The organism is Priestia sp. FSL W8-0001, assembly GCF_038050335.1.
Taxonomy (GTDB): domain Bacteria; phylum Bacillota; class Bacilli; order Bacillales; family Bacillaceae_H; genus Priestia; species Priestia flexa.
Genome location: NZ_JBBPAL010000001.1, coordinates 2374253 through 2428520, shown reverse-complemented (window position 1 = coordinate 2428520; position 54268 = coordinate 2374253). Strand labels below are relative to the sequence as shown.

Genomic DNA, 54268 nt, shown 5'->3' with positions numbered 1-54268 from the left:
CAACAAGCTATGGAGCAGATTTAATAGTATGTGAAAATCAATTTGAAGCAAGCTATTATTACCATGAAATGAGAGGGCAATGCTTACAAAAGTTAAAAGAAATTAGCAAGTTAGTTGATGAATTTGAATTTGACTTTTCACCAGACAGTTTAAAGATAATTGAACTTCTATATTATGATGTAGAAGATCAGCAGTCTTTTTCATTTTTTAATCTGACTAAAGAAGAATTTGAACGTTGTCTAGGCGTTTATTTAGGAGAAGTCGTAGTTAGAAATATTGAAAAAGCTCGCTGGGTTGTTCGTGAATATTCCCTCGACTCTAGCAAATTTTTAATGGGAATTGAAAAAGGGAAGTTTGCGTTAATGCTTCCTTATGGATATCGTGAGCATAAAGAACGCTATCCGCACTTTCGATTCACTCTTTATCGAGACTTTTTACAATTTAAGAACCGTAACTAAGCTTGAAAAATAGCTTGTAGTTGAACATAAAATAATTAATTATATATTAAAGACAGAGAGATGAAGGAAAGCTGAGAATATTTTCTCGGTTTTTTTCATGAGTATGGATGAAAAATGGTATAATTAGGTGAATATCTCGTTTTGGGAGGTGATCGAGAATGGTAAACAGCTGTTTACCTGCTTCTGTTCGTACTCATGCAAAGCCTACAAATGGAAAGGCGATACTTTGCATGGGGATAAACGCTTGATTAAGTCGCCCATTGCTTAGTTCACTTCATTTAATAGGCTTTGCCACCTTATTTATAGTAAAGAATAAGGAGCGAGCAGAAATGAAATATGTGAACGCAACGACTGTTTTACCTACTGAGCTAGTTAAAGAACTTCAGAAATATGTCCAAGGAGAAACTATTTACGTGCCAAGTACAACCCGAAAAGAATGGGGAGCGTGCTCAGGTACGCGAGAGTGGACGAAAAAACGAAATTGTGACATTAAAAAAGCTTTTCAAGAAGGCCGAACAATATATGAACTAGCACAGCAATACTTTTTATCTGTTGAAACAATTAAAAAAATTGTTTATAAAAAGTAATTATTAAGGCACTCATCAAAAGATGGGTGCCTTAATGTATATCTTTTTTTAGAACTGTTTTTGCCATGTTAGCAAAATGTCCTGAGCATATAATAAGAAGTAGAATAAAAGAAAGGCTTGATTTAATATGGAAGCATTTATTAATCATCATCAATACAATCTTATACGAGAGCAAGTGAAGTTAATCTCTGACAGTTATGCGAAATCTAATAGCCACGATGTAACAAGTGCTATTAAAGCCTTGGCTGCTGAACGAGTATTTAATCAATTTGAAGAGCTAACACCGTTGCAAAAAGATATTTTGTCACCTATTTCAATGCTGTCAGACAGCAAGGAAGCCGAGGTGTTTTTGAATAGCTTAGAATCGGTTATCATTCCTTTTCCACAAATAAGCGAAGCCGGAATTAAAAAGTTATTTAAAAAGGTGAAAAAATTAAAGGTACCGGCTAACATTAAAGAAGAAACGCTTCACTGCTCGTATATTGGGTGGAATGATTACGGTGCCAGTAAAAAGTATCTTATCGTAGAGTATCACGGAAAGTTAATTGGCGTTGCAGGTGAATTTAAGCGTATTCAAGATAAAGGAGTATGTACAATTTGTCATCGTATTTCGGACGTAGGGCTATTTATGAACCAGAAAAAAGCAAGTTCAGACGGTACGTTTATAAAGCGTGGAAACTATATTTGCCAAGATAGTGAATGGTGTAATGATCATCTAACAGATCGAAGCAAGCTAACTGAATTTATTGAGTGGTTATATTAAAAGCGAGGACTTGCTCCTCGCTTTTTACTGACCAATCTTTATCGGAATGTGAATCTTTATTACAATATCGTTATCTACGTTAAAGTGTGTAGAGGTATCAACAATTTCTAATGTAGGGCCAGGAATTGCTTGATGTCCAGATTTGGAAAGCCAATTTTTTTGAATCATCTCGTAAGTTTTATGAAGACTTTCAAACGTACCTTTGTGCTCATATTGTATATATGTATAAGCGGGAAACGTGTGAACATTCATTCCTTTGGGGATGGTGGTTGGATCGTTTACTTCTACACCAGTGATATAAAAGTAGTCATTTTCAAATGGAGGGAGACAAATCCCTGTCATGATATGATCATGCTTTCGATGAGGAATGGTACTATAATTCTGTTCCATTTGCTCCCAAAGAGCCTTTACTATGTCCTCGTCTCTTTTATTGAGCTTAGACCTTTTTTGAGCAACACCAACTACTGAAAATCCTTCTTTATAAACGATTTGACCTTGCATAATCCACCTCGTATGTAATGGGATAAAGTGAAGCTTATCGTGATTTTAACATACAATGAGACAATGGAAAATAGCTAAAAAAAGATGCAATCCTTTATTTTTACATAAAATGTAAGAATTACGTATAGGACATAATGACCTCTCTTATATATTCAATAATATCTCTTCTTCATTGACGAATTGAATGTAAAGGGGTGACCGCCATGATAGGTTTATTTAAAAGCCGAATTCAAATGTCTGCTACCCAAACTACGAACTCTTTATCGATTCCGTTTAACACTGAGACAACAGTTTTAACACTAGCTGTGCCTACAACCATTCCTCAGCAGCCCAAAAAAATCGATGGAATTGTAGGAGTAGAAGCGAATATTCCACTGGGACTAACAAGCTATGAGTATGGTGTGACGATGCGCTTGTATCGAAATGGTCAACAGCTAATGAGCCAAAACCTACGCCAAGGTGCAGCTGCGGTATTAACGCTGGGATTCATTCAAAATAGTACTATCCCTTTTTCATGGGTAGATCAAAATGCTGTTCAAGGAACGAATACGTATACCGTGACGCTTCAATTCTTTACACGTTCAACAAGCGGAGTGACCATTCAAACAAATACAAGAAGCCTAAACGTTATCTCCTAGCTCAGCAAAGTTCGAAGTGATAGTTAAACCAATAATCCTCTTGAATGTTGCGAGTATTAGAAGCAAGGATATGCTCTTTTCCTTCCTCATCTAGTGCTAACCAGTTATAGTTAATGTCCATTTTAATAGAGTAAAAATGGCCTTCTTTAAACAAAATAACCGGAGGGTGTACTTCTACATAATCATTTAGTTTTTTAACCACGTCTTGTTTACAACGAATAAGTTCCATAAAATTGTTTCTCCTTTGTGCATATGTATAGCATATTCTTTGCGGTATAGCTTGCACCCTCTTTACAATTAAGAGGAGCAAGGTTATTTTAGCATATTTTAAAAAAGAATTAGAGTGAAAAGGACCGAGACAAATGAATGAACAAATTATCTTTGCTAAAAGACCAGTTGGAATGCCAGAGACAGACACATTTCGATTTGAAAAAATTGCAATGCCAGAAGCAAAAGAAGGAGAGGTAGTTGTTCAAATCCCTTTATTTGTCGAATGAAAGGATTCATTGTGGCTGATTATGCAGAACGCTTTCAAGAGGAGATTAAATAATTAGGTGAATGGGTGCAGCAAGGAAAGATTAAATACCGTGAAAATGTTGTACAAGGATTTGAAAATGTTCCTGAAGCATTTTTAGGCTTATTCAGTGGCGCAAACCTAGGAAAGCAGCTTGTAAAAGTAGCCGAGTAAAAGCTTATATTAAAAAACCCAGCTTTGTATAAAAGCTGGGTTTTCTTTAAAGGACAGATGCGGTTTGCTGTTCCTCTGTATTTTCTTGCTTGTGGTTACGCTCAATAGCCGAGCGTTTATGGTAACGACCAAGTAATCCTGTCATAATAAAAATTGCTAACAGAGAATAAAGCACTTGAATGACCCCAAATACGGCAGTTGCTGACCCAACAATGAAAAGATCTGTAATAAGCATCGTTTTTCCAGGATTCACTCCAAACCTTTTGTCTAAAAAAACGCAAAGCATATTAATGCCACCGAGTGAAGAGCCGTTTCGAAATAAGATAATAAGCCCAATCCCAATGATGATGCCTGCTGTAATTGCAGAAAGCAGTGGATGAGGCAGTTGCAAGGTAAGCATTCCTACAAGAACATCTGACATAATAGACATTAAGCTAACGCTTATGAAGCTTCGAATTGTAAACTGCAAGCCAATTTGAGTAATAGCCATGAAATAAAACGGTAGGTTAATAATAAAGAAAAGCATGCCAAATGAAATGTTGCTTAATTGTTCAAGTACAATCCCTAATCCTGCTGTCCCGCCGATAACCAGGCTTGAAGCAGTTAAAAATTGAATGCCAGTTGCTACGAAAAGGCATCCAATTGTAATCCATATCCATTGTTTCACCCTGTTCATTTTTAATACCCCTTTGTATATGAATTAATTTTTTTGTATATAAATTCTCTTTTTCTGATATCACAAATCCTATTGTACTACAAAAAAAATTCTTTGTATCTATAATTGTAAGAGAATCTAACACAATTAAAAAAAGTAATATAATTTAAATTAGTTTAATTTTTCTGTTTATTTCTGTAGTTTTAAAATGAATATAAAATGTATATTTAGAAAGTGGAAAAGGCGAGCAGAAATTTGTGAAGAGCGTTTCTTAGTTGGTAAAATAAAAGCGTAGTAGATTAGCCAAAAAAAGAAAAGAGGCAGCATGAAGATGAATCATTCCGTTGATGTAAAACAATTAAAGGCAATGAAGCAAACATTAACAAGATTTATGATGGCTTATAAGTTTGCTTTAAATGGATATCAAAGCTTACATCTTATTATTGAGATCCCGGTCTTTATGTCTGATAGGCAAGAAAATGTGTTTATCGAGCTTCAAATCCGAGCCATTGCTATGGACTTCTGGGCCAGCCTTGAACATAAAATTTACTATAAATATAATAAAAAGGTTCCAAAGCAGTTGATAGATGAATTAAAGGAAGCGGCGGTTACAGCAGCCGAATTAGATCGCAAAATGGAAAAGCTTCATGAAGAAATCAATTACTTAAAGCTTGTAGACGATGAACAAGAAGAAGCAAATGAATTTGAGATTAATCACATGAAGTTTCCTTTACCCGATGAATTATTAAAGCTTGTAACAAACGATAAAAAGAGGCTGGGACATAAGTAATTCAGTCAATGATAAACCTGAACGATTGAGAGGCCTTCATTTTTTGATCGTTCAGGTTTTTTGATGATTGTGAAAACAATGTTGGAAACAGGGTGGAATGGAGCGTAGGACACTCGACTCCTGCGGGAAAGAGAGGGAAAACGGAGATCCCGCAGCGCAGCGAGGAAGCTCGGATTCCTCTCCGCGGAAAGCGAGTGGCCGTAGCGCAATGGAACGAACGTGTTCAGGTAACGTAAAGAGGTGAGCAAAGGGAGTGTTCATCTTTTTGGAAATTTGTTTTGTTATGTCCCACCCTCTTTTAGAAAATGATGATAAATTCATGAATAAGTAATAATAGAAAGAAGAGAGTCACAATGAGGTGTTGGTTATCAGGAACAAGGTTTGTTCTAATGGAGGGGAGTATTTTACTTGTTCTGCTATAAAGCTGTTCATATTCATGTTTTGTTACTCGGTGAGCACCTAAAAAATACGGAAACCACCAAGTGAAGATGTGAGAAATGAATAAGATAATAGTGATAACAAAAGCTACCTTAGTAGTAAAAGGTAAATTAATGTACATACAGCAACCAATAGTTAAAAGGGGAATATATTGATACAACAGCTCACTTTTGCGATGGACAGATGTTTTCTTTTCAAGATCGTTAAATGGATATAAAGGACATAAGTTTTTAATTAGTAGATAGACAAAAAATAAGACAACCACTAATAAGCTCCATGCATGTAAAGAAATCATTGAACTCACTCCTATGATGTTAGCCTACTAATATATATACGATTTTCAAGAGTAAACATTCTGAATAAGGCATGGTTTAATTTACGTGAAAAAGCCACATTAGCGCATGACAGCGCTAGTGTGGCTTTTTATAATGCTGTTTCTTTTGAATTTAGCTTCTTCCATTCATGTTGGAGAATTCCATAAATCACAAGGTCATGGTAATGGTCATATAAATATTCTCCGTCACGACAAATGCCTTCTTCAGTAAAGCCTAATCGTGTGGGAACGGCACGGCTTTTGTGGTTATCAACCCCACAGCGAATTTCTACTCGGTGAAGTTTCAGCGTATCAAATGCGTAAGTAAGGCAACCGTGTACAGCTCTGGTCATAATACCTTTTCCTTGAAACTGCTCCCCAATCCAATAGCCAAGGCTAGTGCTTTTATTCCCCCAGTTAATTGCATGAAATCCAACCATGCCAGCAATTTCATCATAGTAGCGAATAATTGCTTGAAAACCTTGATTGTTATAATATTGAGTTCGCCATTCGGGGATTAAATCATCGTAATCGGAGATGCTTCTCATACTGTCAACCCACGGCAACCACTCCCGCAGATAAGGTCGTGATTCATTTACAAGAGATAAAAGTGGAAATGCATCACTTGGCTCAATTAGCTGTAAACTAATCTCTTTATCAATTTTATACTCAAACATAAAACAACCTCCGAAATTAATAAGAATAAGCATTAAATATACCTTTATCATAGCATATTTATAAACTGTTTTTTCGAATTTTTCTATAGTTCAGAATGGTTTTAGAATCATAAAAAGCCAAATAAATGGTAAGAATTATCTTACATGAAAACAAGACAGTGCTATAATGAGAAAGGATGAACTACTACTAAGGCTACATGTTGTAATTTAGAAGGTGACAAGATGGACGTACAGTTATTACTGACAGTATTTGCGTTGGGATTTTTAGGCTCATTTTTAGCGGGTATGCTTGGTATTGGAGGCTCGGTTATTTTATATCCAGTTTTACTTTTTGTACCACCTCTTATTGGAGTAGGGGCATTTACAGCGCATGAAGTAGCGGGAATCGGAGCGGTACAGTCTTTATTTGCATCAATTTCTGGAACGCTTGCCTATAAAAAAGGCGGCTTTTTACATAAATCACTTATCATTTATATGGGAACGAGCGTGTTGCTTGGAAGTCTCGTTGGTTCAACTCTGTCTAATTCGTTTTCAGAAGATACCATTAATTTAATCTATGGAGTAATGGCTACAATTGCTGCAATTCTTATGTTTACACCTAAGAAGCCTACACAAGATGAGAACAAAATGGAGGTCTGGTTTTCAAAAAAACTAGCTGTTCCGCTTTCTTTAGCCGTAGGTATATGTGGAGGGATTGTGGGAGCAGGTGGTGCTTTTTTGCTTGTTCCAATTATGATTACCATATTAAAAATACCGGTAAGAGTGACAATTGCTAGCTCACTAGCAGTGACCTTTTTATCTTCAATTGGAACAACCTTCGGAAAAGTGGCTACTGGACAAGTGTTAGTGCTACCTGCGCTGATGATTATCGGTGCAAGCTTACTAGCAGCGCCAATTGGAGCATTTGTTGGTCAAAAGACAAAAGTGAGTTCCCTTCAAGTTGTTTTAGCTATTGTTATTACCACGACTTCGTTAAAAATCTGGTTTGATTTACTAAAAAAGTCAATCTCTTTCCATTAAATAAAAAAGATAGCGTGATTTAAACGCTATCTTTTTTATGTTGTTTTTGAAGAAACAAGATGTGCCACTAGGATGTAGCGTTCTGGCGCAGAACCTATAAAGTTAAAAGGGTAACAAGTACTGACTGTTAGAGTAGCTCTTGGTTTAGGAACAATTACGGTTCGATCATCGGCATCGACAATTCGCACTTTATTAACTCGATACGTAAATGATCCCGCTTCTGTATGAACTAATAACAAGTCTCCTTCTCCAACTTCCCCTAGTTTTCGAAAGACTGTATCACGATGACCGGATAGCACAGAATTGTCGCTTTCTCCAGGCAACACGCTGTCTGCAAAATGACCAACGCCTTTTTCAAGCTCATCTTCGTTAGTACCATGATAAATTGGAAGCGTAGCCTTCAGCTTTGGAATTTCTAGTTCACCCATTAAGTCTCCTATTTTAGGCTGTGAAGGATAAGATGCATCTTTCTTTTTGATTTCCTTTAAAGAACTGCTGTTTTCTTTCTCTATAGGCTGCCCTGCTTTTGCTTCAGCAGGTGCTGTTACCTGTGGTTCAACAGCACCTGTTTTATAAGCAAAATATCCTTTAGCAAACTTATAAGCATTAGTAGTGGTAAACCATAGGCCGAAACAAAGAACCCCTACAATAATCGAAAGAAAAATCAATCGCTTTTTGCGACTGATTTTTCCTTTTGAACTTCTTGGTTCCATATCATGCTCGTCTCACTTTACGATATGCAGCAAATGCTAACAAAACAAGGGCTGATCCAATTAAAGTGTTTAATAAATAGTCTGAAGCCGTATTTGGTAAGCGAGCTCCTTTAACAGTCTTCTTTACTTCAGCTTTTTTTACTTCTATTTTTTGAACTTTTTCTTTAACAGGTGCTTGTTTTACAATGTTATTTACATTTTGAGCAGATTTTTCAATGCTCGTTCCTGTGTTTGCAACCGTATCCGAATTAACCATTTCACCTGTGATAATCATATCAGCTAAAAATTTGCCGTCAGCTGTATATAGGTTAATTTTTAAGCTAGCATTTTTTAATTCTTTCATATTCATTAAATCAAATAAAGATAATGTCTTTTCGGTTCCGTCTTGAATCAACGTATATGTTGCTTTCATTTTAAAGATAGAAAGCATTTCGTTATAAATTGACATTAGTTCCGCAATTTGATCAGAAGTTAGTTCAGTTGTTGTATCAAAGTCTTCAAAAGCTGCTAGACGCTCGGCAAGTGCCATTAAGCGATTTAACGTTTCTTCATCCGCAAGCTCATCTTCAATTGACATTAAGTGATCGTTAATGCGCTCTAACTCTTCACGCGTTAGTCCAAACTCATCTTCCAACATTTTTAAAGCAGATTCAAAATCATCAGTACTAATCTCGTCCGCATACTCTTCATCATCGGCATAGTCAAACTCATCTTCTAAATAGAAAAAAACTGTTTGGTCTAAATCATCAACAAATACGTAATCATTTAAATCTTCACCATTTTCTTCTAATAATGATTGAAGAGATTTTTGATTTAAGTCATAGCTTTCATAGATAGAGCTTAAATTGCTTAAGTCGCTTTTGATGACGTCACCCAAAAATTCTTTTAATTCTTCCACAGTATCAAAGTTTGATAATTCCTCATCGTAAAGTGAAAGTGAAAACTCAATATCATCTTTTGAAACATCAAACCCACGAGTAGTACTGACAGTTGTTAAATATTTCGTCAAGTCTGCTTCAAATGTTTTGGACTGAGCAGCAAATGACACAGCAGGAAAGCAACTAATCATCAGTAGTAAAGCAAGTAAAATTGAAACCCCTTTTTTCATCTCTCATTCTCCTTTTTATGTAGTCTAGAAGATTATAAGTTATGAGTAATATTTTTACAATACTAGATATTAAAGTTTTTATATGGTAAATTATAACTTTTAGATTGAGTGTTAATATATCAAAAAAGACAGCTCACTTCTTATTTAACAGAAAAGAAATGAGCTGTCTTTATTCATAAATGTTACCGCTCTCTATGTTAAGGTAACTAAAAAAGGGAAGACAAAGAGCGTATGTAGTGATATTCGTTACCGTTACGGTTTAAGGCTTTAATAGCGAAAGGGTTGAAAAATGAGAACGAGGCTTTGTAAGCTCAATTTTTATCCCTTTTAGTTTTAAACGCTCAACAAACTGTTTGCGCTTTTGACGTTTTTCTTTTGGGGAACGATCCATTGTTTACCTCAACCTCCATTTAGTTAGGTACATCTTAATATACTCATCATACCAAAAAATTGCATATATACAATAAACATTGCAAGATATTCACAAAGATTTAAAAAATGAAGCATTACTTTCTTTTTAACTAGTATTCTATACCCTATTTTTAAACCCTTTAACATGGCAAAAGAAGCTAATGCGCATTGATATTTCTTTATGTGTATCATATGATGATACACATAAAGCTTATATAGAGGTGATAAGTAGATGAAAATTCGTAAAGCATATATTCGCATAGACGAAAAAGTCATTGAAAATGTATTTGTTCATGAAAATAAAAAGGAAGAACAAACGCTAATTGCAATTCCAGATTTGGAATGGTCAACCATTATCCCTTACGAAGAAGAAATTCAAGAGTGTAAAGATCGACTACGGACATCGTTAGCTTCTAAAGTCAGTGAAGAGGTAGCGGAGCAACTAACGAGAAAAATTAATTTTTGGGTACGAGAGATGTAAAAAAGAGAGAGTAACCAAAAGAATAATAATATCTTTTACTTCATTATTTTCCTGGATTTTCCATGATTAGCTCTTGATAAATGGAATGGATTATGTAAAATGAATGTAGGAAACAAAATATACGGCGATGGAGTTCGCCAAAACTGCTGCAGAGCTAATGACTCCTACCCATATACAGGGTAGGAGTCTATTTTTTTGTTCATAATTAAGAAAGAGGTGAAGAAGATGACGTATTTACTAGTAGGTATAGGAGGTATTCTTGGAAGCTTGCTTCGCTACTATCTCGGTGTGTTTACACATTCATGGTGGGCATACAGCTTTCCATTAGGAACGTTAATAACGAACTTGATGGGCTGCTTTATTTTAGGTTGGTTTACATATCGAATGATTAAAATGAATGTGTTTCCTTCTGCTGTTTTAGCTGGCATCGGTACAGGGTTCGTAGGTTCTTTCACGACGTTTTCTACCTTTAGTGTCGAAACCGTTACTTTAATCAAAAACGATACCAGTCTGTTAGCTTTTCTTTATGTAGCACTTAGTTTATTTGGTGGTTTACTGATGTCTTGGTCTGGTTACCGAGTAGGGGATCGTTCAGCCAATAAGCTGAAAAAGAAAGGAGAACAGCTATTATGACAGCTTTACTCATTGCACTGGGTGGGTTTTTAGGTGCCATAGCCAGGTATGTGCTAAGTACGTGGATGAATCAAAAATCAACTACAGGGTTTCCAATTGGCACTTTATGCGTCAATTTAGTAGGCTCATTTCTACTAGGTATCCTGGTTGGGAATGGAATGACATCTGGGGTGTATTCTTTTTTAGGAGTGGGTTTTATGGGGGCATTTACGACATTTTCGACGTTTAAGCTGGAAAATATCCACCTTCATGAAAAGAAAATGCATACGGTTCTATTTCCTTATTTGGCGTTTAGTTATATTGGAGGTATTGTGTTAGCTTTTATAGGAATGTTAGCCGGTGCTCTCTAAAAAATCTTGATTGTAACAAAGGGCTATTTAAAGAAAAGCCAATTTATTTTTTCTGCACGCTTTTTTCCATTTGAAACTATATTATGAAGAAACTTTTTTGTTGACGTACGTTCTAGATGACAGCTATGATGATACTAATATGGGTATGAAGTTACGTCAGGGAGGATACAATGATACTACTTTATATTGGTGTAATCTTATTTTGTTGTGCCATTATGTTTAGTTTATATAATCGCCATGTGCCCGTTCATGGAATTAAGAAGCTTTCTACGCTTGACTGTGAGACTACGGAAATTGCAGTCGTAGATGTTCGACATTTTCATGAAATGAAACATAAACCTTGTCAAAAAGCTATACACATTCCGCTGCCGTACTTGGAAAGACAACATGTTGAAATTCCGTCAAAACAAGTAGTAGTTATTGCACCGGATACAATTGCAAGAAACTTAAGCATTCGTAAGCTGCAAAAGTATGGCTATCAAGTAAAGGGATATTGCTGTGCATGTGAAGGATAAGTCATTAGTAACGCACAAAATATAGGAGGGATACTGCGTGAATTATACTGATCAGACAAAAAATCGGTTAAAGCGAGTAGAAGGTCAAGTGCGAGGCGTACTGCGTATGATGGAAGAAGATAAAGACTGTAAAGACGTTGTAACGCAATTATCAGCTGTTCGAAGCGCAGTCGACCGAACCATTGCTCAGATTGTTGCGCTAAACTTAGAACAATGTATTGTTGAAAGACAACAAGCTGGAGAAGAGACTGCAAAAGTCGTAGAAGAAGCAATTGCCTTATTAGTAAAGAGTCGATGAGTAGAAAAGTTATCTGACGAAAGTCTGATAGCTTTTTTTTTGATTTTCATGCATAATTCGTACATATTATTTTTTAACGTCACTCACTAAATGGAAAGGAGCGTGAATACCAATTCGAAAGTTTAAGCGACTCTTAGTTCTAATCATTCTTATAGGTGCTATTGTGGGAGGTATTGAATTTCTTCGATATCCAATTCACAGCAACGCTAAGGATGTTGAAGAGCATATAAGAAAATGGAAAGGGATGGGGGACATTAACGGTTCCAAAAAGCTTGACATTCGAGAAATCCAAAAAATTAGCAGTTCGGACACATATGTTGCGTTATTCACTATTCCTGGTAGTGGAGAAGGAATGGCGATTTTAAAAGAAGGATGGAGCAAAAGGTTACGGATTGAAGTAATGACAAAGATGAACAATCTTGTTGAGTATGATGATATACATACTAATAAAGGGACGTATGCGCTGTTTTTAGGAAAGAACCCAAGTAAACAAATACATCGAGTGAAGGCCTCACTTGTAAATGACAATTATACGTTTGATATTAAAGTTCCCAAAGGAGAATATTTTATTTCATATCAACCTGTGCCAAAATATGTTGAAAAGCCATTTCCAGCGGATCTTATTTTATTGAATAATTCAGGAGATGACATCACTGTTAAGGAATATATGGATCAAGAGCTGCGTGAATAACACGCAGCTTCTTTTAGTATGTAGACAACATACATGTCACATGTCAATTTTTGAACTTTTTGTGAAGTATATAACAAAAGCATTTAATGTGTAATATACTGTAAATGGGCGGTAATCGAACCTACCAAACTTGAATATTGATTGACACAATTCTGTATAGATTTTGTCACAAAATATTCAATAATAGATGAAACCCCTTTTGTATCAAGGGTGATTGCGGTTACATTACATGAATTACCTTTAAAAAGGTAAGTTTCGGTAAGAAAATGCAACATTCATCCTTTTATTTACATTTATTCCTTGTCGAATATATGCTAAAATATCGCAAGGATTGAAGTGTTCTTTGACCTCATGTTTTTACACTATCTTAGAATATTTTCAAAATAAGAAAATCGACAAAAAGTGACGAAAAAATTGTCACTTTGTATTACAATAGTAATGGTTGATGTATAACATGAGTTTAAAGAGATTTTGTATTAAAGCTTTCTATAGTTAACTAGATAGAAAGTTTTAAAGATGATCTAATTTAGAGGCTTCGCATCATGAGTTGTTAGAAAGGAGAGTTTTTAGTGAAACCAAAAAAAGGATTTTGGAAGCTAGCAGGTTTATTCTCTGCACTTTCAGTATTTTTCTTGAGCGGCTGTTCAGAATTAGCCGTTTTGAACCCTCAAGGTCCTGTCGCTAAAGAACAAGCTGACCTTATTGTTTGGTCGCTTTGGATGATGGCGATTGTGGTCGTAGTAGTATTTGCAATCTTTGCTTACGTACTTATTAAATTTCGTGAAAGACCTGACAACATGGACTATGAGCCACCAGAACAAGAGGGTAACTTAAAGATGGAGATTATCTGGACTGCGTTCCCGATTATTATCTTAATTCTTTTAGCAATCCCAACTGTAAAATCAATTTATGCTCTTGAAGAACCACCGAAAAATGAGCAAACAAAAATTGAAGAACCGTTAACAATTCATGTTACTTCAGCAAACTGGAAATGGATTTTCAGTTATCCGGAAGAAAACATTGAAACAGTTAACTATGTAAACATTCCAGAAGATCGTCCAGTTCGCTTTGAATTGACGTCTCAAGGTTCAATGAACTCGTTCTGGGTACCGGAGCTTGGTGGACAAAAGTATTCAATGAACAACATGGCGATGGATTTATATCTTCAAGCTGATAACCCAGGTTCTTATATCGGACGAAGTGCTAACTTCTCAGGTGAGCACTTTACAGATATGGAATTTGAAGTGTTAGCCCAAACTCACGAAGACTATGAAGAGTGGGTTGACGAAGTGAAGGCAACAGCTAAGCCATTAACTGAAGAGAAGTATGATGAAATTATTGAACCAGGTGTAGTAGGTCGCATGACGTTCAACGGTACGCACTTAGAGTGGGTTAACCACGCAAAAGACGCATACATCCCTGGTAAAGTAGACGAGCGCGGCATGAACATGGGACATGGCAATCACAACCATGGCAGCGACGATAGCAAAAAAGAAAGCGACGAAAGCCATGACGAGCATGAAGGTCATGATGAACATGAAGGTCATTAATACGGGCCTAAATAAACGTACGATTGGGGGAAGACATAATGAAGCTAGATGAATTCTTTGTCACTGGCGATCCCGTCATTTATGCAGCTGACGCAGCGATTGTCTTGACAACCATCGGTATCATTTTTGTCTTAACATATTTCAAAAAATGGAAATGGTTATGGACAGAATGGTTAACAACAGTAGACCATAAAAAACTTGGTGTAATGTATATTCTTGCAGCCGTCTTAATGCTTTTCCGCGGCGGTGTAGATGGACTTATGATGCGTATGCAGTTAGCGTTCCCGGATATGAATATCCTGAACCCGCATCACTATAACGGCGTATTTACAGCTCATGGTGTTATCATGATTCTATTCATGGCAATGCCATTCTTGATTGGTTTAATGAACGTTGTCGTTCCGCTTCAAATTGGAGCGCGTGACGTAGCATATCCGTTCTTGAACGCAGTAAGTTTCTGGACATTCTTTATGGGAGCTATGTTATTTAACATCTCTTTCGTTATTGGAGGAGCTCCTGATGCTGGTTGGACATCATATTTCCCTCTGGCCGGAAAAGAATTTAGTGAAAGTATAGCGAACAACTACTATGCAATTGCTATTCAGATTGCCGGTGTTGGTACCCTAATGACAGGTATTAACTTCTTAGTTACGATTTTAAAAATGCGTGCACCAGGCATGACGTTAATGAAAATGCCAATGTTTACTTGGTCCATTTTAGTTACGTCAGTTATTATCATCTTTGCGTTCCCTGTATTAACAGTAGCGCTTGCGTTAATGACGCTTGACCGCGTATTCGACACAGCATTCTTTACGGTTGCCAACGGTGGTCTCCCGATGATGTGGGCAAACCTATTCTGGATTTGGGGACATCCTGAAGTATATATCGTAATTTTACCGGCGTTCGGTATTTTCTCTGAAATCATTAGTACACACTCTCGCAAAAACCTATTTGGTTATAAAGCGATGATTATCTCAATGGTTGGTATCGCGTTCTTAAGTTACATTGTATGGGTTCACCACTTCTTTACAATGGGTAACGCGCCTGCAGTTAACTCGTTCTTCTCGATTACAACGATGTTAATCGCTGTTCCAACCGGAGTTAAAATATTTAACTGGCTCTTTACCATGTATAAAGGCCGTATTAAATTTACAACATCAATGCTATGGTCACTTGCGTTTATCCCAAACTTCGTTATTGGTGGGGTAACTGGGGTAATGCTTGCAATGGCTTCAGCTGACTATCAGTACCATAACAGTTACTTCCTAGTAGCTCACTTCCACTATGTATTAATCTCAGGAACAGTATTTGCATGTTTCGCTGGATTATACTACTGGTATCCAAAGATTTTCGGTCACACGCTGAACGAAAAGCTAGGAAAAATCTCTTTCTGGATCTTCGTTGTTGGATTTAACGTATGTTTCTTCCCACAATATTTCCTAGGTCTAGATGGTATGACTCGTCGTATGCAAACTTATTCAGAAACATTAGGTTGGGGAACATTAAACTTAATTTCAACAATCGGTGCTTTCTTAATGGGTGCAGGTTTCATCGTATTGGTTGTAAATTTACTTTGGAGCGCTTGGAAAAACAAACGCGACACTGCAAACGACCCATGGGATGGACGTACGCTTGAATGGTGGACTAAATCACCAGTTCAACACTATAACTTTGCGGTAGTTCCACATGTGAAAGAAATGGATGAGTTCTGGCACATGAAAAAACGTGGAGAAACAAAAATTAAAGAAGAAGACATTAAACCAATTCATTTACCAAGCAACTCAGGTATCCCATTCATCTCAGGTGTATTCTGGTTCATCGGTGGATTTGGACTTGTCTTTGAATGGATGCCAATGGCGATCTTCGGATTAATCGGAATTTTAGCTTGTCTAGTTGCACGATCATTTGACTATGATGAAGGCTTCTATGTTCCGGTAGATGAGATTAAACAAACAGAAGGTATTACAGGGGGTGACAAATAATGGGTGGACATTTAGATAAGTCATTACCACTCGAGTATCAAGATCACCAGGGCCGAATGAATATTCTCGGCTTCTGGATTTTCTTGGGTGCGGAAATTGCACTGTTCTCTACGCTGTTTGTCACGTATTTAACGTATCATACTCGTACAGCTGGAGGCCCTGGACCACAAGATTTATATATTGTTGAAACGTTTATGATTCAAACAGTTTTACTATTAGTAAGTAGTTTCACAATGGGAATCGTTGTATGGCACATGCGTAATAATAACTTAAAAGGGTTAATTACTTGGCTAGTTATTACGCTTTTACTAGGTGCAGGATTCTTGTACTATGAAATTGAAGAGTTCATTCTTTATGCAGCTCACGAAGGTGCAACAATGCAAACTAGTGCATTCTTGTCTTCATTCTTTGCGCTGTTGGGAACACATGGACTTCACGTAACGATGGGTATTGGTTGGGCAATTTTACTTATTATCCAGTTAGTAAAGCGCGGCTTAACGCCTGTTACAGCAAGAAAAGTATTTATTATCGGTTTATACTGGCATTTCCTTGACGTAGTATGGATTTTCATCTTTACGTATGTATACTTGAACGGATTGGTGGGATAAGACATGGAAAACAAACAAGGCCAAAAAGCAGGATTTCCGCTTAGTCATGTAATGGGGCTTATCCTTTCTTTAGCACTAACGTTTGCAGCGCTTGGATTAGTTATGTTAGCTGACTTATCAAGAGGCGTAACGATGACACTAATCTCAATTCTTGCGTTCTTACAAGCAGCTATGCAGCTTGTGATGTTCATGCACATGACTGAAAGTGAAAACGGCAAGGTACAAGTTGCAAATATGCTTTATAGCTTCTTTATTGCACTATGTATCGTTGTTGGTACGCTTTGGATCTTAGCAGATCACTTTAACCATTAATACAAAAAGCCACTTACTTCTGCGTAAGTGGCTTTTTTACTATTCATTAGTAGCCTTATATCGAAGTGTTTGATAGTGACCTGTGGCCACTCGGTCGACCACTTCACCCTCCTCATTTGTATATACCTCGTATTCCTCATAAACTTCAACATCAAAACCATTGATTCTTTCAGTTGTTATAAGAACATTTTTAAGGCTCATTTCAACGTCTTCATCGTTACTTGAAGCTTCTACTTCACCGCTGTCTAAAGAAAGAGGTGAGACGGCTTCAAAGTATTCTTGAGACTCGTTGTCCATGTAGCTAATCACAACCATGATTCCAATAAAAAAGATTCCTAAAAACAATATACGAGCTGATGTCATCTTAAAAGACCCCCGTAAATTGACATACTAAAACAACTAAGTCAAGAATCCATACGTAAACAGCAAATGTTTTTAGAGAATGATGCTTTAAATAGTGAATCATCCATTTTACGGCCATATAGCCAAAAAGCGCAGCCGAACATGTTGCTACAAATAAAGAGAAAAACGAGATGTATTCCACACCACCACCGACAACATCTTTAAGCTGTAAAAGAACGGCTCCACATATGGCTGGCGTTGACAGTAAAAAAGAAAAGTAAGCAGCTGTTTCTCGGTCTAGCTTACGCATTAAAGCAGCTGCCATTGTTAGACCAGAACGTGAAACGGCAGGAAAGATGGCGGCTGCTTGAAAGGTACCGATAAACAGTGCGTCCTTGTAGGAAATATCGTGCATCTTTTTTGCTCCTTTTTTTACTGAGTCAGCAAACCATAAGAAAAGACCTGTTACAAGAAATTCCCATCCAATTGTAGAACCTGTAATTGAGATTTCCTCAAAATAATCTTTAAATAATAAGCCAACCACAACAGCTGGAATCGTACCAATGATTAGCAAGAAGGTAAGCTTGCTAAACGGGTGACGAATCATGTGCCACAGCTCGTCTTTATAAAAGACAAAAATAGCAAGCAAGGTTCCAATATGTAGCATCGTATCTAGGTACAAACCTGCGCTATCTAATCCAAATAAGTGTCGACCTAAATACAAGTGCCCTGTGCTACTAATGGGTAAAAACTCTGTTAACCCTTGAATGATTCCTAAAATTAATGCTTCAATCCATGACATATTTTCACCTCTTAAAGCGTGTCCTTGTATTATTGTATCGACCAAAAGGCATGAACATGACAAAAATTAATGAGAATGGTTAGATAAAGCAAAAAAATTAGAGTCCACTATTAGTGTTTCTAACAGCATGCAACAACTAATGGCTGTATTGAAATAGAGATTAAAGCATAGTTAGTAATTGATTAAACTAAAAGGTGAATCTTTGCTTAGAAGGTTGAAATCAACATGGATAAACTTAAGTGATTACACAAACGATAAGTTTGAAACCAACATAACGTTTGTGCAAGAAAAATGGATATTTAGCTTGCGGTATACAAATTTGTATTCATCAAACGGAGGTGGGAACTCATGATAAAAAAAGTGTGCATAGCACTTATTTTATGCTTCATTGGAATTCATTCACATGTAGCAATGGGAGAACAACCTAAAGTGGAAGTGTTTCAACTTGATACAGGTAAGGTCATTCGGGTAGCTGATAAAACTGAAGTTGTTCAAAAAGAGGTTGAAAAAAGCATCGCTTCCATTACTGGGATTTATAAAAAAGTAAATCCTTTACCTAAAACCGGTTATTTGGTGAAGGTACCATTAGACCCCGCTGTACAAGTGCAGCAAAAAGGGTTAGATGTGTTAGCTAGTGAAGCTGTTGTTGTATTAAGCCCAAATGAACAACCTGTACTCATGCTATACGATAATGAAAACAAAATTTATTTTTTTGAATTTACCTATGACATCTCTACGTTACGAAAAGAATTAGAATTGTAAAAGAAAGCTCCGCATAGAGATGTCGGAGCTTTCTTCATTAGTAACATACACATCATATATATAGATATCTTCAGGTTTTTTCTTTAGTTTAAAGCCTCCTTTTACACCTGAGACGGAAGTGATGAGATCCGCATGAACTAGCTTTATTAACAGTTTTTTGGAAAAAATAAGAGAAGCGCCTAGCTGCTTACTCATTGCATCTGCTGGCAATACAGCTTTGGAAGGTAAAAAGTGAAGAAGTACCATGGCGTATACAGATTGTTCAACGCCTGTTTTCATATGCAAAGTATATCAAACCTTTCTAAAGTGGATAATAATTATCCACTTTAATCGTTTTATTTGAGAATACCAAATAAATTTTTCGGATTATTTGACAGTTAATTCAAACAACTGTAATATATTTAGAAAAATCAAATATTTTACGATGGGGTGGGAATGCGATGATTGAATTAAGACCGTTCACAAAAAAAGATATAAAAGAACTCATTGAATGGATTCCCTCAGAAGCCTTTATGATTCAGTGGAGTGGCTCCACGTTTGCATATCCACTTACGCCTCGCCAGCTCAAAGAATATATCCGCTATGCCAATTATGAAGGAGCTCATACGTATGCTTTCTCCGTTTTTCATCAACAAACCGGCCAGCTAGTTGGTCATATTTCTCTTGCTCATATTGATTATCACCATAAGACGGGCAGAATTGGTCGAGTATTGCTCAAAGAAGAGGAAAGAGGAAAAGGATACTGTGGTGATATGTTTGACCATGTTTTATCATTCGGTTTTGATGTGTTAGGACTTCATCGTATTTCCCTGGGCGTATTTGACTTCAATAAAGCTGCTATTAAGTCATACGAGCGTATTGGGTTTTTACGTGAAGGGATGATGCGAGATGTAAAGCACGTGAACGGACAGTATTGGAGCTTAATTGAAATGAGCATGATTGATTATGAGTGGAAACAAAGAGAAGAAAGTTCTGCGGAAGCAATAAAACATATTCAGTAAAATGAAACCGGATTGAAAAACTCAATCCGGTTTTTTGCGTCAAACCCTTTTGTCATTTTATTTTCGCGCTTCTAATTATACTTAGCAGGTATAAATCTTTGAAAAAAAAGGCATATAGGAAGTAAATAAGCTAATAAAAGCAGCGGAGGGACAGAAGGGAGAGACATAAGTTATGAAGTTCAAGTACACGTTACTTTCCGTACTCATATTTCTTGGTTGCGTCTTAACTGGGGTCTTATATGTTTTTAGTGAAAAAAAAGTTGAGGCAAAGGAATTTAACATGCTCGTAATGGGTGTAGATGAACGAGAAGAAGATACGGGACGTTCAGACGTACTAATGGTTGTTCATTTTAATTCAGAAAATGGACATTTGAAAATGATGCCTATCCCTCGAGATACGCGTGTGAAAATTAAAGGACAAGCAGAAATGGAAAAGATTAATCATGCCTATAAGTACGGTGGAATTAAACTAACAGTCGACACTGTCGAACAATTCTTAAATATGCCAATTGATTACTATGTCAAAGTAAACATGGAAGGATTTAAAGCGGTCGTGGATGAGATAGGTGGTGTAACGGTTGATAATCCGTTTCCATTCACATTTGCATCTTATTTATTTCCGCAGGGTGAAACAAACTTAAACGGTGAAAAAGCTTTAGCTTATGTAAGGATGAGACATGAGGATCCTAAAGGAGACATTGGTCGTAATGAAAGACAAAAACAAGTAGTAGAAGCGCTCTTAGACAAAGGAATGAGTATGTCAACGGTAGCTAATCTTCCCAATCTCTTAAATATTACAAAGCAATACGTTGATACAAACGTAACGATTAAAGACGCGTTAGCTGTATATAACGTAATGGAAAAAGGCAAACCAACGTTTGAAACAGTACATGTAGAAGGAGAAACGCAAATAGTAGACGGAACATGGTACTATATTGTAAAAGACCAGGAGAAGGAGCATATAAAAGCCATGCTATATGGAGATAATCCATCGGAAGAACACTGAAAAAGCGCGCAGCCTGCGCGCTTTTTGTTTAATTCATTTCTTGTTCGCCAATTTCTTCTTGACGTTGCAAACAAGAAATCTGCTTTTTTTCTGGGTGAATATTAAAGGTATATCCCCACGTTTGAATCTTTTCAAGGATAATTTCCTCTTTTTTAAAGCCAAAAATGAGTACGATATCTTGATTTTCATCTAATAGTAAATATTTTTCATCTTTTCTCCACATTGTTAGGTTAGCTGCATAAAAGAAATTCCAACCATTATTCATACGATGACCTGTTGCTTGATTTTTATAGTTTAAAATCATAATAATTTCCTCCAATAGACAAACTTTCTAGTAAAATAGTTCATTTCTCATTATAAACAGTTCTTTCTTATAAATCTATAAGACGAATGAAGCATAAAATGATAAAATGTTTACGTTAGATTTTCTAGCAATATACCGTCTTTTTATTAGAAAGGAAATTTGTAATGAGCATATGGTATTTTATCATCGGAGCACTAATTGCCGTTATCGGAATGATGTTTATTTATCAGTCAACCATTTATACAATTGAAGGTAAGCTACAGGAAGACAAAACAGATAATGAGATTTATCAAGATCTTGTTCGTATTCAGACTATGTTTTTTATTAAACACGCGGTAGTAGAAATTGTTCCGTTAATTTTAATCGTATTAGCATTTATGAACCCAGAACCTGCTTCAAGCATGAGTCCATTAATTATTGTGGCTGTCGTTTGGATTGGAGCGATGCTTCGCATTTATCAAACTCACCAACAGGTGGCAAACAGGATAGAAAAACAGCAGTTCCGAGGGTTTCTAACAAAATTTATGATGATAGAGATTGGGTTGATCAGTACCTTTCCAATTATAGCAATTGTCGGTGCACTTACGCTTAGTGTAGGGTAATACATAAAAGCGTCTATATTAGTAACCTCTCTTGATGAATTACAAACAGTATGATTCAATCTTCACGTTTAAGTATAATAACAATGGGTAAATAAGAAGTATATTACTATATTTAGATTACAAATAAGGTAGGGAAACATATGATTACAAAGGGCGAAGTTATTCCATTGTTAACTGATGCAAGTCCATCATTTCAATATGATGAAGAGGTGAATACAACAACAATAGAAGGTTTGCAGCAAGAGCTCAAGCGCTTTGCTTCTCACTTAATTTCATTAGAATTTAATAATCAATTAGCCCATGAATCTGAGATATTTGAAACCATTGAACGATTATATACAGAAGGTGAAGCTGAAGTAAAAGAAAGCATAACGATAGGCTTGTTTGAGACTATGTATGAAATGCTTTCTGAACAACACATAACATCTGAAGAAATAGGAAGGCTTTTAAAACCACATTCCTTTAAATGGTGGAAAACCATTGAACAGTTTAACAAGCTTTCCTAATAATAAATAAATCACGCCAGTTTCTTGGCGTGATTTATTTATTGCTCATGTTTTAATTGCTTGTCTAAATAGAACGTTCCAAAAGGAATAAAAGATAAAATAAACGCATAGATGCCCCATAAAATTGTTTTTCTATGCTCAAATTTTACGTGCACAGCAGCAAGTATGTATAATACGAACAGAGCACCATGGGCAGCTCCAACGACGGATACAACCTCAGGAATACCAGCTAAATATTTTAAAGGCATAGCAATGAATAGTAAAAGTAGATATGAAATGCCTTCTACAATACTTAACAAACGTAAGCGGCCAATCGATGATCTTAACATCTTGGTTCATCCTCCAAATGTATGATTTTTTTAACTGTCGTGAAAAATGTACCATGTAGATGCAACCGTTACAAGCATCAATGGTCGCTGTCACAAAAGATTCAAAAGATAATTAAAAAAGAGCACACTATGAGTTGACAAGGTATAACGTTATCTTTTATGAGTATATATAGTAAATGATGAAACTGTACATTCATTTATTTACGTTCAGTCTCGATACGTTAATCCTGTTTTACACGTGTAATAAGAGGCAGGAAAGGGTTTGGAAATATGACAAAAGGAATAGAACAAAAGGAAAATATCCTTGATGCAGCGTTTGTTGTATTTGGAGCAAATGGTTATCATGATGCTAAAATGATTGATATTGCTAAAAAAGCGGGTGTGTCGAAAGGGACACTTTACCTTTACTTTCCTTCAAAAGAAAGCTTATATATTGCGGTTAATGATCGCTCTTTTCTTTACTTCATTGCTAACGCAAAGCGAGAAACCGATCGCTGTGAAACATTTAGGCAAAAGCTTTATTCAATTGCAAGACATCACCTGTACTTTTTTTATAACACAAGAAAGTACCCAGATTCGTTTTGGCAAGCTCCCCATCAAATGCCTGGAATGATGGAGCGTTTGCATCGTTTTTTTGATGATTATCATTCCCTAGTATCAGACTTGATGAAAGAAGAGGGACTTGAAGATACAGCTTTACATTCAAAAGCGTTTTGTAGCATGCTAAATGGGTATAGAATAGATATTGTATCTAACAAAAATGTGTCAGAAAAAGAAATTGAACGTTATGCAACGTTTACAGTTGACCTTTTCCTAGAAGGTTGCTACTGATTTCTTTTTTTTAAAACTGACCCGCTGGTACTCACTACATTACACATGTAAAATACGACTAATAAAATATACGGGGGCTATTTATGAATTTCTTGACAAAGTTTAGCTTAAAGAATGCAGTAGCAGTATTCATTTTATCGTTTCTGCTTATCGTAGCTGGATTATTCTCATTTTCAAGGTTGAAAATTGACTTATTACCTAATATTGAATTTCCACAGCTATCGATTGAAGCTGTATATCCTGGGGCTTCTCCTAGTGATGTAAACGAACAAGTAACATCGAAGTTAGAAGAGCAGTTAAAAGGTCTTGAAGGCGTTAAAAGCGTTCAAAGTGTTTCTTACGAGAACGTGGGGATTATTAATTTAGAATTTCCGTTCAATACGGATTTAGATGAAGTTGAACAACAAATTGACACTATAACAAAAGATTTAGATTTACCAGAATCATCGACGGTTGATGTGAACCGCTTTTCATTTGGTACTTTCCCGATTATGAACATTTCTTTATTTGCTGAAGGTGATGCAGAAGTTGAAAAGCTTTTAGACAGCGAAATTATCCCAGAATTAAATAAAATTGAAGGGATTAACTCTGTATCTGTTGGTGGCGTAAAGGATGATCTTTTACAAATTACGTTGGATAAAGAAAAAGCAGTGGCAGCTGGTCTGACGCTTGAACAAATCAAAGAGCAAATTAACCAAAAGTCCGTATCGTTTCCAGCAGGAACTGTAAACGGTGAAGAACTCCAAATTCCTGTTCGAGTTGAAGAGAAACTAGATACAATTGATGCATTAAAAGAAGTTGAGCTAAAATCTACAGTTAATCCCGAAGCTCCACCAGTTTTACTTGGTGATATTGCAACGATTGAAGAAGTGAGTGAGCAAGGAGAATACACGCGCTATAATCAACAAGAGGCGCTAACAATGGCTATTACAAAGAAACAGGATGCAAATACGGTTCAAGTTGCCAATGATGCATTAGAAGTGTTGAAAAAATATGATGATGATATTAACTATGCTATTGGATTTGATTCAGCAGAAGGAATTGAAAAGTCAGTTGAAACGTTAGTAAAAGAAGGATTGCTGGGGGCGTTGTTCGCTTCAATTGCAGTGCTAATCTTCCTGCGCAACTTCCGTGCTACCATTATTTCAATTATCTCGATTCCACTTTCACTTCTTGTCTCAGCTATTTTCTTAAATGGACTGGATATTTCATTAAATATCATGACACTAGGTGGAATGGCAGTAGCAGTTGGGCGCGTTGTGGATGATAGTATCGTAGTTATTGAAAATATCTTTAGGCGTGTTCGAAAATCAGAAGAAGGCATTTCTGATGAATTAGTTGAATCTTCAACAAAAGAGATATTAAAAGCCATTACATCATCGACTATTACAACTGTTGTTGTATTTTTACCAATCGGTTTTGTCGGTGGAATTACTGGTGAGTTCTTCTTACCATTTGCTCTAACAGTAGTATTTTCATTATTAGCATCTCTTCTTGTTGCGGTTACAATCGTCCCGATTTTAGCAAAATTTGCGTTTAAGAAGGTACCAGCAGAAGAGAAAGAGGGTAAAATTCAGCGTGGATATGCAAAAGCGATTGCATGGTCACTAAACCATAAGATTAAAATTTTAATTCTATCTTTCTTACTATTATTTGGTTCATTTGCTCTTGTTCCATCGCTTGGCTTCACATTCATTCCAAACGAAGAACAAAGGCTTTTACAGGCAAATGTTCTGCTACCTTCGTCTACTTCTTTAGAACGTACAAATGAAGTGTCGTTAAAAGTGGAGGAGCTATTTGCAAACGAAGATGAAGTAAAAGAGGTAACAACAGAAGTCGGTTCACGCGACTTTGCAACTGGCGTAAAGCGACCAAATCAGATCGGTTATTTCTTAAATCTGAAAGATGGCGTACATGTAGATGCGTATATTGATGAACTTCAAAGTAAGATGGAAGACATTGTAGGAGAAGAGTCTCCAAAAGCAACACTAAGCGTATCTGAAGCTTCAACAGGTGGACCACCAACTAATAACAACGTAACGGTGGATTTATTCTCATCTGACTTAGATGACTTACAAACGGCGGCAAAAGAAGTAGAAAATTATTTAAATACGTATGATAACTTAAAGTACGTAAAAAATAATTTCTCTGATAAACAAAAGCAGCTTGTGGTTGAAGTCAATCAAGATAAAGCATCTGAGTATGGTGTATCTGGATTCCAGCTTGTGGGAACGATTACCGATCAAACAAAACCTGTATCAGTAGGTGACCTAACGTTAGATGGAACAAATCGTGCAGTTCAGCTTTCTTATGATGAAGATATTAGTTCAACAAAAGCAATTGAAGATCTGCAAATCTTTACACAAAGAGGACCAGTAGCAGTAAAAGATATTGCTAATGTAAGCGAAATTGATACATTTACATCCATTCAAAAATTAGATGGAAAAGTGTTTGCTCGCGTTGAAGCGGATATTAAAGACGAAAATATTCAAAAAGTGACGCAAGACGTAGTAGAGGGTGTAGAGAAGCTTAATTTACCAAAAGGGGTAAGTCTTGAAGGTGGAGGCGGTAGTGATGAAACCGTAGAAATCTTCCAATCTTTAGGATTGGCTATTTTAACAGCCATTGGTCTTGTTTACTTGACGATGCTCATTACGTTTGGTAAAGCTCGTATACCATTTATTATTTTATCGTCGTTAATCTTTGTTCCAATTGGTTCACTAATTGGCTTAGTGATCGCAAAAGAGCCTCTATCTGTTAGCGTAATGATTGGTTTCCTAATGTTAATTGGAATTGTAACGACAAACGCTATTGTATTAGTAGACCGAATTACCCAAAATAGAGAACAAAAAGGTATGACAATTCGCGAATCGCTTATTGAAGCTGGTAAAACGCGCTTACGTCCAATCCTAATGACAGCCTTTGCAACAATTGCAGCGCTGATCCCGCTTGCTTTGACAACATCAAGTGGAACATTGATCTCTAAAGGTCTAGCAATAACGGTTATTGGTGGTCTAACATCTTCTACTTTATTAACCTTAATTATCATTCCAGTTGTATATGAATTATTCTTTGCTAAGCAGGTTCGTAAAGAAAGAGAACTGGGAAAAGGTGCGAAATAAGAACTATTTTCTATAAGAGGAAAATACGACCATTAATTATATGCTATAATAAAGGTACGTTTTATTTAACCCCTTATATTATATAGATGAAGCCAGGACCCTTTAAGCCGAGGGGATCTCTGGCTTCGTTTTTTTATTGCTTTTTGTTAGAGATGGTTTACACTTAAAAAGTATCCATGAAGAAATACAGTATTGATATGCGAGGTGAAGGGGAATGGGCACTGATGACCCCAATTTGTACAGAGCTATAAATAGAGGCAACATAAGGTGTTCCATGTCTCTTTTCACACGTAACGAAAAGCTACTTTTGATGCCTCACTTTTAAAATGAGGTGAATGAATATGATTAAAACATATCTTTATTATTGAAGCTCACGCTTTGAATCTTGCTCTTTTTCAGCGCTGTTATTTTTTACTTCAAACTCTTTAGGAGAGCTAGTAAATAACCCTGTAAATAGCAAGATGGGAAATACTACTGCTAAAAAGGTGCTTATAGCTCTAAAATCTTATAGTAGAGTCATTCAATATGTTTTTCAACAACAAGAGAGAATAGAAAAGGGAGGAGTCTAACAAAAAAAGAGCGGCTATAGGCCGCTCTTTTACGATTATTAAATTAGTTTTGGTAAGTGTGTCGCAGCATCGTACTCTACAAGAGGCTCACCTTGTTGAATACGATGTAAATAGTCAGGGTTTGAAATAAGTGGGCGTCCAATAGCGGCTACGTCAATCCAGCCAGCTTCTAGAGCACGTTCTGCAGATTCTGGTGTTAAATCACCAACTCCGATAATAGGGCCGCTCCAGTAGTTTCGAACAATTTCATAAAGGTTCTTACCGTCTTTTACATCTTCGTAAAAGTTAAGCATTGAAGGGTGAATTATTTTCACGCCAACTTCTTTAAATGCTTCAACATAGGTTTGAATTGCTTTTTCAGCATCATCCCATCTGTATTCAGGCGCATCGACCTTATGCGGAGAAAAACGAATTATAACACGTTCTGCACCAATTGCATTAATCACGGCAGAAATGACTTCTTTCATGAATGTTAATCGTTGTTTTAAATCTCCACCGTATTCATCTGTGCGCTTGTTTGAAAACTCAGAGTTAAACTGATCAATTAAGTAGCCGTGTGCACCGTGAATTTCAACACCGTCAAATCCAGCTTCAAGGGCATTTTTAGCAGCTTGAGCATATTGAGCAACAACTTCTTTAATATCTGCTTTTGTCATTTCTTCTGGTATTTCATAAGGTTTACGGAAGCGAGGAACTTGACCAGCTGCAGCGATGGCAGAAGGAGCTTGAGGCTGTTGGCCTTTAATTAATTCATGGTGACTTAAACGCCCTACATGCCAAATTTGCGCAATAATTGTACCGCCTTCGTCGTGAACGGCATTGGTTACTTCTTTCCAAGCTTCAATTTGCTCTTGCGTATAGATTCCTGGAACACCTGGATTTCCTTTTGCGCGATCACTAATGACAACACCTTCTGAGATAATGAGGCCGATGCCGTCTTTAGCGCGACGACGATAGTACTCAGCAATTTCTGTATTTACAACACCTGTTTCATCATCTGCAAAGCAACGTGTCATTGGAGCCATTGCAGTTTTTGTTTTCAATTGTAGACCTTCTAATTGTGTTTGTTCAAATAGCTTAGAATAGCGAGTCATTATTCGTTCATCTCCTTCAAAACCAGTCTTTGTATGCAATCCTTTTAAGTAAGGATAGACTCAGTGTAACAAGAAGGGTATTTTTGATTCAAATATTTTGACTCACGAAAAAAACGCTGCTTTACAAAGCAGCGTTTTTCAATGTTAAGCGTGGTTTCTACGCATTTTTCTCATAACGAAACTTACGATTAATACTAAAATGATTGAACCAATAATGGCAGGTACAATGGCGAATCCGCCCATCTCAGGACCCCAGTTTCCAAAAATAAGTCCACCTAACCAAGCTCCGATAAAACCAGCGATAATGTTACCGATAATCCCTCCTGGGACACCTTTTCCAGTAATGATACCAGCTAACCAACCAATAAGTCCACCTACAATAAGCATCCAAATAAATGACATAATAACAACCTCCTGATAGTGTATTTGAATCTTATATCTTTTTGATACCCGCGAATGAACCAAGTTATGCATGTTTTGACCAAAAATAAAAGATAGTGTGAAATTAATCAAAATAAAGAGTAAATTGAAGGAAACAGGGAATATAGATAAGTTTAAGGTGAATAAATAGGGAGGTTTATACTATTTGTCCATAAATACACTAGTTTCAGTTGTTGGCCTTATATTTATATGATAAGGTTGAATAAAATTAAAACTTTTAAATAGAAAGATACAACCTTTAGCGAGAAAGTTCTTTAGGGCTTTCTCGCTTTCTTATTTTAATTGGTAAAAAGTGATAAATGATGGACTGAGGTGAGAAACATTGAAATCTCAAACCTTGAGGTTAGTTAATCAGTTACTTTCAGGAAATCAAGATAGTGCGTGGGATATAGTAGAAGAAGCTTTACAAAAAGGAGCAAGTAGCTTAGATATTTATGAAAGTCTTTTGACGCCTGCTATGTACTATATTGGCACGCTTTGGGAAAAGAATATCGTTACGGTTGCAGACGAGCATGTAGCGACTACAACCTGTGATTATGTATTAACACGCTATGGATTTTATAAAGAAATGACAAGTGAAAGCAAAAAAGAGTACGGAAAAGTGATGTTGTTTTGTTTAGAAGAAGAACAGCATTTTATTGGATTAAAGATGGTCTCGCTTCTATTTGAAGAACATGGATTCGATACGCGGTTTTTAGGAGCAGACTTGCCAAAGGAAGCAGCGGAGGTTATGGCAAAGGACTGGCAGCCTGATATCGTAGCATTATCCGCTAGCATTTCGTATCATTTAGATCAGCTTCCGCAATATGTAAATATGTTAGAAGATTTAAACCCAAAACCAATTACTTTAGTTGGTGGAAGACTCATTGCGACAAATCACGTTGCAAGTACTATACTTGAAAAAGCAAAACAAATGCCAAGTTTAAACGAACTAAATGAATGGTTATTACGTTATAAAAAAGGGGTGGACATACATGTCGATGCTTAAAAGTGCTCCTGTTCCATATTTTACTGTGGACCGAAATTTTAAAATTTTAAATCGTTCCAAGCTAGCGATGACCACTTTTGCGCCGGTCGATAACTTCTTAGATGTTGTTGATACGTTCAGCAAAGAAAAAGCCAAAAAATATTTAAGAACAGAGTATATCGTAAAAGACGACAAAGAAAAAAGTGAAAAACAGCTGCACACAACGCTTGTAGAAGAAAAAGACTACACCATGCAAAAGGTAGAGCTTGTGTTGCAAACTGAGCAATCACCATATGCTTTATTTGAATGTTTCATACAGTGGGATGAAGAAGTTGGGCATTTAGTTTGTATTTATCAAGATGAGCGTATTAAAGAGCTAACAAGGATGGTTCACGCTCACCAAAAGCGACTTGCACATACAGACTTTGAACTACTGCAGAAAAAAGAGAGCTTAGAAGCTTCACTAAAGCGGATTAAGCAACTATCAGCTTCTTTCATTAAGCTTTCTGAAAAGGTAGCTCTTATTCCACTGTTTGGCGATTTAGACGAGCAGCTCGTAGCAGAAAATTCCAAAGTGCTCCAAGATGCTACATATGATGGCCACTATTCCATTATGCTCTTTGACTTTTCAGGAATTGATGAACTGAAACCGGAAGGCATCCACGCCTTTTCATCCTTTATGCGTTCGTTTGATATTATGGGAGTTACCTGTTACATCATAGGCATGAAACCATCTCATACAGAAATGTTAAAGGGGAATTCATTTGGTAATCAGATTATCTATATGAATAATTTAAGTGATCTCGTAAACATTAAACATTCTGTTGGGTAAAAAAGCTGTGCGACTGCACAGCTTTCAGACTGTAGACAAACTGGAAGAAATCCAGTTTGCCTACAGTCTTTTTTATTTTACAATGGAAGTACTACATAACTTGAGGTGATTGACATGCTTTCGAAACATAATCCCATTCAACGAGATCAATTAGAAATGATTACGTTAAATCAATTGGTACCGGCCAGCCACTTGGTTCGTAAAATAGAGGCAGCACTTGATTTTTCGTTCATCTATGACTTGGTGAAGGACATGTATTCAGAAATCGGTCGTCCCAGTATTGATCCTGTCATCTTAATTAAATTGACCTTCCTTCAATACACGTTTGGAATCCGGTCCATGCGCCAAACGATTGAACAAGTGGAAACCAATATGGCCTATCGCTGGTTCCTTGGGTATGGTTTCCACGATAAAGTGCCTCATTTCTCTACGTTCGGAAAAAACTATGAACGCCGTTTTAAAGATACCGATCTGTTTGAACAGATTTTCTATCGCATCTTAAAGGAAGCTGCCGAGAAAAAGCTAATCAGTGCCGAGCACGTTTTCGTGGATTCGACCCATGTTAAAGCGAGTGCGAACAAACGCAAATTTGAAAAGAAAGTCGTTCGCAAAGAGACACGCGCGTATCAGGAACGCCTTCAAGAAGAGATTAACCAGGACCGGGAAGATCACGGAAAAAAACCATTTCCTCCGGACAAGTTTGAGAAGGAAGAGAAGAAAGAAATCAAAGAAAGCACCACCGATCCAGAGAGTGGTTACTATGTGAAGGATGAACGGACGAAGCAGTTCGCCTATTCTTTTCACGCAGCCGCGGATCGTAACGGTTTTGTGCTTGGCACCATGGTCACACCTGGCAACACACATGATAGTCAGATTTTAGAGCCATTGGTCGGAAAGGTCATCGAGAGAGTCGGAAAGCCTGAAGCGGTCGCCGCAGATGCCGCGTACAAAACTCCTGCGATTACCCGTTACTTATTGGAACAGGGGATGACCCCTGCCTTGCCATACACACGACCACGTACGAAAAAAGGTTTTTTCCGAAAACATGACTATGTGTATGACGAATACTTTGACTGTTATCTTTGCCCGGCAGGTGAGATCTTGGCCTACTCGACAACGAATAAAGAAGGATATCGGGAGTACAAATCGCCAAAACAGATTTGTGCGACATGCCCATTTTTAGCCAGATGTACGGAGAGTAAAGACCACCAGAAAGTGGTGACGCGTCATATTTGGCAGGAATACGTAGAAGAGGCAGACCATCTTCGCTATCACGCAGAGGTGAAAGAGATTTATGCCAAACGTAAAGAAACCATTGAGCGTGTATTCGCAGATGGAAAAGAAAAGCATGGCATGCGTTGGACAACGTTAAGGGGACTTAAAAAATTGTCGATGCAGGCGATGCTTACTTTCGCTGCCATGAACCTGAAGAAGATGGCCAACTGGACGTGGCAAGGTCCAAAAATGGCCTAAATGATGAACTCGAAGAGGTCTGTCTTTTTATTAAATAGCTTCAAATCCCATAAAAAGCTAAAAAGGGGTTCGGAATGAGACCATTCCGAATCCCTTTTGTCGACAAACTGAAAGCTGTGCGACTGCACAGCTTTTTTTGTTCTTTAAAATATTCCGCTGATTTTTAAATAGGGGAATGTGCATAATAAAGATAGAGTAGGAAGGTGGAAAAATGGAGCATAAAGAACATAGCGGTTTACATAAACATGAGCATAGCCTAGCATGTGGACATACGAAAATTATGCATGATGGTCATATTGATTATGTTCATAACGGTCACCTACACCATAAACATAATGACCATTGGGACGAGTGTGTAATTCCGGTAAATGAAACCAACCGTGATGCATGTCAGCTAATAGAGTGTGGATGTAATTATGAAGAGGATTATGGTCATGAGATGGTACCCCATGGAGATCATATGGACTATTTAGTAAATGGAAGGCTACATCATGTGCATGATGGTCACTGTGACGACCATGGACCAGTAGAAGTCATCACTAATCATTGAATAGACGGAAAATTTTAAAAATGTAAGCGTATACTATTTACAATTTAGGTATCAATTGCTATTATTGTCTTACAGGATACTTGTTCGAATTATCTTGTAAGACAATATACTAAGTCGATTTTCAAAGGAGGAAAAGTTATGATAATGGAAGAATGGTTCGCACTTTTCGCACTTGCAGGAGTATGCATGGTCCTTGTTAATCGCATGTTGCACAAAATTTATAAAGAAACAAGTACAGACGATTCCTAACATCTTCTCTTACGTTGAAGGTGTTTTTTTATGGTCTTATATAAGAATATGTTTATATAAAAGAAGCTGGAAAATAAGTATTTAAGTCAACAAGATATCCGAACCGTCGAAAGTTAACTTCTTTTGATAGTTCGGATATCTTTTGTTGGTTTCGAACTTATTCTTATAACTTAACTATTGTAGAAACGTGATGAATCATCTTTGAGAAGAAATCATGACGTTTTGTTCTATACCATTTTTTTATTTAACGTAAACCATTCTTATTTCTAATAAATTACGGAGTAGGTAAATTTTGAGCTTCTTCTTTTTTCATCATATGGGACGGTAGGATAATTTCTTCATCTACTAAGAAGCTAAGAAGCTCTCGCGTAGCAAATGACATATAGCGTTCTTTCTTTAAAATAATACCTAACTCCCACATCGGTGTTGGAGAAGAAATGGGAATGCTACGTATTAAAGGATTATTAATCTTCGGATAAACCGATTTTGGCAAAATAGCAATCCCGAGTTCAGAAGCTACGAGTTCAATGATAAGATCCCACTGTGAGCTTTCATAGGCAATTTTCGGCTGGAAGCCAGCTTCAATACATTCATGAATAATACGGTCGTGAAGCGAGAAATCTTTGCTAAATAAGATGAAAGGTTCTTCTTTTAATTCCGATAGAGATACGACCTGCTTTTGAGCAAGTGGATGTTTATGGTGAATATATAAGTTAAACTCTTCTTGTACAAATGGATAAATATGAAACATTGGGTTTTGGACTGGAAGTACAATAATCCCAAGGTCTACCTGTTCAGACTCAACAAGTTCAACAATACGCTTAGCGCCTAATTCCACGAGTTCTAGTGTTACTTGTGGATGCTTTTTAGTAAACTTTTTTGCAATCATTGGAAAAACAATGGTACCAATTAAAGGTGGTATGCCGATTTTAATTTCACCAGTTGGTAAGTGTCTAAGATCATCTAATAGAGCATGAAGCTCATGTAATGTTGAAACTAATTTTTGGCTTTGATTATATACAACTTGACCTGCATCTGTAAGAGTCAGTTTGCGAGTCGAGCGATCAAATAAATCGACGCCCAACTCTTCTTCAAGCTTTTTCACAATTTTACTCAAAGCAGGTTGAGATAAATGAATAGCAGATGCAGCCTTGGTAAAACTCTTTTGGTTCACAACTTCCATAAAGTGTTGCAGTTCACGAATGTCCATAAGCAAGCCCCTCACTAATATTCTTTGTTTTCATACTATTTATTCTATTTATCTATTTTACTTATGTTTCAATAAAATGTAAACTCTTACATAAGGAAACTGAATGATAATTCATCTTTTTTACAAGAATAAACCTTCTTATTTTGTATAAGAACACAATGTTGTAAGCGTTATCATTAATGGTTATACCCTCAGAAATACCGTTTTTAGAACCTTCAATTTACAGAAATAATAATAGTTGTTCCTCATACATCGCCATTGATTTGTTCTTACATATAAAGAAGAAGAATAAAATAGAAAGATGAAATTTATCAGACTACAAGAACACCTCATAAATAAAGAGAAAATAAAAAGGGGAGAGTGGTCATAATGACATATGTAAAAGGTTTAGAAGGAATTGTAGCGGCTGAAACAAAAGTTGGGCACGTTGATGGAGATAAAGGTCAGCTGATTTACCGTGGATACTGGGCGAAAGATTTAGCAATTAACTATACATTTGAAGAAGTAGCTTACTTGATTTGGAACGGACAGTTACCAAATCATGAACAGCTTAATGAATTTAAAGAAGAGATGAAAGCACATCGCGTATTACCAAAAAATATTGTAGCGCTAATGGATTGTTTACCGAGAGATACAGAAGTCATGAGTGCTCTTCGTACATGCATTTCAGCACTTGGCGATCCATCTTACAGTTGGCCGCCTACAAAAAATCAAGCGGTTGCATTAACGGCAATTGCGCCAACTATTATTGCTTATTGGTATCGTAAAATGAATGGTTTAGAAGTTGTTGAGCCGAATGAGAATCTAGATCACGTGGCTAACTATCTGTATATGATCACAGGAGAAGTACCGGATTCAAGCTTAGTTAAAGCATTGAGCGCATATTTTGTACTTACTATTGAGCATGGTATGAACGCATCAACGTTTTCTTCGCGCGTGGTAGCGTCAACTGAATCAGACATGGTCTCTGCGATTTGCGGAGCGATTGGTGCAATGAAAGGACCTTTACATGGAGGTGCTCCTTCTGGTGTTATTAGCATGTTCCAAGAAATTGGCTCTGCAGAAAACATTGAGCCTTGGGTGCGACAGAAGCTTGAGAACAAAGAGAAAATTATGGGATTTGGACATCGTGTGTACAGAACACATGATCCAAGAGCAGAAGCTTTAAAAGAGGTTTCAAAGCAAATATCAGATGATAACGAATGGTTTGATTTTATTGTAAAAATTGAAGATACAACCATTCGACTGTTAAATGAATATAAGCCAGGAAGAAAAATTTACACGAATGTAGAATATTTTGCTGCAGCTGTTATGAAAGCAGTGGAGCTTCCAGCAGATTTGTTCACACCCACTTTTACGGCAAGTCGACTGGTAGGATGGACTGCACACGTACTTGAGCAGTCAGAAGATAATCGTATTTATCGTCCGCAGTCATCTTATATCGGCTATACGCCAGTGGAACAAAAACAATAAACACTCGAATTAAAAAGAAGCGGATGTTGAAGGATTCGCTTCTTTTTTATGAATTAAATGATCACTAGGGTAATAGTTGATAGTAGCAACGAAGTAATGATAATTGCTAGTATTGGCCGAACGGATTTAGAGCATAGCGTTTTAATGTTAACGTTTAAACCTAAACCAACCATTGCCATTGTTAAAATGAACGTAGTTAAGACAGGGGTGCTACTCATTATTGTATTAGGAATGTGTATATATCTTCCCAAAATATAGCTGTTGAAAATGCTCATTAAAAGAAAACCCACTAAAAACCATGGGAATTTGATAGCTGTTGGTGTCCCTTGTTTTTCTTTCTTTTTCATAAGTAAAACAAACAAAAAGCTAATTGGAATTAACCATACGACTCTGCCCAGCTTGGCTATAATAGCAAGGGATAGAGATTCTTGGCCTGCAGGCATAGCAGCGAGGGTTACATGAGCAATTTCATGTAGACTCATGCCAGACCATATTCCGTAATCTTCAGAAGAAAGATGTAAAGCTGACTGAAGAAAAGGGTAGACAATGGAAAAAACACTTCCAAATCATCTAATACATTAAAAATTACAAAAGGATTAGAGAAAGTAGAAACACCTATTATATCGGATGATCAGTTTAGGAAAGAGCTAAAAAAATATTTTCAAATTGTACTATAAAAAAGCACAAGGGTCAGTTACATACAAGTAAACCCTTGTGCTTTTAATTTATTTAATAATAGATAAATAATTATGATGATAAGAATGGAATCTTATGGTTTCTGATAAATTTTAAACCATAATAAAAGCTAAAAATCAGCACGAAAGAACCGGTGGTTAAGCACGTTTTCATGAGAGCTAGCCCTCCAATAGACGGACTTGCCGATAGTTTATAACCTAGCAAAAAAAGCAGAGTTGCTAGCATAAATAAACAAAAACTCATATATGAATAACGATTCTTAAAAGCAGCAACGAGAAGGAGAATAAGTAAGTACAAGCCGCTTATAAGCATCATTATAGGGAAAAATGGATAAAGTTTAGCTGCATAGATAAAATAGTCCACCTGTGAAATATCGTATCCAGAGGTAATAGGAGTAGTAGCAATCGAGGTATATTTTGCTGAATCTGTCCATTCAAACGAATCATCAGTCAAATTGGATCCCTCATACCATGTTGCTGCCGTTGATAAAAGAAATATGAAACAAGCTGCAAATAGCTGAGTCATATATTTAATTGACATAACGTGCTTCATCTCCTTCAAATAATGCCATACTCTAGGAAGATATTATATCAGCTTTTAGAAGAAGAATATTTTATTTTACAGAGTGTCATAAAACGTTCAAAATTCACATCAGAAAAAGTTCATGTTTCAACTTAATAAAAATAGGGGAACATTGACAAATAAACGTAATGTATAGGAGAGACAAACATGAAAGTAGCTGTTATCTTAAACTCAAACGCAGGTAATAAAAAATTAATTGAGTCGATTGAACTTATTTGTGATAGATTGAAAACAGCCTTTTCAGAGGTGAAGTTATACGAAACCGAGGCTCCAGGTCATGGAAGTGAAATTGTAAAAGAAATCGCTTCTGATGTGGATGTCATTATTGGAGCTAGGGGAGACGGAACCATCTATGAGCTTGTGAATGCCATTGCACCGCTTGAACAATGCCCCGTTTTCGCAATTCTTCCAGGAGGAACATGTAATGATTTCTCTCGTGCAATTGGCATGAATCAAAATCCATTGAAAGCAGTAGAGCAAATTATTGCATAAAAGAAAATTGCAGTTGATGTTGGCAAGCATAATCAACAATACTTTTTAAACTTCTGGGAATCGGCCTTGTAGCAGACGTTTCTGAGAACATTTTAGAAGATGGGAAAGAAAAGTTTGGTAAGCTCTCATATTATATGAGTGTGGGGAGAACGATTAGCCAAGTAGAACCTTTTGAGGTAGAAGTTGATAGCGATGAAACGACTTATGAGGGTGAAGCAGTAATGGTTTTGATTGGCAACGGTCCTTTCCTTGGTGGAAACCGAGCTGTTTTAGGAAATTGTTCGTTTCAAGATGGGCTTTTAGATGTATATGTGGTCAAACAAATGGCTTTTGAGCCTCTCATCAAATGGCTTCAAACAGCGCCTGGAGAAGAGCAAATGGACCCAACAAGTCAGCTGTTACATTTTAAGACAAAACGAGTAACAATTGACGCTACTCCACAGAAGACTGTAGATTGTGATGGTGAAAAAGAAACAACTACGCCCGCAACAATTTCGGTTCTTCCCCATCATTTAGATATGTACGTTGGTAATATGTAAAGCGCCTGGATATGGCGCTTTTTTTATTATGGTATCCATTTCTTTGAAGTGAAAGTAATAATCATAAAGCTGCTCATCATGATGACAATCATTGAGTAGCAAAAAGCTGTAAAACCCACGATATGTAAGCCGATAAGCATAATTAAGCTGTCCAATAGAAAAATAACAAGACCAATATTAATCGGCCACTTTGCTGAAATAATTAAAGCGATAAGATCAAGACCATCTGAGCTAACTTCATATCGAAGCATTAAACCGATTCCCATACCAGTTAGCACGCCTCCAATTATGGAACTAAACAGTAAAGGTATTTCCATACTCCCACCAATAACGTTTAGCTTTTCTGTCATAAAAAAAGAAAAGAGTAACCCAATGCTGCCATAGAAAAAATGTTTGCGATGGTAAAAAAATGCGTAAATAAAAACAGGTATATTAACTAATAAAATGGATATGCCGATTGGCAAGCCAATCATGTAATAAATAACTAAGCCCAAGCCGATAAGTCCACCATCCAATAAATGATGGGGTGCAATAAACCCATTAAGTCCTAAGCCGATTAATAAACTACCACAAAAAATGACGATTGCTCGAGTAAAAATAGTCCTCACCCTATATAAAAAGTTATTCATTAATTGTCAAAAAGCTAGTACATTGATAATATATGGGAAGTTTGTCCAGCGTATGCCTTTCTTTCGAGAGATTATTAATCTAATAGGTTGTTCTGTGAAATATCCAATTTATGCTATAATAAATAGTTGAATTTTCATACAGTTTAACTAGAGGAGTGAGCATATGGTTGTTATTAGATGTGCAGTTGAAAAGGATGTTGAACGACTAGCAACACTGATGAAAGAATACATTGTTGATTTTTACCATCAGCCGGAACCGCCACGAAAAGAGATAGTTTCTCATCTTGAGTTATTATTAGCCGATTCATCAAAAGGAGTTCAATACGTAGCTGAAGAACAAAATCGCTTGCTTGGTTTTGCAACCATTTATGTAACCTTCAGTACATTAAAGCTAAAGAGAACAGCTATTTTAAACGATCTATACGTATTGCCAATGAATCGCGGAAATAAAGTAGGAGAAAAATTATTTCAAGCATGTGAAACATACGTAAAAGAAAATGATTTAGTGGGGTTATCCTGGGAAACAGCTGTTGATAATGAAGTTGCTCAGAATTTTTATGAGAAAATGGGCGGAGAAAAATCAAGATGGCTACACTATGAAAAGTAATCGTTTATTGCAATTTATAAACAAATTATGGTATAGTATGGAAATGCATAAAGTTGTACGTTAGTTGTTATGAAAGGAAAGGAGAAACTTACGAATTGAAGAGCAATCCAATTGTACATATGTGGAAACTGTTAACCGCGATTGGCGGGTTTCTCGTTGCTTTCTTTCTTTTTAAAGTTCGCAAAGGTAAATAACAGTTATGAGTGAAAAAGCACGATTTCGTTTAGGAAATCGTGCTTTTTTGATTTGAGGGAAACGGAATGCTAATTTTATCATGGATGGAATTCTTGTAAGAGTTGTAAGTAAAAGAATCTCCTGTGGATTGCTGTATCGACATGTACAGCAGATAGCTATCTTTTGTTTCCATATAATAACTGGCATCGTCCAGCTTAAGTGAATAAAAACAATAACTGAAGTTAAGCAGCGATTGTTTTTGAATACGGGTTTCAGAATGCTCTTTTACCCACTCATATAACTCAAAAACAGTGGCACAATCAGGGGATAACATAATCTTTGCTTTCTGTTGAATCTCATTAGCAGCGTTAGTAACTGAATCTTTAAGCTGTTTAACAAAAGAGGAGAGTTGTTCTTTCACATTTTTCTTCCTTTCACATTTAGCCTTTTCTATAAATTGTGTTGAAACAAGAGTTTATATACGTTAACTACTTATAAAAAGAGTGAAGTAGCCGCATTGTAACAAGTGGCATGTAAAAAATATAGCCAATCTAATTTAGTATTTGATAAAGTAAGGAATATAGAAAAAATAAGGAGTGTACAACAATTTGACAAGCATACAGATTCAACCTCTAGATGTTAAAGCTGCAGAAGCAGCAGCAAAGTATATAGACACGCTAACAAAGCCTCAAGGAAGTTTAGGAAGGTTAGAAGAGCTAGTAATTAATTTGGCTGGCATTACACAAGAGATTTTTCCAACCGTTACACCACCTGGAGTACTGGTATTTGCAGCAGATCATGGGGTTGTTGAAGAAGGGGTATCAGCTTTCCCAAAAAGCGTAACTGCTCAAATGGCGCTTAATTTCTTAGAAGGTGGCGCAGCTATTAACGTATTTAGTAAGCAAATTGGAGCTCAATTTCAACTTGTGGATATTGGAATTGCCACTACTGTTCAACACAGTAAACTTTCGTGCCGAAAAGTCAGAATGGGTACGCGCAATTTTTGCAATGAACATGCAATGACGAGAAATGAAGTTGAACAAGCGATTGAAATAGGTATAAATGAAGCAACAAGCCTAATTAACAAAGGAATAAAGTGCTTAATTGTTGGAGAAATGGGAATTGGCAATACTACTTCTAGCACAGCTCTACTAGCTGCTTTAACAAATCATAAAGTAGAAGAGCTAGTCGGCAGCGGTACAGGAATCACTTCTCAACAACTAAAGCATAAAATAGAAAGAATTGAGCAAGCATTAGCAGATAGACAATATGATGTAAAAGATCCGATTGACATTTTGTCAGCTTTTGGAGGACTTGAGATTGCAGGAATGGTTGGCGCAATGCTTGCAGCAGCTTCATACCGAATACCAATCATTGTGGACGGGTTTATTTGTACTACAGCGGCTGTGTTTGCTGTCCAAATGAATGAATTAGCTTCCGACTATATGTTTGCAAGCCATCAATCTGTTGAGCCAGGTCATCGATTCGCTCTGTCCATTTTAAAAAAAGAACCATTATTAAATTTACAGATGCGTCTTGGTGAAGGAAGTGGCGCAGCTATCGCGTTTCCACTTCTTCATTCAGCGTCTTTGATGATTAAAGAGATGGCTACATTTGCAGATGCAGGTGTTGCAAACAAAGAATAGTAAAAAGAGACTGAGACATAAGTAGTTCAGCCTCTACTATACCTGAACGATTGAGAGTTCATAACTTTTAATCGTTCAGGTTTTTTGTTGATTGTGAAAACAATGTTGGAAACAGGATGGAATGGAGCGTAGGACACTCGACTCCTGAGGGAAAGAGAGGGAAAACGGAGATCCCGCAGCGCAGCGAGGAAGCTCAGGTTCCTCCCCGCGGAAAGCGAGTGGCCGTAGCGCAATGGAACGAACGTGTTGAGACAAACCAAAGAGATGGGAACAGCTAGTGTTCGTCTTTTAGAAGCCATCATTTTGTTATGTCCCAAACTCTTTTACATCATCATATATGTAGGTTCAGCATCATAATAGAATAAATTCCATAGCTTATGCCGGTTAATAAGAACGATCCCATAATTAGTAGTACAACAGCAATACGTCTTTTAATCGCTTTAATTTCTTTTTCTTGTGCTACACGGTTCATTTTGTTTCCTCCAGTAACTTGCTTAGAGATAAGATTTGTGAAGGTAATCACATATGCATATGCCAAAATAACTAATTATTGTTTATCAAGAATAAACTGTAATTTAATTCATGAGTTTAATTATGACTATCCACTTAAACTTTGCTGAAATTATTTACTTGTACAAATTGAACATATATTATAAAAAGAGTGGATAAGTTGATAGTATCGAAAGTAACATACAATCGCAATAAATACGATAATCATAATTACATAATAAGATAAAGAAAATTCCGAAAAAAGAGGTAATGCAGATGAATGGTACACTCATTATTCAGCATGGTGCTCCGTTTGTAAATGGAACATCTGTCCCTCTTGAACAATCTACTGTTATAGTTGGACGAAAAGGAGATGGATGGTTGCCTGATTTAGCGTTTCAAAGCGCATACATCTCTCGTAAGCACTTTAAAATCACTACCAATGAAAACAACTATCAGCTTATTGATTTAAATAGCAAACATGGGACGCAAATAAATGGACAAAAGCTTATTCCCGCTCACTCATATACACTGCAGCATCAGGATCAAATATCAATTGCAAATGATACAGCTGTCTTAACATTTATTAGCCAAGACATGGACGCAACATTAGATTTAGGTCCACTATTAAATGAGATTCACACATCTAAGCAATATGAACTTGATCCCGTACTTCAAAAGATTAGAGTAAAAGATGAAGTATATGTATTATCAGAGAAGGAATATGCGTGTTTATCGTATTTACTTCAACAGCACGATACCTTCGTTTCAAAAGAAATGCTCAAAAAACAAGTTTGGCCAGAACGAGTGATGGAAAAAAATGATGTATTTGTTAATCCGGAAGAGCTTAATTCTTTAATGTACCGAGTTCGCAAAAAAATAGGACAAACGCTTGATATTCAGGTAGTGCGAGGTAAAGGGTATATGCTTCATTTTAAATAATGTCTTTGTCGTTCTAAAAGCCATGTGGTGAAGTACCGCATGGCTTTTTTGCTAATTTGTAATGTTAGATTGTTTTTACAGCCTGTACGCGAATATAAGCTGCTGGCAAGCACCATTCGTCTTGTTTGAAAAATGTTTTTTGTAACTTGTCTTCAACTCTATTAAAGATAATTTGTTTTGTTTCAGGCGTTATATTATTGAAAAGAGATGATGCATGTGTATCAAGCCAGTTACGAAGGCCATCTTCGTGCTGTAAAACGAGAGGCTGTATGAAATGAATAGCACTTTGAACATCGAATCCATGCTGCTCAAGCAAGGAAGTGTATTCTCCAATACTCGGAAAATAAAAAGGGAGAGAAAAATTAGATGAAATAATATTGAAAACGACAAGCTGGCGCAGCACCTCGTTAAAAACAGGATAAAGGTGGTTTTGGCCATTGAACTCTGTCACAAAGCGTCCTTGTAGTCTGAGCGCACGATAAATATTTTTAATAACAACAGTAGGAGGGTGAATAAGGTGAAGCGTGTTTTGGGAAAATACTGCATCAAACTGATCTTCATAGTCTAAATCCAGTGCATTGACGCGCATAAAGTGGACGTGAGGGTAATGATGCTGTGACTGTTCAATCATATTTTCCGACGAATCAATACCTGTTATGTTCACACCTAGAGAGCTAAGCTGATTTGCCATGTATCCGTTACCTGAGCCAATTTCTAAGATGTTTTCACCAACTTGAGGAGAGAGCATGTTCATTACATTTCCACCAAAAGACGAAATAAACGAAGAGTGTGAGAGTGTGCGGTTCATATTGATACTGCCTCCTTATTAAAGGTAGTTCGAGAACATGTCGTTCAATCAATACAGCTTAAGGAGAAAAATACGTAAGAGACAATCGATTGAATAGTAAAATTATATCACAATTCTGACAAAATAGAACGACCCTTCTATCTTTATTTACAAGCTTCTTAAAAAACAGCTTAATTGACTGCTAGTCAATTAAGCTGCTGAATTATCCCCACTTTACAAATAGAGGTAGGTCTGTATGACCCATTTCTCGAACATATACAAATAAGTTACCTTTATGATGAATTTCATGATCGATTGCCATTGACACTAATTGGCTTGCGGGCATCTTTTGACCAAATACCGCAGAGGTATCGATAACGCAGTTTAACTGGTTGTCTGTTAAAGAAGCTAGGATGTCTTTTGTTTTTTCAGTATAATGAGAGGCTAATTCCGATAAGTTTTTCTGCTCAATATCATGCTTTTCTTCCAATGGAGCAAGGTTGCCCTCTTGTGCTACTTTCGCAAATGTGTAAAAAGAAGTAAGCATGTGTGTAGTGAGTTTATATGCTGACATAGATGTTGGTGTTGGTTGATAATCATAATGATTTTCTTCAATCTTATCAATTAACATATTTGTTACATTACGATGAGCTGAAAAATGATGTAAAAGACGCTGAGATGAGGACATTAATTACCACTCCTAATATGTAAATTTTTACTTCATAGTCAGTATACCATGGTGCCTATGTAAGTTAAAAATATATGCATAAAATGACGAATTTTGTAGAAAAATAGAGAAAAAAATAAGAAAAAGTGGTTGACACTATAGAGAAAAAGACTTATGATACGTATATTATAAATTTTCGAAATAAATTGACTAAATTCTTCAATATACATTTTGCGTTGATTGGGAGTAGTAGAGGATCTAATTATAACAGAGAGCTGTTGGTTGGTGTGAAACAGTATAAGATGACCTTGAACTCGCCCAGGAGCTCTTAAGATGGAACGGAATTCACTTCTTATTATATCTTAACGCATAACCTCCGTTAGAAGGTTTGTACGTGATGTACAAGTAAAGTGGATTTTAATCGATGAATTAAAATCAAAAAGAGTGGTACCGCGGAGGTCAGCTGGCCTAACGTCTCTTGTTGTAAAGAGACGTTAGGCCAGCTTTTTTTTGTTGAAGAAATTTAGATGGAAAGGAACATCAAGATGAATCAAACAAATCAATGGACATCAAAGTTAGGTTTTATCATGGCAGCAGCAGGTTCAGCAGTTGGAATCGGCGCAATTTGGAAATTCCCATATGTTGCGGGAACTAGTGGGGGAGGCGCGTTTTTATTAATTTTCTTACTCTTTACGTTATTAATCGGCTTGCCTTTACTATTAGCTGAATTTGTTATTGGGCGTAGCACACAAAAAGACGCTATTTCTGCATATGAAAAAATTGCTCCAGGAACGGCATGGGTATGGATAGGACGTCTAGGAGTTATTACGAGTTTTGTCATCTTATCATTTTATAGCGTTGTTGGTGGTTGGATTATATTATATCTATACAGAAGCGTTACAAATCAATTGGTAGGTTCAACAGATGATTACGCAGCTTTATTTAATGATACAATTTCAAGCTCTTTTTCACCGGTTATAGGACAATTACTCTTTATGATTATTACGATTGTTGTCGTTGCTAAAGGTGTTCAAAATGGAATTGAAAAAGCAAATAAATACATGTTTCCAGCACTATTTATTTTATTTATTGCATTAATTATTCGTTCATTAACATTAGATGGTGCGATGGAAGGAGTAGCATTTTTCTTAAATCCTGATTTTACAAAGCTAACATCTGAAAGTATTTTATATGCCATGGGTCAATCGTTCTTTGCAATTAGTATTGGGATTTCAATCATGGTCACATACAGCTCTTACTTAAATAAAGAGGAAAGTCTGCAGCGTTCAGGTGGAATGATTGTAGGACTAAACATTTTGGTTTCAATTTTTGCTGGGCTAGCGATTTTTCCAGCTGTGTTTTCAATTGGCTTAGAGCCAACAGCAGGGCCAGGATTACTATTTAACGTACTACCAGCTGTGTTTGAACAAATTCCGTTTGGCGGCTTGTTTTTAACAATTTTCCTAGCGTTATTCTTGTTTGCTACATTAACATCTGCATTTTCTTTACTTGAAACAATCGTAGCAGCAGTAACAAAAGGGAACAGTGATAAGAGAACGAAAGCATCTTGGACTATGGGGATTTTAATCTTCATTGTTGGAGTTCCTTCAGCTCTATCTTTTGGTGTTTTATCAGATATGACGTTTGGTGGGAAAATTTTATTCGATGCGCTTGATTATTTAACACTTAATATTTTAATGCCATTTGGTGCTCTGTTAATTTCCTTTTTTGTTTCATATCGCATGGATAAAAAAGCTGTATATGAAGAATTCATATCAGGCTCCAGAACAGCGAAATATTTGTTTAAAGCATGGATGATCTTACTTCGTTACATCATTCCAATTGTTATTGTCATCGTGTACTTGCATACGTTTGGCGTACTATAAAAACAGTAAAAAAGGGAATCGCTATTCAGCGGTTCCCTTTTAAGTTCATTAAATATTATGTTGTTTTAATTCTTCAAGCAAACGCTCCATGCCTTCACGACTTAATGTTAGCTTTCCATCAGCAAGTGTTACGTTGTCAGATGATACTTCTCCTGTAACTGCACAAGCTCCGTTAGGCTCATACTTCTTTAAAATAATGCGATCAGTTTCTACAAAGATTTCTACAGGATCTTTTACATCTATTTCAAGTACACGGCGTAGTTCTTTAGGAATTACAATACGACCTAAATCGTCAACTTTTCTTACAATACCAGTTGATTTCATTTTTTAATCACCTTTACTTTAGAAATATTATTTTTGGAATTTCTACAACTGATTATATACTACAATTCGACAAATAAAAGCGAAGTTATCGAGATGTAAATGAACTGTAATATTATTGAAATATTTTCTTTATCTATAAACAATGCCTAAAAAATGGAATAAATTTCAAATGTTATTTTAATAAAATAATGAAACGTTATGCTTGCATTAAGCTTCTACCTATGTTTTAATGTAGAAATTGCTCGTAAAGTATAAGTTTTAAATCGGAATGATTACTATCAAAAAAGAGCATTGAAAGGATGAGAATTCATTGGCTAAAAAATCAAAGGTTGTAAAAGAACGTAAACGTCAACAATTGGTAGAAAAGTATGCACTTCTTCGACAGGAACTAAAAGAAAAAGGGGACTATGAAGCGTTACAAAAACTGCCGCGTGACTCCTCACCAACTCGTTTAAAGAATCGGTGCCGTGTAACAGGAAGACCGAGGGGCTATTTACGTCAATTTCAAATGTCCCGAATTGCATTTCGAGAACTAGCTTATAAAGGGCAAGTTCCTGGTGTGAAAAAAGCTAGTTGGTAAAAAAAACTCTCCATAAAAGGAGAGTTTTTTTATTTTGTAGCTGCAAAATAGCGTGAGATACCTTCTGCAATACCACGAGAAACTTGCTGCTGATATTGTTCTGTTGCAATACGATCTTCTTCACTTGGATTAGATACAAACCCAAGTTCAACAAGAACGGAACGCTTATTATTATGTTTTAATACATAGAAGTTAGCTTGTTGCGCACCACGATCTCTCATATTTGTGTGTTGCACCATGCTCTCTTGAATGTATTTTGCAAGTTCTTGATCACGAGCTGAATAGTAATAAGTCTCAATTCCAGTAGCGGATGAGCTTCCTGCATTATAGTGGATGCTAACGAATGCATCAGCTTCGCTTGCGTTGCTGATTTTTGTTCGGCCATCTAACGAAATGAAGGTGTCGTCAGAACGAGTAAATAGTACAGTACCACCTGCGCTTTCAACTTGTGCTGCTACTAATTTAGCTGTTCTTAGTGCTAGGTTCTTTTCAAGCTCGTCTTGACCAACGGCTCCTGGATCATGACCACCATGACCTGGATCAATAACAATTAACTTCTTTTCTAAACCTGAAGTTGGGTTTGTTACTTCACCTGGTGTTGAAGGTGCTTCAGTACTCGTTAGTCCTTTTGATACCCAAGCCGTTTGAGAACTAGAATATTGAATTTGAACCCAACCATTTGACTCAGCTACTTTATTAAATGACTCCCCGACTTGTGCTACGCGAAGAATGCTTGCACTTAAACTTGGCTGCGTACGTAGGTTAGCAGCTTTCGTAATTGTAACCTTTTCAGTTGGGTTGTTTGTTTCAGGCTGGTCAGAGCCTTCTTTTAAGTATTTGTTGGCAACCCAGCCAGTTTTACCGTTACTCGTTTTAATCTGCGACCAGTCCCCGTTTTCTTTAATCACGGTTACTTTGGCATTGCGCGGCAAGTTCGTAACGATGGAAGCTGAAGTGCTAGCGGCAGAACGAACGTTTAAAGAGCTAGCATTCACGGTCGCTTGCTTGGAAACAGACGTACCTTCATCTTTAGGTGCATCAGCTTTCACATCGGCTAAGTATTTGTTGGCAACCCAGCCAGTTTTACCGTTACTCGTTTTAATCTGTGACCAGTCCCCGTTTTCTTTAATCACGGTGACCTTGGCATTGCGCGGCAAGTTGGTAACGATTGAAGCCGAAGTGCTAGCGGCAGAACGAACGTTTAAAGAGCTAGCATTCACGGTCGCTTGTTTGGAAACAGACGTACCTTCATCTTTAGGTGCATCAGCTTTCACATCGGCTAAGTATTTGTTGGCAACCCAGCCAGTTTTACCGTTACTCGTTTTAATCTGTGACCAGTCTCCGTTTTCTTTAATCACGGTGACTTTAGCATTGCGCGGCAAGTTGGTAACGATGGAAGCTGAAGTGCTAGCGGCAGAACGAACGTTTAAAGAGCTAGCATTCACGGTCGCTTGCTTGGAAACAGACGTACCCCCACTTTCAGAAGAAGGAGTAGTAGATCCCGATCCCACTTTTAAGTATTGATTGGCAACCCAGCCAGTTTTACGGTCACTCGTTTTAATCTGCGACCAGCCTCCGTTTTCTTTAATCACGGTTACTTTGGCATTGCGCGGCAAGTTGGTAACGATGGAAGCTGAAGTGCTAGCGGCAGAACGAACGTTTAAAGAGCTAGCATTCACGGTCGCTTGCTTGGAAACAGACGTACCCCCACTTTCAGAAGAAGGAGTAGTAGATCCCGATCCCACTTTTAAGTATTGATTGGCAACCCAGCCAGTTTTACCGTCACTCGTTTTAATCTGCGACCAGCCTCCGTTTTCTTTAATCACGGTTACTTTGGCATTGCGCGGCAAGTTGGTAACGATGGAAGCTGAAGTGCTAGCGGCAGAGCGAACGTTTAAAGAGCTAGCGTTCACGGTCGCTTGTTTTGAAACAACATTTGTGGGTGATGTTTTTTTCTCTATGTATTCACTTGATATCCAAGCGTCTTTGCCATTAAGTTGGATTTTTGCCCATCCTTGTTGTTCTGTTAATACATTAATTGTGTTTCCTTTATACAGCTTGCCAACGATTGCCCCACTTGTGCTTGGAATTGCCCGCACGTTTAATGATGTGGCATTAACAGTCGCTGGTTGAGCGGCTTCAGCTTCTAAATTAAAAAAAAGAGCCGAAGAGCTCAGAGCAGCAGTTGTACAAACTGCATACATCATGTGTTTATTATTCATCTTTTCCTCCTTGCATTCTACTAAATTTACTTAAAAATAAAATGGATTTCAAAGCATATATCGGCAACTTAACCAAAAATTCAAGGTAAAACTATATTTCTCTTAAGTTACCTACATTATCCATCATACTACATGTCGAACGGTGACGGTATAATGAATTTGTCCTAAACAAATGGAAGATAAAAAGGGAGAGTGCTTTAGCGTTAACTTTTAATTCATAAAAAAAAGAAGCATATATAAGGGAATATTAACAAGTAAATGGAGTATTTATTAATAATTTAGTCCACATTGCTCAGAATGAAATGGTCAATTTTCATAAAATTTTTGAAAGAGGAAATTGTATAAAAATAATTATTAGAAAATTATTTATTTTTAATTAATTTAGTGGTAAATTATAAAGAAAGCTAAAGAGAGGTGGAGATCATTGGTTGAACTTGTGAATTATGAAACAAAATGGCCGGTTCTTTATGCATTTGAAAAAGAAAAGGTAACCTCAATGCTTAAAGACTTTTCAATTGAAGTTAAGCATATTGGAAGTACAGCTATCCCTAATATGTCGGCTTCTCCAATTATCGATGTATTAATAGGTATTCAACGTTCTGAGGACTTAACGTCAGTTATTGAAATATTGCAAAATGGCCCATATGTTTATATAGAAGAAATGAATATATTTATTGCTCTAAAAGATGAGGCTTCTTTGTCGCATTATCCAAAATATATAAAGGAAAATGACTCCTACTGTGCAATACCAACTCATATTCAACACGCTCATCTGTACGTAACGGCCGTTGACTCAGACTTTTGGGATGGCTGCTTAGCGTTTCAAGATGAACTTAAGAAAAGTGAAAGGCTACAGGAAGGGTATATAGACCTTAAAAACAAACTTGCATCTTCATACTGGAATAATTATGAGCGATATATGGAAGAAAAACAGGCTTATATTCAAGCATATGTTTCTTCTAAAACTTTGCAATCAACAGATATAAAATAGAAAAAGCCAGCGCAAACGCGCTGGTTTTTTAAGCGTTACTTTGTATCTTCTAAGATAATTGTTTCAAGTTGGCTTGCAGTATTCACGGCTAAAACCGTATAATTCTTACCATTTTCTACTTTAGTACCTGGAAGTCCAAGTATTTCTTTGCCATCTTCGGTTGTTACGCTTAAATCATAAGCACCAGGAGCAAGAGTCTGGTAGTCGGATACTGTTTTGAATGCTAAATTTGTAAACAGTGGAGCGGCTCCTTTTGGTCCAACGTTAACAGCTGGAGCATCAGGTGAAAAGTGAGCAACACGAACTTTTGCTTTATCAGACGTTCCTACCGTATTGTTGGAGATTGCTTTTAGTTCTAACATATCTACTTTGTTAATAGCAGCAATCGTGTAAGACTTTCCACCTTCTACAACAAGCGTTGCTTTTACTACGGGCTCTTTTGTTCCTTTTGTACCAGTTGCATAAACTTCTACTTCATGTGATCCAGCAGGTACTTGTAAAAAATCCGTAGTATCTTTAAATTTAACACCTTCAACAACGGGTTTTGTATCTAAGAAGATATCAACTGCAGGCGCATCTGGAGAAGCATGTACGATGCGAACATCAGCATTCTTTGCAGGAACTGCTTCGTTAGGCGCTTTTGTTTCAGAAGCAAATACAAGTGTGCGACTTATGGCAATCAGCATAATCGCCGTAAGTATAACTAATAGTCGTTTCATGTTCTTTCACTCCTCATTTCATCTTGAGACAGTTGTATGTAAGGAAACTGTTCAACTATTAGCGTATACAAATTAAAAGCAACTATACGAAAAAATGAGACTGAGACATAAGTAGTTCAGCCTCTACTATACCTGAACGATTGAGAGTTCATAACTTTTAATCGTTCAGGTTTTTTGGTTGATTGTGAAAACAATGTTGGAAACAGGGTGGAATGGAGCGTAGGACACTCGACTCCTGCGGGAAAGAGAGGGAAAACGGAGATCCCGCAGCACAGCGAGGAAGCTCAGGTTCCTCCCCGCGGAAAGCGAGTGGCCGTAGCGTAATGGAACGAACGTGTTCAGACAAACCAAAGAGATAGGAACAGCTAGTGTTCGTCTTTTAGAAGCAATCATTTTGTTATATCCCAAACTCTTTTACATTGAACTGAAATCCATGCTTTTCTAACATGGCGCGAACCTCAGGACAATAGATCGTTTTATAAATAGAACTTACTGTTTGTGACCAGTTGCGTATCCATTAACTTGGCTGGACTCATACTTTCAAAGTGCTTTGAATTATTCGGGCTTAGAAAATGAAGTTTTTGCTTCTAAAGGAGCTACTAACACACCATCTTTAGCAAACTGAACGAACGATACAAAGTGAGCAGATTGATTATGAGCTTGAATAGAAGCCTCATCTTTCCACTGTTCAAGCATTACAAATGAATTTTTTTCAAATGCGTCTTCAAATAATTGATAGCTCACGTTTCCATCCTCTTCAGTAGAATGTTTAATTAATGTTTGAATAGCTTCTAAAAAAGCATCGCGCTTTGCAGGATTAATTTTCATATAAGCTTGAATGGTAATCATATTTATTTCCTCCTAAAATGAAAAGGTTTTTTAGTCGTATTTAAAACGTTAGTCTTATTAGTTCGAAAACCATCGAACAATGAACACTATATCACTTGAAAAGTGGCCATGCAAGCATTAAAGTTCGGAGATTATCAAACATTGAAAAGAGGTATGAGAATGTGATACCTTTTACGTATGAGAAATCCATATCAACCATCCAAATCTGAAATTCGTTTAACGTCTATCTTACATGCTTTGAGTGATCCAAATCGCTTGCGTATTGTACAATGTTTAGGGAAAAGAAAGGAGAGTCACTGTTCTTATTATCAGACGCTTAATGTATCAAAATCAACGCTATCCCACCATTTTAAGGTACTGCGCGAAGCAGGAGTTATCAAGGTTAGAATTGAAGGAACACAGCACTTTTACTCACTGCGAATAGAAGATCTAGAGGAGCTATTTCCAGGTTTGCTCTCAGCAGTAGTTAACGTTAACGAAGAGTTACTATAAAAAGCTGAACAATTTGTTCAGCTTTTCTTAATGAATGAAGCACTTAGACCTCAAAATAGAGGTGAATATGCAAGTTACACCCTGGATTGAAAGCAGCTTGGCAGTGTGGGCATCGTGATTTACAAGATAAGTACTCAGTAACGCTTAGCTCATTATGACATGCACCACAGAGGATAGCTTTTGTATTAAACAGCTTTTGAGGCCAAACTTTAGCTGAGTGATCTGCTGTTTCTTCATGACAGCGATGGCAAGGATAGTAGTCTTCACAGCAATAAAATTTTATTGAAATAATATCTTTAGCGGAATGATAATGAACGCAACGCGTTTCTTGGTCGATTGTTTTTCCTTTAACGTTCTTAATGAGAATCACATCCTTTTTGAAAGCTAAACATGATAATTGTATCATGAAATTGAGCATCGTTTGGATTTTAAACAGTATATATACATAGAAGGTGTTATAATAAATGCGTTAAGCCTTTATCATTTATATAAAGGCAAAGGCAAAGAATCTTTCAATGAATAGAAAATTAAAAATGCGTGAAATGCAGTGTAAAGAGAGGAAATAAGATGAGTAAGAACGTAATTGTATTTACTGGCGGGGGAACAGCTGGCCACGTTACTCCCAATATTGCTATTATGAAAGAGTTAGATCAAGAGAAGTGGGATATTCACTATGTAGGCTCTCATAATGGGATTGAAAAAGAATTAATTACAAACTTAGATATTCCGTATTATGCGATTTCGAGTGGGAAACTTCGTCGATACGTGGATATGGAAAATGTAAAAGACGTCTTTCGAGTAGTTAAAGGTGTAGGAGACGCAAGGCGAGTGTTAAAAAAGCTTAAACCTTCGCTTGTGTTTTCTAAAGGTGGATTTGTAACGGTACCTGTCATTATGGCAGCGAAGTCGCTTAATATTCCAGTATTTATTCATGAGAGTGATTTAACTCCGGGACTGGCAAATAAAATCGCTCAGCGTTTTGCAACAAAAATTTTCACATCATTTGACGAAGCAGCTGCTTATTTTCCGAAAGAAAAAGTGCAGGTTGTGGGTTCGCCGATTCGTCGAGAATTATTTCACGGAAAAGCAAACAACGGTCAAAGCTGGCTCCGCTTTTATGATAAAAAGCCAATTCTTACAATCATGGGTGGAAGCTTAGGTGCGCGAAAAATTAATGAAGTTGTTCGTGAATCGCTTCCAGAACTTCAAAGAAAGTTCCAAATTGTACACCTGTGTGGAAAAGGCAACGTTGATGAGAGCTTAGTTAACTTGCCGAGCTATCGCCAGTTAGAGTACGTGAACGAAGAGCTACCTGACGTGTTAGCAGCGACTGATTACGTCATTACGCGCGGAGGATCTAATGCTATTTTCGAATTTTTAGCTCTTCATAAGCCAATGATGATTATTCCTTTATCTAAAGCGCAAAGCAGAGGAGATCAAATCCTGAATGCAAAAGCCTTTCAAAAGAAAGGTTACTGTACCGTTTTAGAAGAAGAGCAGATTACAAAAGAAACATTTTTACAAGAATTAGAGCTTCTTCAAAAACAAGCAAGTGAAATGAAGCGTACAATGCGTGAAGCGACAAAAACAGACGCTATTTCTGTGTTAGTGAAAGAGATAAATCAAATTTAAAGCATGTAATTTAAGTACCAAAAAAAATCAGCTGCTATAATAAGGAGCTGATTTTTTTATGGGAAAGTTGATGAGTTTACTTTACAACAATCGTTTCTTTTTGCTTTTTGCCTTCTTTTTCCCATGTTACTTCAATCATGGCAAACGTAATGTCTTCTGTTACTTGGCTGCTGTCTTTTACGTCATAAGCTTTAAGGTTATTACTTAATACCGTATCAACAGAAAGAAGCTGTTCGGCATTTTCTTTTTGAATAGGTTGCACGGTGGTATAGCTTTTAACTTCGCCTTCTTCTTTTAGAAATTCTACTTTGCCACGCCAATGTGCTGTTTTTCCTGCTAACGTTTTAATGGGTTTATCTATTCTCTTAGCGGTAGATTTGTGATCATTGGCATGAATAAAGGACAAGATATTATCGCGCATTAACGTCATGGAATAGTTATGATAAAAATCTTTATCAATTTCCCCTTTTTGAAGAGCCCGATCAAGCTGAGAAAATTGCTTATCCGCTAAAAATAAAAGAAGTTCCTGCTCATTAATATTTCGTTTTTCGGCCATTTGAGCAATCGTCGTGCCACTTTTCCATTCTTTTTTAAATTCTTTACTATTTATCACTAGTGTCGCATTAAAATAATTCAGCGCTTTATAAAAATCTAAATTTTCAGTAATTTTATCTTTGC

The 54268-nt window shown here is 36.7% G+C and carries 65 protein-coding genes, 4 pseudogenes, 1 riboswitch and 1 other annotated feature (1 of these 71 only partly in view); of the genes and pseudogenes, 40 read left to right on the top strand and 29 right to left on the bottom strand.

The annotated features are described in order from the left end of the window. The 3 genes from MKZ18_RS12935 to MKZ18_RS12925 form a co-directional block, all read left to right on the top strand. Positions 1 to 458: the 3' portion of a hypothetical protein gene (locus MKZ18_RS12935; RefSeq protein ID WP_076512444.1), read on the top strand. Its footprint begins 22 nt before the window's first position; only the last 458 of its 480 coding nucleotides appear in the window; the start codon falls outside the window, past its left edge; the stop codon is at positions 456 to 458. A 329-nt stretch (positions 459 to 787) separates the two neighbouring features. Next, positions 788 to 1045 carry a CD3324 family protein gene (locus MKZ18_RS12930; RefSeq protein ID WP_144593666.1) on the top strand — a complete coding sequence of 86 codons (258 nt, stop codon included), beginning with the start codon at positions 788 to 790 and terminating at the stop codon, positions 1043 to 1045. A 127-nt stretch (positions 1046 to 1172) separates the two neighbouring features. Continuing rightward, complete coding sequence (locus tag MKZ18_RS12925) at positions 1173 to 1808, top strand: FusB/FusC family EF-G-binding protein (protein ID WP_025909935.1); 636 nt, start codon at positions 1173 to 1175, stop codon at positions 1806 to 1808. A 24-nt stretch (positions 1809 to 1832) separates the two neighbouring features. Here the strand turns inward: MKZ18_RS12925 and MKZ18_RS12920 are convergent, their stop codons facing one another. Beyond that, positions 1833 to 2309, bottom strand: coding sequence for a GyrI-like domain-containing protein (locus MKZ18_RS12920; RefSeq protein ID WP_025909936.1), 477 nt, complete (start codon positions 2307 to 2309; stop codon positions 1833 to 1835). Between the two features lie 203 nt (positions 2310 to 2512). On the opposite strand from MKZ18_RS12920, the gene MKZ18_RS12915 reads away from it, so the two are divergent. Further along, positions 2513 to 2947, top strand: coding sequence for a hypothetical protein (locus MKZ18_RS12915; RefSeq protein ID WP_144593665.1), 435 nt, complete (start codon positions 2513 to 2515; stop codon positions 2945 to 2947). A 1-nt stretch (position 2948) separates the two neighbouring features. Here the strand turns inward: MKZ18_RS12915 and MKZ18_RS12910 are convergent, their stop codons facing one another. Then, positions 2949 to 3176 carry a hypothetical protein gene (locus MKZ18_RS12910; protein WP_061785578.1) on the bottom strand — a complete coding sequence of 76 codons (228 nt, stop codon included), beginning with the start codon at positions 3174 to 3176 and terminating at the stop codon, positions 2949 to 2951. A 133-nt stretch (positions 3177 to 3309) separates the two neighbouring features. On the opposite strand from MKZ18_RS12910, the gene MKZ18_RS12905 reads away from it, so the two are divergent. Together MKZ18_RS12905 and MKZ18_RS21100 are read left to right on the top strand one after the other, a co-directional pair. After that, positions 3310 to 3444, top strand: coding sequence for a hypothetical protein (locus MKZ18_RS12905; protein WP_257788899.1), 135 nt, complete (start codon positions 3310 to 3312; stop codon positions 3442 to 3444). Then, positions 3441 to 3635, top strand: a pseudogene (locus MKZ18_RS21100) (NADP-dependent oxidoreductase); the annotation flags it as partial. The gene MKZ18_RS12905 and the pseudogene MKZ18_RS21100, both read left to right, overlap by 4 nt. Before the next feature lie 46 nt (positions 3636 to 3681). Here MKZ18_RS21100 and MKZ18_RS12895 read toward each other — a convergent pair. Then, positions 3682 to 4311, bottom strand: coding sequence for a YitT family protein (locus tag MKZ18_RS12895; protein WP_062686658.1), 630 nt, complete (start codon positions 4309 to 4311; stop codon positions 3682 to 3684). A 304-nt stretch (positions 4312 to 4615) separates the two neighbouring features. Between MKZ18_RS12895 and MKZ18_RS12890 the strand changes: the two genes are divergently transcribed. Continuing rightward, a complete protein-coding gene (locus MKZ18_RS12890; RefSeq protein ID WP_340842508.1) occupies positions 4616 to 5080 on the top strand; it encodes a GTP pyrophosphokinase in 465 nt (154 codons plus the stop codon). Positions 5081 to 5378: 298 nt separating this feature from the next. Here the strand turns inward: MKZ18_RS12890 and MKZ18_RS12885 are convergent, their stop codons facing one another. After that, positions 5379 to 5813, bottom strand: a complete 435-nt coding sequence (locus MKZ18_RS12885) for a hypothetical protein (protein WP_283880086.1) — start codon at positions 5811 to 5813, stop codon at positions 5379 to 5381. A gap of 128 nt (positions 5814 to 5941) precedes the next feature. Then, entirely contained in the window at positions 5942 to 6508 is a 567-nt protein-coding gene (locus MKZ18_RS12880) for a GNAT family N-acetyltransferase (protein ID WP_061785275.1), read from the bottom strand. A gap of 222 nt (positions 6509 to 6730) precedes the next feature. Here MKZ18_RS12880 and MKZ18_RS12875 point away from each other — a divergent pair, with 222 nt between their 5' ends. Then, entirely contained in the window at positions 6731 to 7528 is a 798-nt protein-coding gene (locus MKZ18_RS12875) for a sulfite exporter TauE/SafE family protein (protein WP_340842509.1), read from the top strand. Positions 7529 to 7563: 35 nt separating this feature from the next. Here MKZ18_RS12875 and MKZ18_RS12870 read toward each other — a convergent pair whose 3' ends face one another. The 3 genes from MKZ18_RS12870 to MKZ18_RS12860 all read right to left on the bottom strand — a co-directional run bounded on the left by MKZ18_RS12870 (position 7564) and on the right by MKZ18_RS12860 (position 9740). Further along, positions 7564 to 8241, bottom strand: a complete 678-nt coding sequence (locus MKZ18_RS12870) for a class D sortase (protein WP_061785277.1) — start codon at positions 8239 to 8241, stop codon at positions 7564 to 7566. A 1-nt stretch (position 8242) separates the two neighbouring features. After that, a complete protein-coding gene (locus MKZ18_RS12865) occupies positions 8243 to 9349 on the bottom strand; it encodes a processed acidic surface protein (protein WP_025909946.1) in 1107 nt (368 codons plus the stop codon). Between the two features lie 259 nt (positions 9350 to 9608). Beyond that, on the bottom strand, positions 9609 to 9740 hold the full coding sequence (locus tag MKZ18_RS12860; protein WP_256993296.1) for a hypothetical protein: 132 nt from the start codon (positions 9738 to 9740) through the stop codon (positions 9609 to 9611). Positions 9741 to 9992: 252 nt separating this feature from the next. Between MKZ18_RS12860 and MKZ18_RS12855 the strand changes: the two genes are divergently transcribed. The 10 genes from MKZ18_RS12855 to qoxD all read left to right on the top strand — a co-directional run bounded on the left by MKZ18_RS12855 (position 9993) and on the right by qoxD (position 17180). Beyond that, a complete protein-coding gene (locus tag MKZ18_RS12855) occupies positions 9993 to 10241 on the top strand; it encodes a YueH family protein (protein ID WP_025909949.1) in 249 nt (82 codons plus the stop codon). 114 nt (positions 10242 to 10355) lie between these two features. Then, a riboswitch (Fluoride riboswitch) is annotated at positions 10356 to 10415 on the top strand. A 51-nt stretch (positions 10416 to 10466) separates the two neighbouring features. Continuing rightward, complete coding sequence (gene crcB / locus MKZ18_RS12850) at positions 10467 to 10874, top strand: fluoride efflux transporter CrcB (RefSeq protein ID WP_025909950.1); 408 nt, start codon at positions 10467 to 10469, stop codon at positions 10872 to 10874. Then, the gene (gene crcB, locus MKZ18_RS12845; RefSeq protein ID WP_025909951.1) at positions 10868 to 11224 is read left to right on the top strand and encodes a fluoride efflux transporter CrcB; all 357 of its coding nucleotides are present in this window, start codon (positions 10868 to 10870) and stop codon (positions 11222 to 11224) included. Before crcB (MKZ18_RS12850) ends, crcB (MKZ18_RS12845) begins: the two co-directional genes overlap by 7 nt. A gap of 170 nt (positions 11225 to 11394) precedes the next feature. Next, entirely contained in the window at positions 11395 to 11739 is a 345-nt protein-coding gene (locus tag MKZ18_RS12840) for a hypothetical protein (RefSeq protein ID WP_062686662.1), read from the top strand. 37 nt (positions 11740 to 11776) lie between these two features. Continuing rightward, positions 11777 to 12037 (top strand): metal-sensitive transcriptional regulator, encoded by a 261-nt coding sequence (locus tag MKZ18_RS12835; RefSeq protein WP_025909953.1) that lies wholly within the window; start codon positions 11777 to 11779, stop codon positions 12035 to 12037. A gap of 163 nt (positions 12038 to 12200) precedes the next feature. Then, positions 12201 to 12728: a hypothetical protein gene (locus MKZ18_RS12830; RefSeq protein ID WP_224840290.1), complete on the top strand. Its 528-nt coding sequence runs from the start codon at positions 12201 to 12203 to the stop codon at positions 12726 to 12728. Between the two features lie 569 nt (positions 12729 to 13297). After that, positions 13298 to 14278: a cytochrome aa3 quinol oxidase subunit II gene (gene qoxA, locus MKZ18_RS12825; protein WP_025909955.1), complete on the top strand. Its 981-nt coding sequence runs from the start codon at positions 13298 to 13300 to the stop codon at positions 14276 to 14278. Positions 14279 to 14316: 38 nt separating this feature from the next. Continuing rightward, positions 14317 to 16260, top strand: coding sequence for a cytochrome aa3 quinol oxidase subunit I (gene qoxB, locus MKZ18_RS12820; protein ID WP_025909956.1), 1944 nt, complete (start codon positions 14317 to 14319; stop codon positions 16258 to 16260). After that, positions 16260 to 16868: a cytochrome aa3 quinol oxidase subunit III gene (qoxC, locus tag MKZ18_RS12815; RefSeq protein WP_025909957.1), complete on the top strand. Its 609-nt coding sequence runs from the start codon at positions 16260 to 16262 to the stop codon at positions 16866 to 16868. The genes qoxB and qoxC overlap by 1 nt, the downstream gene beginning before the upstream one ends. A gap of 3 nt (positions 16869 to 16871) precedes the next feature. Beyond that, on the top strand, positions 16872 to 17180 hold the full coding sequence (gene qoxD / locus MKZ18_RS12810) for a cytochrome aa3 quinol oxidase subunit IV (RefSeq protein WP_025909958.1): 309 nt from the start codon (positions 16872 to 16874) through the stop codon (positions 17178 to 17180). A 39-nt stretch (positions 17181 to 17219) separates the two neighbouring features. On the opposite strand, the gene MKZ18_RS12805 is transcribed toward qoxD, so the two are convergent. Together MKZ18_RS12805 and MKZ18_RS12800 are read right to left on the bottom strand one after the other, a co-directional pair. Continuing rightward, entirely contained in the window at positions 17220 to 17543 is a 324-nt protein-coding gene (locus MKZ18_RS12805; RefSeq protein ID WP_025909959.1) for a hypothetical protein, read from the bottom strand. A gap of 1 nt (position 17544) precedes the next feature. Then, positions 17545 to 18324 (bottom strand): undecaprenyl-diphosphate phosphatase, encoded by a 780-nt coding sequence (locus MKZ18_RS12800; RefSeq protein WP_341344554.1) that lies wholly within the window; start codon positions 18322 to 18324, stop codon positions 17545 to 17547. 348 nt (positions 18325 to 18672) lie between these two features. Here MKZ18_RS12800 and MKZ18_RS12795 point away from each other — a divergent pair, with 348 nt between their 5' ends. Beyond that, complete coding sequence (locus tag MKZ18_RS12795; protein WP_025909961.1) at positions 18673 to 19086, top strand: hypothetical protein; 414 nt, start codon at positions 18673 to 18675, stop codon at positions 19084 to 19086. On the opposite strand, the pseudogene MKZ18_RS12790 reads toward MKZ18_RS12795, so the two are convergent. Continuing rightward, positions 19084 to 19371: pseudogene (locus MKZ18_RS12790) on the bottom strand (Rrf2 family transcriptional regulator); the annotation flags it as partial. The gene MKZ18_RS12795 and the pseudogene MKZ18_RS12790 overlap by 3 nt on opposite strands. Positions 19372 to 19526: 155 nt before the next feature. On the opposite strand from MKZ18_RS12790, the gene MKZ18_RS12785 reads away from it, so the two are divergent. Both MKZ18_RS12785 and MKZ18_RS12780 read left to right on the top strand, forming a co-directional pair. Beyond that, positions 19527 to 20087 carry a GNAT family N-acetyltransferase gene (locus MKZ18_RS12785; protein WP_225002222.1) on the top strand — a complete coding sequence of 187 codons (561 nt, stop codon included), beginning with the start codon at positions 19527 to 19529 and terminating at the stop codon, positions 20085 to 20087. 172 nt (positions 20088 to 20259) lie between these two features. After that, a complete protein-coding gene (locus tag MKZ18_RS12780; RefSeq protein ID WP_076512436.1) occupies positions 20260 to 21093 on the top strand; it encodes an LCP family protein in 834 nt (277 codons plus the stop codon). Positions 21094 to 21121: 28 nt separating this feature from the next. Here MKZ18_RS12780 and MKZ18_RS12775 read toward each other — a convergent pair whose 3' ends face one another. After that, positions 21122 to 21397, bottom strand: coding sequence for a hypothetical protein (locus tag MKZ18_RS12775; protein WP_025909964.1), 276 nt, complete (start codon positions 21395 to 21397; stop codon positions 21122 to 21124). Positions 21398 to 21561: 164 nt separating this feature from the next. Here MKZ18_RS12775 and MKZ18_RS12770 point away from each other — a divergent pair, with 164 nt between their 5' ends. Beyond that, entirely contained in the window at positions 21562 to 21999 is a 438-nt protein-coding gene (locus MKZ18_RS12770; RefSeq protein WP_341344553.1) for a hypothetical protein, read from the top strand. A gap of 140 nt (positions 22000 to 22139) precedes the next feature. Next, complete coding sequence (locus MKZ18_RS12765) at positions 22140 to 22505, top strand: DUF7674 family protein (protein ID WP_025909966.1); 366 nt, start codon at positions 22140 to 22142, stop codon at positions 22503 to 22505. A gap of 38 nt (positions 22506 to 22543) precedes the next feature. On the opposite strand, the gene MKZ18_RS12760 is transcribed toward MKZ18_RS12765, so the two are convergent. Beyond that, a complete protein-coding gene (locus tag MKZ18_RS12760) occupies positions 22544 to 22834 on the bottom strand; it encodes a DUF3817 domain-containing protein (protein WP_025909967.1) in 291 nt (96 codons plus the stop codon). A gap of 270 nt (positions 22835 to 23104) precedes the next feature. On the opposite strand from MKZ18_RS12760, the gene MKZ18_RS12755 reads away from it, so the two are divergent. Together MKZ18_RS12755 and MKZ18_RS12750 are read left to right on the top strand one after the other, a co-directional pair. Continuing rightward, a complete protein-coding gene (locus MKZ18_RS12755; RefSeq protein ID WP_061785284.1) occupies positions 23105 to 23665 on the top strand; it encodes a TetR/AcrR family transcriptional regulator in 561 nt (186 codons plus the stop codon). A gap of 83 nt (positions 23666 to 23748) precedes the next feature. Further along, complete coding sequence (locus MKZ18_RS12750) at positions 23749 to 26787, top strand: efflux RND transporter permease subunit (protein WP_144594104.1); 3039 nt, start codon at positions 23749 to 23751, stop codon at positions 26785 to 26787. Between the two features lie 607 nt (positions 26788 to 27394). Here MKZ18_RS12750 and MKZ18_RS12745 read toward each other — a convergent pair. Next, a pseudogene (locus tag MKZ18_RS12745) lies at positions 27395 to 28438 on the bottom strand (alkene reductase); the annotation flags it as partial. Between the two features lie 156 nt (positions 28439 to 28594). Next, complete coding sequence (locus tag MKZ18_RS12740; protein ID WP_061785287.1) at positions 28595 to 28852, bottom strand: GlsB/YeaQ/YmgE family stress response membrane protein; 258 nt, start codon at positions 28850 to 28852, stop codon at positions 28595 to 28597. A 361-nt stretch (positions 28853 to 29213) separates the two neighbouring features. Here MKZ18_RS12740 and MKZ18_RS12735 point away from each other — a divergent pair, with 361 nt between their 5' ends. The 4 genes from MKZ18_RS12735 to MKZ18_RS12720 all read left to right on the top strand — a co-directional run bounded on the left by MKZ18_RS12735 (position 29214) and on the right by MKZ18_RS12720 (position 32713). Beyond that, complete coding sequence (locus tag MKZ18_RS12735; RefSeq protein ID WP_076512432.1) at positions 29214 to 29879, top strand: cobalamin B12-binding domain-containing protein; 666 nt, start codon at positions 29214 to 29216, stop codon at positions 29877 to 29879. Then, positions 29866 to 30690: a hypothetical protein gene (locus tag MKZ18_RS12730; protein WP_144594105.1), complete on the top strand. Its 825-nt coding sequence runs from the start codon at positions 29866 to 29868 to the stop codon at positions 30688 to 30690. Before MKZ18_RS12735 ends, MKZ18_RS12730 begins: the two co-directional genes overlap by 14 nt. A 114-nt stretch (positions 30691 to 30804) precedes the next feature. After that, positions 30805 to 32163, top strand: a complete 1359-nt coding sequence (locus MKZ18_RS12725) for an IS1182 family transposase (protein WP_144594447.1) — start codon at positions 30805 to 30807, stop codon at positions 32161 to 32163. A gap of 211 nt (positions 32164 to 32374) precedes the next feature. Then, a complete protein-coding gene (locus tag MKZ18_RS12720; RefSeq protein ID WP_138116836.1) occupies positions 32375 to 32713 on the top strand; it encodes a hypothetical protein in 339 nt (112 codons plus the stop codon). A gap of 523 nt (positions 32714 to 33236) precedes the next feature. Here the strand turns inward: MKZ18_RS12720 and MKZ18_RS12715 are convergent. Beyond that, positions 33237 to 34172 (bottom strand): LysR family transcriptional regulator, encoded by a 936-nt coding sequence (locus MKZ18_RS12715; protein WP_062687217.1) that lies wholly within the window; start codon positions 34170 to 34172, stop codon positions 33237 to 33239. Between the two features lie 369 nt (positions 34173 to 34541). Between MKZ18_RS12715 and MKZ18_RS12710 the strand changes: the two genes are divergently transcribed. Continuing rightward, positions 34542 to 35645, top strand: coding sequence for a citrate synthase/methylcitrate synthase (locus MKZ18_RS12710; RefSeq protein WP_025909974.1), 1104 nt, complete (start codon positions 34542 to 34544; stop codon positions 35643 to 35645). Between the two features lie 53 nt (positions 35646 to 35698). Here the strand turns inward: MKZ18_RS12710 and MKZ18_RS12705 are convergent. Continuing rightward, positions 35699 to 36199, bottom strand: a pseudogene (locus tag MKZ18_RS12705) (YeiH family protein); the annotation flags it as partial. Positions 36200 to 36392: 193 nt separating this feature from the next. Beyond that, positions 36393 to 36881: a DUF4306 domain-containing protein gene (locus MKZ18_RS12700; RefSeq protein ID WP_061785294.1), complete on the bottom strand. Its 489-nt coding sequence runs from the start codon at positions 36879 to 36881 to the stop codon at positions 36393 to 36395. A 189-nt stretch (positions 36882 to 37070) separates the two neighbouring features. On the opposite strand from MKZ18_RS12700, the gene MKZ18_RS12695 reads away from it, so the two are divergent. After that, a complete protein-coding gene (locus MKZ18_RS12695) occupies positions 37071 to 37415 on the top strand; it encodes an acylglycerol kinase family protein (RefSeq protein ID WP_341344552.1) in 345 nt (114 codons plus the stop codon). 140 nt (positions 37416 to 37555) lie between these two features. Continuing rightward, on the top strand, positions 37556 to 37954 hold the full coding sequence (locus tag MKZ18_RS12690; protein ID WP_251385402.1) for a diacylglycerol/lipid kinase family protein: 399 nt from the start codon (positions 37556 to 37558) through the stop codon (positions 37952 to 37954). Between the two features lie 26 nt (positions 37955 to 37980). On the opposite strand, the gene MKZ18_RS12685 is transcribed toward MKZ18_RS12690, so the two are convergent. Beyond that, a complete protein-coding gene (locus MKZ18_RS12685; protein WP_061785296.1) occupies positions 37981 to 38583 on the bottom strand; it encodes a YitT family protein in 603 nt (200 codons plus the stop codon). Between the two features lie 163 nt (positions 38584 to 38746). Between MKZ18_RS12685 and MKZ18_RS12680 the strand changes: the two genes are divergently transcribed. Further along, on the top strand, positions 38747 to 39190 hold the full coding sequence (locus tag MKZ18_RS12680) for a GNAT family N-acetyltransferase (RefSeq protein WP_025909982.1): 444 nt from the start codon (positions 38747 to 38749) through the stop codon (positions 39188 to 39190). A gap of 223 nt (positions 39191 to 39413) precedes the next feature. Here MKZ18_RS12680 and MKZ18_RS12675 read toward each other — a convergent pair whose 3' ends face one another. Then, a complete protein-coding gene (locus MKZ18_RS12675) occupies positions 39414 to 39785 on the bottom strand; it encodes a hypothetical protein (protein ID WP_061785297.1) in 372 nt (123 codons plus the stop codon). A 187-nt stretch (positions 39786 to 39972) separates the two neighbouring features. Between MKZ18_RS12675 and cobT the strand changes: the two genes are divergently transcribed. Continuing rightward, entirely contained in the window at positions 39973 to 41010 is a 1038-nt protein-coding gene (cobT, locus tag MKZ18_RS12670; protein WP_251385401.1) for a nicotinate-nucleotide--dimethylbenzimidazole phosphoribosyltransferase, read from the top strand. A gap of 331 nt (positions 41011 to 41341) precedes the next feature. On the opposite strand, the gene MKZ18_RS12665 is transcribed toward cobT, so the two are convergent. Next, positions 41342 to 41482 (bottom strand): hypothetical protein, encoded by a 141-nt coding sequence (locus MKZ18_RS12665; protein ID WP_186317491.1) that lies wholly within the window; start codon positions 41480 to 41482, stop codon positions 41342 to 41344. 293 nt (positions 41483 to 41775) lie between these two features. Here MKZ18_RS12665 and MKZ18_RS12660 point away from each other — a divergent pair, with 293 nt between their 5' ends. Then, positions 41776 to 42441, top strand: a complete 666-nt coding sequence (locus MKZ18_RS12660; RefSeq protein WP_061786599.1) for an FHA domain-containing protein — start codon at positions 41776 to 41778, stop codon at positions 42439 to 42441. Between the two features lie 64 nt (positions 42442 to 42505). On the opposite strand, the gene MKZ18_RS12655 is transcribed toward MKZ18_RS12660, so the two are convergent. After that, positions 42506 to 43249: a class I SAM-dependent methyltransferase gene (locus MKZ18_RS12655; protein WP_025909986.1), complete on the bottom strand. Its 744-nt coding sequence runs from the start codon at positions 43247 to 43249 to the stop codon at positions 42506 to 42508. 202 nt (positions 43250 to 43451) lie between these two features. Further along, positions 43452 to 43916, bottom strand: a complete 465-nt coding sequence (locus tag MKZ18_RS12650) for a DinB family protein (protein ID WP_340842510.1) — start codon at positions 43914 to 43916, stop codon at positions 43452 to 43454. A 206-nt stretch (positions 43917 to 44122) separates the two neighbouring features. Continuing rightward, positions 44123 to 44377 (top strand) — a binding site (T-box leader). Positions 44378 to 44440: 63 nt separating this feature from the next. On the opposite strand from MKZ18_RS12650, the gene MKZ18_RS12645 reads away from it, so the two are divergent. Beyond that, positions 44441 to 45781: a sodium-dependent transporter gene (locus tag MKZ18_RS12645; protein ID WP_078989571.1), complete on the top strand. Its 1341-nt coding sequence runs from the start codon at positions 44441 to 44443 to the stop codon at positions 45779 to 45781. Positions 45782 to 45829: 48 nt separating this feature from the next. Here MKZ18_RS12645 and MKZ18_RS12640 read toward each other — a convergent pair whose 3' ends face one another. Beyond that, positions 45830 to 46105 carry an AbrB/MazE/SpoVT family DNA-binding domain-containing protein gene (locus MKZ18_RS12640; protein WP_025909989.1) on the bottom strand — a complete coding sequence of 92 codons (276 nt, stop codon included), beginning with the start codon at positions 46103 to 46105 and terminating at the stop codon, positions 45830 to 45832. A gap of 310 nt (positions 46106 to 46415) precedes the next feature. Between MKZ18_RS12640 and rpsN the strand changes: the two genes are divergently transcribed. Beyond that, positions 46416 to 46685 (top strand): 30S ribosomal protein S14, encoded by a 270-nt coding sequence (gene rpsN, locus MKZ18_RS12635; protein ID WP_025909990.1) that lies wholly within the window; start codon positions 46416 to 46418, stop codon positions 46683 to 46685. A gap of 29 nt (positions 46686 to 46714) precedes the next feature. On the opposite strand, the gene MKZ18_RS12630 is transcribed toward rpsN, so the two are convergent. Continuing rightward, positions 46715 to 48907, bottom strand: coding sequence for an SH3 domain-containing protein (locus tag MKZ18_RS12630; protein ID WP_144594361.1), 2193 nt, complete (start codon positions 48905 to 48907; stop codon positions 46715 to 46717). 424 nt (positions 48908 to 49331) lie between these two features. Here MKZ18_RS12630 and MKZ18_RS12625 point away from each other — a divergent pair, with 424 nt between their 5' ends. Beyond that, on the top strand, positions 49332 to 49898 hold the full coding sequence (locus MKZ18_RS12625; protein ID WP_061786703.1) for a GrpB family protein: 567 nt from the start codon (positions 49332 to 49334) through the stop codon (positions 49896 to 49898). Positions 49899 to 49933: 35 nt separating this feature from the next. Here MKZ18_RS12625 and MKZ18_RS12620 read toward each other — a convergent pair whose 3' ends face one another. Then, positions 49934 to 50617, bottom strand: a complete 684-nt coding sequence (locus MKZ18_RS12620) for a DUF4397 domain-containing protein (RefSeq protein ID WP_061786702.1) — start codon at positions 50615 to 50617, stop codon at positions 49934 to 49936. Positions 50618 to 51172: 555 nt separating this feature from the next. Next, a complete protein-coding gene (locus MKZ18_RS12615; RefSeq protein ID WP_025911289.1) occupies positions 51173 to 51466 on the bottom strand; it encodes a putative quinol monooxygenase in 294 nt (97 codons plus the stop codon). Between the two features lie 177 nt (positions 51467 to 51643). On the opposite strand from MKZ18_RS12615, the gene MKZ18_RS12610 reads away from it, so the two are divergent. Beyond that, positions 51644 to 51958: an ArsR/SmtB family transcription factor gene (locus MKZ18_RS12610; RefSeq protein ID WP_025911292.1), complete on the top strand. Its 315-nt coding sequence runs from the start codon at positions 51644 to 51646 to the stop codon at positions 51956 to 51958. A gap of 43 nt (positions 51959 to 52001) precedes the next feature. Here the strand turns inward: MKZ18_RS12610 and MKZ18_RS12605 are convergent, their stop codons facing one another. Next, positions 52002 to 52364: a CHY zinc finger protein gene (locus MKZ18_RS12605; protein WP_076512423.1), complete on the bottom strand. Its 363-nt coding sequence runs from the start codon at positions 52362 to 52364 to the stop codon at positions 52002 to 52004. 161 nt (positions 52365 to 52525) lie between these two features. On the opposite strand from MKZ18_RS12605, the gene MKZ18_RS12600 reads away from it, so the two are divergent. Then, complete coding sequence (locus MKZ18_RS12600; RefSeq protein ID WP_025911295.1) at positions 52526 to 53590, top strand: undecaprenyldiphospho-muramoylpentapeptide beta-N-acetylglucosaminyltransferase; 1065 nt, start codon at positions 52526 to 52528, stop codon at positions 53588 to 53590. Between the two features lie 76 nt (positions 53591 to 53666). On the opposite strand, the gene MKZ18_RS12595 is transcribed toward MKZ18_RS12600, so the two are convergent. After that, positions 53667 to 54203 carry a hypothetical protein gene (locus tag MKZ18_RS12595; RefSeq protein WP_340842511.1) on the bottom strand — a complete coding sequence of 179 codons (537 nt, stop codon included), beginning with the start codon at positions 54201 to 54203 and terminating at the stop codon, positions 53667 to 53669. Between the last annotated feature and the right edge of the window lie 65 nt (positions 54204 to 54268).

Bases quoted from the DNA above. Each gene is read 5' to 3' on its own strand.
- qoxB (WP_025909956.1), top strand. From the start codon at position 14,317: ATGAAGCTAGATGAATTCTTTGTCACTGGCGATCCCGTCATTTATGCA.
- MKZ18_RS12805 (WP_025909959.1), bottom strand. From the start codon at position 17,543: ATGACATCAGCTCGTATATTGTTTTTAGGAATCTTTTTTATTGGAATC.
- MKZ18_RS12925 (WP_025909935.1), top strand. From the start codon at position 1,173: ATGGAAGCATTTATTAATCATCATCAATACAATCTTATACGAGAGCAA.
- MKZ18_RS12800 (WP_341344554.1), bottom strand. From the start codon at position 18,324: ATGTCATGGATTGAAGCATTAATTTTAGGAATCATTCAAGGGTTAACA.
- MKZ18_RS12865 (WP_025909946.1), bottom strand. From the start codon at position 9,349: ATGAAAAAAGGGGTTTCAATTTTACTTGCTTTACTACTGATGATTAGT.
- MKZ18_RS12795 (WP_025909961.1), top strand. From the start codon at position 18,673: ATGATAAAAAAAGTGTGCATAGCACTTATTTTATGCTTCATTGGAATT.
- MKZ18_RS12780 (WP_076512436.1), top strand. From the start codon at position 20,260: ATGAAGTTCAAGTACACGTTACTTTCCGTACTCATATTTCTTGGTTGC.
- MKZ18_RS12615 (WP_025911289.1), bottom strand. From the start codon at position 51,466: ATGATTACCATTCAAGCTTATATGAAAATTAATCCTGCAAAGCGCGAT.
- MKZ18_RS12640 (WP_025909989.1), bottom strand. From the start codon at position 46,105: ATGAAATCAACTGGTATTGTAAGAAAAGTTGACGATTTAGGTCGTATT.
- MKZ18_RS12755 (WP_061785284.1), top strand. From the start codon at position 23,105: ATGACAAAAGGAATAGAACAAAAGGAAAATATCCTTGATGCAGCGTTT.
- MKZ18_RS12895 (WP_062686658.1), bottom strand. From the start codon at position 4,311: ATGAACAGGGTGAAACAATGGATATGGATTACAATTGGATGCCTTTTC.
- MKZ18_RS12890 (WP_340842508.1), top strand. From the start codon at position 4,616: ATGAAGATGAATCATTCCGTTGATGTAAAACAATTAAAGGCAATGAAG.
- MKZ18_RS12620 (WP_061786702.1), bottom strand. From the start codon at position 50,617: ATGAAACGACTATTAGTTATACTTACGGCGATTATGCTGATTGCCATA.
- MKZ18_RS12885 (WP_283880086.1), bottom strand. From the start codon at position 5,813: ATGATTTCTTTACATGCATGGAGCTTATTAGTGGTTGTCTTATTTTTT.
- crcB (WP_025909950.1), top strand. From the start codon at position 10,467: ATGACGTATTTACTAGTAGGTATAGGAGGTATTCTTGGAAGCTTGCTT.
- MKZ18_RS12600 (WP_025911295.1), top strand. From the start codon at position 52,526: ATGAGTAAGAACGTAATTGTATTTACTGGCGGGGGAACAGCTGGCCAC.
- MKZ18_RS12905 (WP_257788899.1), top strand. From the start codon at position 3,310: ATGAATGAACAAATTATCTTTGCTAAAAGACCAGTTGGAATGCCAGAG.
- MKZ18_RS12880 (WP_061785275.1), bottom strand. From the start codon at position 6,508: ATGTTTGAGTATAAAATTGATAAAGAGATTAGTTTACAGCTAATTGAG.
- MKZ18_RS12930 (WP_144593666.1), top strand. From the start codon at position 788: ATGAAATATGTGAACGCAACGACTGTTTTACCTACTGAGCTAGTTAAA.
- MKZ18_RS12910 (WP_061785578.1), bottom strand. From the start codon at position 3,176: ATGGAACTTATTCGTTGTAAACAAGACGTGGTTAAAAAACTAAATGAT.
- qoxD (WP_025909958.1), top strand. From the start codon at position 16,872: ATGGAAAACAAACAAGGCCAAAAAGCAGGATTTCCGCTTAGTCATGTA.
- MKZ18_RS12610 (WP_025911292.1), top strand. From the start codon at position 51,644: ATGAGAAATCCATATCAACCATCCAAATCTGAAATTCGTTTAACGTCT.
- MKZ18_RS12875 (WP_340842509.1), top strand. From the start codon at position 6,731: ATGGACGTACAGTTATTACTGACAGTATTTGCGTTGGGATTTTTAGGC.
- MKZ18_RS12650 (WP_340842510.1), bottom strand. From the start codon at position 43,916: ATGTCCTCATCTCAGCGTCTTTTACATCATTTTTCAGCTCATCGTAAT.
- MKZ18_RS12680 (WP_025909982.1), top strand. From the start codon at position 38,747: ATGGTTGTTATTAGATGTGCAGTTGAAAAGGATGTTGAACGACTAGCA.
- MKZ18_RS12840 (WP_062686662.1), top strand. From the start codon at position 11,395: ATGATACTACTTTATATTGGTGTAATCTTATTTTGTTGTGCCATTATG.
- MKZ18_RS12860 (WP_256993296.1), bottom strand. From the start codon at position 9,740: ATGGATCGTTCCCCAAAAGAAAAACGTCAAAAGCGCAAACAGTTTGTT.
- MKZ18_RS12775 (WP_025909964.1), bottom strand. From the start codon at position 21,397: ATGATTTTAAACTATAAAAATCAAGCAACAGGTCATCGTATGAATAAT.
- MKZ18_RS12710 (WP_025909974.1), top strand. From the start codon at position 34,542: ATGACATATGTAAAAGGTTTAGAAGGAATTGTAGCGGCTGAAACAAAA.
- MKZ18_RS12870 (WP_061785277.1), bottom strand. From the start codon at position 8,241: ATGGAACCAAGAAGTTCAAAAGGAAAAATCAGTCGCAAAAAGCGATTG.
- MKZ18_RS12655 (WP_025909986.1), bottom strand. From the start codon at position 43,249: ATGAACCGCACACTCTCACACTCTTCGTTTATTTCGTCTTTTGGTGGA.
- MKZ18_RS12765 (WP_025909966.1), top strand. From the start codon at position 22,140: ATGATTACAAAGGGCGAAGTTATTCCATTGTTAACTGATGCAAGTCCA.
- MKZ18_RS12630 (WP_144594361.1), bottom strand. From the start codon at position 48,907: ATGAATAATAAACACATGATGTATGCAGTTTGTACAACTGCTGCTCTG.
- MKZ18_RS12685 (WP_061785296.1), bottom strand. From the start codon at position 38,583: ATGAATAACTTTTTATATAGGGTGAGGACTATTTTTACTCGAGCAATC.
- qoxC (WP_025909957.1), top strand. From the start codon at position 16,260: ATGGGTGGACATTTAGATAAGTCATTACCACTCGAGTATCAAGATCAC.
- MKZ18_RS12770 (WP_341344553.1), top strand. From the start codon at position 21,562: ATGAGCATATGGTATTTTATCATCGGAGCACTAATTGCCGTTATCGGA.
- MKZ18_RS12920 (WP_025909936.1), bottom strand. From the start codon at position 2,309: ATGCAAGGTCAAATCGTTTATAAAGAAGGATTTTCAGTAGTTGGTGTT.
- MKZ18_RS12740 (WP_061785287.1), bottom strand. From the start codon at position 28,852: ATGTCATTTATTTGGATGCTTATTGTAGGTGGACTTATTGGTTGGTTA.
- MKZ18_RS12725 (WP_144594447.1), top strand. From the start codon at position 30,805: ATGCTTTCGAAACATAATCCCATTCAACGAGATCAATTAGAAATGATT.
- MKZ18_RS12730 (WP_144594105.1), top strand. From the start codon at position 29,866: ATGTCGATGCTTAAAAGTGCTCCTGTTCCATATTTTACTGTGGACCGA.
- MKZ18_RS12720 (WP_138116836.1), top strand. From the start codon at position 32,375: ATGGAGCATAAAGAACATAGCGGTTTACATAAACATGAGCATAGCCTA.
- MKZ18_RS12660 (WP_061786599.1), top strand. From the start codon at position 41,776: ATGAATGGTACACTCATTATTCAGCATGGTGCTCCGTTTGTAAATGGA.
- MKZ18_RS12750 (WP_144594104.1), top strand. From the start codon at position 23,749: ATGAATTTCTTGACAAAGTTTAGCTTAAAGAATGCAGTAGCAGTATTC.
- MKZ18_RS12665 (WP_186317491.1), bottom strand. From the start codon at position 41,482: ATGAACCGTGTAGCACAAGAAAAAGAAATTAAAGCGATTAAAAGACGT.
- MKZ18_RS12785 (WP_225002222.1), top strand. From the start codon at position 19,527: ATGATTGAATTAAGACCGTTCACAAAAAAAGATATAAAAGAACTCATT.
- MKZ18_RS12645 (WP_078989571.1), top strand. From the start codon at position 44,441: ATGAATCAAACAAATCAATGGACATCAAAGTTAGGTTTTATCATGGCA.
- MKZ18_RS12700 (WP_061785294.1), bottom strand. From the start codon at position 36,881: ATGTCAATTAAATATATGACTCAGCTATTTGCAGCTTGTTTCATATTT.
- MKZ18_RS12855 (WP_025909949.1), top strand. From the start codon at position 9,993: ATGAAAATTCGTAAAGCATATATTCGCATAGACGAAAAAGTCATTGAA.
- MKZ18_RS12915 (WP_144593665.1), top strand. From the start codon at position 2,513: ATGATAGGTTTATTTAAAAGCCGAATTCAAATGTCTGCTACCCAAACT.
- MKZ18_RS12715 (WP_062687217.1), bottom strand. From the start codon at position 34,172: ATGGACATTCGTGAACTGCAACACTTTATGGAAGTTGTGAACCAAAAG.
- MKZ18_RS12605 (WP_076512423.1), bottom strand. From the start codon at position 52,364: ATGATACAATTATCATGTTTAGCTTTCAAAAAGGATGTGATTCTCATT.
- MKZ18_RS12760 (WP_025909967.1), bottom strand. From the start codon at position 22,834: ATGTTAAGATCATCGATTGGCCGCTTACGTTTGTTAAGTATTGTAGAA.
- MKZ18_RS12695 (WP_341344552.1), top strand. From the start codon at position 37,071: ATGAAAGTAGCTGTTATCTTAAACTCAAACGCAGGTAATAAAAAATTA.